The sequence below is a fragment of the Serratia symbiotica genome, assembly GCF_000821185.2.
GTDB lineage: Bacteria > Pseudomonadota > Gammaproteobacteria > Enterobacterales > Enterobacteriaceae > Serratia > Serratia symbiotica.
In genome coordinates, this window is sequence record NZ_CP050856.1 from 1 (window position 1) to 57,671 (window position 57,671).

At 53.0% G+C, this 57,671-nt stretch carries 37 protein-coding genes and 1 pseudogene (1 of these 38 running past the window's edge); 17 read left to right on the forward strand and 21 right to left on the reverse strand.

The genetic code is table 11. The features are described 5' to 3' along the window. The 4 genes from SYMBAF_RS16470 to SYMBAF_RS16485 form a co-directional block, all read right to left on the reverse strand. The gene (locus SYMBAF_RS16470) at positions 1–1,047 is read right to left on the reverse strand and encodes a hypothetical protein (RefSeq protein ID WP_052447760.1); all 1,047 of its coding nucleotides are present in this window, start codon (positions 1,045–1,047) and stop codon (positions 1–3) included. Between the two features lie 494 nt (positions 1,048–1,541). After that, on the reverse strand, positions 1,542–2,072 hold the full coding sequence (locus tag SYMBAF_RS16475) for a phospholipase D family nuclease (RefSeq protein ID WP_040265209.1): 531 nt from the start codon (positions 2,070–2,072) through the stop codon (positions 1,542–1,544). 344 nt (positions 2,073–2,416) lie between these two features. Beyond that, a complete protein-coding gene (gene traT / locus SYMBAF_RS16480) occupies positions 2,417–3,154 on the reverse strand; it encodes a conjugal transfer complement resistance protein TraT (protein ID WP_040265211.1) in 738 nt (245 codons plus the stop codon). Between the two features lie 158 nt (positions 3,155–3,312). Beyond that, a complete protein-coding gene (locus SYMBAF_RS16485) occupies positions 3,313–6,177 on the reverse strand; it encodes an AAA family ATPase (protein WP_052447761.1) in 2,865 nt (954 codons plus the stop codon). Positions 6,178–6,236: 59 nt separating this feature from the next. On the opposite strand from SYMBAF_RS16485, the gene SYMBAF_RS16490 reads away from it, so the two are divergent. After that, positions 6,237–7,405, forward strand: a protein-coding gene (locus tag SYMBAF_RS16490) for an IS3 family transposase (protein ID WP_152609001.1) whose coding sequence is annotated in 2 segments (ribosomal slippage) — positions 6,237–6,486 and positions 6,486–7,405 — 1,170 coding nt in all. Because the reading frame shifts where the segments join, the coding sequence is not laid out codon by codon here. Here the strand turns inward: SYMBAF_RS16490 and SYMBAF_RS16495 are convergent. From SYMBAF_RS16495 to SYMBAF_RS16520, 6 genes are all read right to left on the reverse strand, one after another. After that, positions 7,303–8,853 carry a VirB4 family type IV secretion/conjugal transfer ATPase gene (locus SYMBAF_RS16495; protein ID WP_082026936.1) on the reverse strand — a complete coding sequence of 517 codons (1,551 nt, stop codon included), beginning with the start codon at positions 8,851–8,853 and terminating at the stop codon, positions 7,303–7,305. The genes SYMBAF_RS16490 and SYMBAF_RS16495 overlap by 103 nt on opposite strands. After that, the gene (locus SYMBAF_RS16500) at positions 8,810–9,178 is read right to left on the reverse strand and encodes a VirB3 family type IV secretion system protein (protein WP_237162993.1); all 369 of its coding nucleotides are present in this window, start codon (positions 9,176–9,178) and stop codon (positions 8,810–8,812) included. Before SYMBAF_RS16500 ends, SYMBAF_RS16495 begins: the two co-directional genes overlap by 44 nt. Continuing rightward, positions 9,178–9,513, reverse strand: coding sequence for a hypothetical protein (locus tag SYMBAF_RS16505; RefSeq protein WP_052447762.1), 336 nt, complete (start codon positions 9,511–9,513; stop codon positions 9,178–9,180). The genes SYMBAF_RS16500 and SYMBAF_RS16505 overlap by 1 nt, the downstream gene beginning before the upstream one ends. Further along, positions 9,488–10,165: a lytic transglycosylase domain-containing protein gene (locus SYMBAF_RS16510; RefSeq protein WP_040265215.1), complete on the reverse strand. Its 678-nt coding sequence runs from the start codon at positions 10,163–10,165 to the stop codon at positions 9,488–9,490. The genes SYMBAF_RS16505 and SYMBAF_RS16510 overlap by 26 nt, the downstream gene beginning before the upstream one ends. A 4-nt stretch (positions 10,166–10,169) precedes the next feature. Further along, positions 10,170–10,598 (reverse strand): hypothetical protein, encoded by a 429-nt coding sequence (locus SYMBAF_RS16515; protein ID WP_185899938.1) that lies wholly within the window; start codon positions 10,596–10,598, stop codon positions 10,170–10,172. A 382-nt stretch (positions 10,599–10,980) separates the two neighbouring features. Beyond that, positions 10,981–11,535 carry a transcription termination/antitermination NusG family protein gene (locus SYMBAF_RS16520; protein WP_082026937.1) on the reverse strand — a complete coding sequence of 185 codons (555 nt, stop codon included), beginning with the start codon at positions 11,533–11,535 and terminating at the stop codon, positions 10,981–10,983. Between the two features lie 282 nt (positions 11,536–11,817). Here SYMBAF_RS16520 and SYMBAF_RS16525 point away from each other — a divergent pair, with 282 nt between their 5' ends. The 10 genes from SYMBAF_RS16525 to SYMBAF_RS16570 all read left to right on the forward strand — a co-directional run bounded on the left by SYMBAF_RS16525 (position 11,818) and on the right by SYMBAF_RS16570 (position 19,675). Further along, positions 11,818–12,360, forward strand: coding sequence for a helix-turn-helix domain-containing protein (locus SYMBAF_RS16525; protein WP_040265217.1), 543 nt, complete (start codon positions 11,818–11,820; stop codon positions 12,358–12,360). 421 nt (positions 12,361–12,781) lie between these two features. Continuing rightward, positions 12,782–13,558 carry a helix-turn-helix domain-containing protein gene (locus tag SYMBAF_RS16530; protein WP_185899939.1) on the forward strand — a complete coding sequence of 259 codons (777 nt, stop codon included), beginning with the start codon at positions 12,782–12,784 and terminating at the stop codon, positions 13,556–13,558. Between the two features lie 9 nt (positions 13,559–13,567). Further along, entirely contained in the window at positions 13,568–13,999 is a 432-nt protein-coding gene (locus SYMBAF_RS16535) for a GNAT family N-acetyltransferase (RefSeq protein ID WP_185899940.1), read from the forward strand. Positions 14,000–14,002: 3 nt separating this feature from the next. Continuing rightward, on the forward strand, positions 14,003–14,452 hold the full coding sequence (locus SYMBAF_RS16540; protein WP_185899941.1) for a putative pterin-binding protein: 450 nt from the start codon (positions 14,003–14,005) through the stop codon (positions 14,450–14,452). Then, entirely contained in the window at positions 14,452–15,738 is a 1,287-nt protein-coding gene (locus SYMBAF_RS16545; protein ID WP_040265189.1) for a sensor histidine kinase, read from the forward strand. Before SYMBAF_RS16540 ends, SYMBAF_RS16545 begins: the two co-directional genes overlap by 1 nt. A gap of 162 nt (positions 15,739–15,900) precedes the next feature. Further along, complete coding sequence (locus tag SYMBAF_RS16550; RefSeq protein WP_237162995.1) at positions 15,901–16,401, forward strand: PBECR2 nuclease fold domain-containing protein; 501 nt, start codon at positions 15,901–15,903, stop codon at positions 16,399–16,401. Between the two features lie 625 nt (positions 16,402–17,026). Continuing rightward, positions 17,027–17,716, forward strand: a complete 690-nt coding sequence (locus SYMBAF_RS16555) for a tyrosine-type recombinase/integrase (protein ID WP_052447758.1) — start codon at positions 17,027–17,029, stop codon at positions 17,714–17,716. Positions 17,717–17,907: 191 nt separating this feature from the next. Further along, a complete protein-coding gene (locus SYMBAF_RS16560; protein WP_040265185.1) occupies positions 17,908–18,570 on the forward strand; it encodes a ParA family protein in 663 nt (220 codons plus the stop codon). A gap of 27 nt (positions 18,571–18,597) precedes the next feature. Beyond that, positions 18,598–18,903 (forward strand): hypothetical protein, encoded by a 306-nt coding sequence (locus tag SYMBAF_RS16565; RefSeq protein ID WP_040265184.1) that lies wholly within the window; start codon positions 18,598–18,600, stop codon positions 18,901–18,903. 112 nt (positions 18,904–19,015) lie between these two features. Then, complete coding sequence (locus SYMBAF_RS16570; protein WP_040265183.1) at positions 19,016–19,675, forward strand: DUF4145 domain-containing protein; 660 nt, start codon at positions 19,016–19,018, stop codon at positions 19,673–19,675. A gap of 197 nt (positions 19,676–19,872) precedes the next feature. Here SYMBAF_RS16570 and SYMBAF_RS16575 read toward each other — a convergent pair whose 3' ends face one another. Next, positions 19,873–20,187 carry a CcdB family protein gene (locus SYMBAF_RS16575; protein WP_040265182.1) on the reverse strand — a complete coding sequence of 105 codons (315 nt, stop codon included), beginning with the start codon at positions 20,185–20,187 and terminating at the stop codon, positions 19,873–19,875. A 2-nt stretch (positions 20,188–20,189) separates the two neighbouring features. Then, positions 20,190–20,426, reverse strand: a complete 237-nt coding sequence (locus tag SYMBAF_RS16580) for a type II toxin-antitoxin system CcdA family antitoxin (RefSeq protein WP_040265181.1) — start codon at positions 20,424–20,426, stop codon at positions 20,190–20,192. A 446-nt stretch (positions 20,427–20,872) separates the two neighbouring features. Here SYMBAF_RS16580 and SYMBAF_RS16585 point away from each other — a divergent pair, with 446 nt between their 5' ends. After that, positions 20,873–21,082, forward strand: a complete 210-nt coding sequence (locus SYMBAF_RS16585) for a hypothetical protein (RefSeq protein WP_040265179.1) — start codon at positions 20,873–20,875, stop codon at positions 21,080–21,082. Between the two features lie 45 nt (positions 21,083–21,127). Here SYMBAF_RS16585 and SYMBAF_RS16590 read toward each other — a convergent pair. Beyond that, positions 21,128–21,316: pseudogene (locus SYMBAF_RS16590) on the reverse strand (hypothetical protein); the annotation flags it as partial. Positions 21,317–21,517: 201 nt separating this feature from the next. Then, positions 21,518–21,853 carry a hypothetical protein gene (locus SYMBAF_RS16595; RefSeq protein WP_152609113.1) on the reverse strand — a complete coding sequence of 112 codons (336 nt, stop codon included), beginning with the start codon at positions 21,851–21,853 and terminating at the stop codon, positions 21,518–21,520. 101 nt (positions 21,854–21,954) lie between these two features. Here SYMBAF_RS16595 and SYMBAF_RS16600 point away from each other — a divergent pair. Then, positions 21,955–23,123, forward strand: a protein-coding gene (locus tag SYMBAF_RS16600; protein ID WP_152609001.1) for an IS3 family transposase whose coding sequence is annotated in 2 segments (ribosomal slippage) — positions 21,955–22,204 and positions 22,204–23,123 — 1,170 coding nt in all. Because the reading frame shifts where the segments join, the coding sequence is not laid out codon by codon here. Between the two features lie 518 nt (positions 23,124–23,641). On the opposite strand, the gene SYMBAF_RS16605 is transcribed toward SYMBAF_RS16600, so the two are convergent. From SYMBAF_RS16605 to SYMBAF_RS16630, 6 genes are read right to left on the reverse strand one after another with little or no spacing between them, the layout of a single operon-like run. Then, entirely contained in the window at positions 23,642–25,153 is a 1,512-nt protein-coding gene (locus SYMBAF_RS16605; protein WP_052447755.1) for a DHA2 family efflux MFS transporter permease subunit, read from the reverse strand. Next, the gene (locus SYMBAF_RS16610) at positions 25,143–26,171 is read right to left on the reverse strand and encodes an HlyD family secretion protein (RefSeq protein ID WP_152609112.1); all 1,029 of its coding nucleotides are present in this window, start codon (positions 26,169–26,171) and stop codon (positions 25,143–25,145) included. The genes SYMBAF_RS16605 and SYMBAF_RS16610 overlap by 11 nt, the downstream gene beginning before the upstream one ends. Beyond that, positions 26,161–27,876 (reverse strand): ABC transporter ATP-binding protein, encoded by a 1,716-nt coding sequence (locus SYMBAF_RS16615; RefSeq protein WP_040265171.1) that lies wholly within the window; start codon positions 27,874–27,876, stop codon positions 26,161–26,163. The genes SYMBAF_RS16610 and SYMBAF_RS16615 overlap by 11 nt, the downstream gene beginning before the upstream one ends. Continuing rightward, a complete protein-coding gene (locus SYMBAF_RS16620) occupies positions 27,863–29,596 on the reverse strand; it encodes an ABC transporter ATP-binding protein (RefSeq protein WP_040265169.1) in 1,734 nt (577 codons plus the stop codon). Before SYMBAF_RS16620 ends, SYMBAF_RS16615 begins: the two co-directional genes overlap by 14 nt. Next, the gene (locus SYMBAF_RS16625) at positions 29,593–29,997 is read right to left on the reverse strand and encodes a hypothetical protein (protein ID WP_040265167.1); all 405 of its coding nucleotides are present in this window, start codon (positions 29,995–29,997) and stop codon (positions 29,593–29,595) included. Before SYMBAF_RS16625 ends, SYMBAF_RS16620 begins: the two co-directional genes overlap by 4 nt. Further along, positions 29,978–35,431: a non-ribosomal peptide synthetase gene (locus SYMBAF_RS16630; RefSeq protein ID WP_052447754.1), complete on the reverse strand. Its 5,454-nt coding sequence runs from the start codon at positions 35,429–35,431 to the stop codon at positions 29,978–29,980. The genes SYMBAF_RS16625 and SYMBAF_RS16630 overlap by 20 nt, the downstream gene beginning before the upstream one ends. A 298-nt stretch (positions 35,432–35,729) precedes the next feature. On the opposite strand from SYMBAF_RS16630, the gene SYMBAF_RS16635 reads away from it, so the two are divergent. From SYMBAF_RS16635 to SYMBAF_RS16650, 4 genes are read left to right on the forward strand one after another with little or no spacing between them, the layout of a single operon-like run. After that, a complete protein-coding gene (locus SYMBAF_RS16635; RefSeq protein ID WP_152609111.1) occupies positions 35,730–48,092 on the forward strand; it encodes a non-ribosomal peptide synthetase/type I polyketide synthase in 12,363 nt (4,120 codons plus the stop codon). A 54-nt stretch (positions 48,093–48,146) separates the two neighbouring features. Continuing rightward, positions 48,147–54,170: a beta-ketoacyl synthase N-terminal-like domain-containing protein gene (locus SYMBAF_RS16640; RefSeq protein ID WP_160289795.1), complete on the forward strand. Its 6,024-nt coding sequence runs from the start codon at positions 48,147–48,149 to the stop codon at positions 54,168–54,170. Further along, positions 54,167–55,288, forward strand: coding sequence for a Gfo/Idh/MocA family oxidoreductase (locus SYMBAF_RS16645; RefSeq protein ID WP_040265166.1), 1,122 nt, complete (start codon positions 54,167–54,169; stop codon positions 55,286–55,288). Before SYMBAF_RS16640 ends, SYMBAF_RS16645 begins: the two co-directional genes overlap by 4 nt. Next, positions 55,275–57,650: an alpha/beta fold hydrolase gene (locus SYMBAF_RS16650; protein ID WP_052447751.1), complete on the forward strand. Its 2,376-nt coding sequence runs from the start codon at positions 55,275–55,277 to the stop codon at positions 57,648–57,650. Before SYMBAF_RS16645 ends, SYMBAF_RS16650 begins: the two co-directional genes overlap by 14 nt. Here SYMBAF_RS16650 and SYMBAF_RS16655 read toward each other — a convergent pair. Next, positions 57,580–57,671, reverse strand: partial view of an AraC family transcriptional regulator gene (locus tag SYMBAF_RS16655; protein ID WP_040265165.1) — the end only. 787 nt of this gene lie beyond the right edge of the window; 92 of the gene's 879 nt are visible here — the last part of the coding sequence; the start codon falls outside the window, past its right edge — the gene reads right to left on this strand; its stop codon occupies positions 57,580–57,582. The two genes, SYMBAF_RS16650 and SYMBAF_RS16655, sit on opposite strands and share 71 nt — an antisense overlap.

Sequence of the window (57,671 nt, forward strand, 5' to 3'; positions counted from 1 at the left end):
TTACGGCAGGGGAACACCCGCACGCTCTAGCAGCAGTCGGTAATACTGTTCAGCATCCGTGGTTTGCAGGTGGGGGAATTCCGTTTTCAGGGCGCTTTCCATTTTCAGGCGCATCACCGGTGTACAGGCGTCACTGGCCGTCCAGCGCCACCAGGCTTGCTGGTAACGCGTGTCGCTGCTGCGACGGGACGCGCGGCGTTGTTCGTGACCGACCAGCGACGCGTCAATCTCTGCGATGATACGCTGCTTCTCGGCTCGCAGCTCCGGGCTGACCACCCAGCGTTTAATGCTCTTTAGCCGGTTTTTCAGCGAATGGTAGCGGTCAATATCAATCCCCAGGCGGGCCATCTTCAGTTGATGCCGTTCATATTTCTCCCGCAGGGATTCGGCGACGCCCGCCGCTATCGCCCACTGACGGTAGTTATGCAGCCACTGACGCACGCTCTCGACGGTCATCCCACGTGAGGTGAAAAAGCGTTCCGTCAGAAAAACCCGCATCGGCTTGTGCTGGCCAGAATCGCTGTCGCGGTCACGGTGAACCACCACGTAATCCAGTTGCTCAAGCACACGCAACGCATTGAGCAGCACGTCATACGCCTTGCGACCGTTGTCATACACATGCAGTACCCCCATGCGCCGCGCCATTTCTTCCACCGGCAGCATGACTTCGAACATATACTCGCTGTCCGGGCTGTAGTCACAGTTCGCCGCCAGCACCAGTGACAGGGCGCTGAGCGCCTCGCGACTCTCGGAGCGGGCGGTGATGCGCAGGGGTTTCGGTTGAAATGACCGGTCAAACATCCGCGAGTAGGGCGTATAGCCCTTTTGGCGCAGCGCTATCAGGTCAGTATTGCGCCGCCAGTCATGGTGACGAATGCAGGCCACGACTTTAGACGCCATGCCGCGCGGCGGTTTGCCGGTAAAGTGGGGTTGGTGGTTACGGTGTGTTTTGGTCTGACCTTTACGCTGGCGATTGGCCTCGCCACGCCGGGTCGGGCGATATGAAAACGGGGGGGGCGCCTGAAGCGCTACACTGTTGTCATTCACCCTGTCCCAATCTTATGGCGGACAGGGGTTGTCTTCTGATAGGCATGCGTTATAATCCTTCACAGGCCAGCAGCCTGCTAACGACCCCTCGATATCTGATTTCAGCCGCCAAGTTGATGACAGAATCGGGGGGTTTTTGCATTCGGCGACCGGTTAAACCAGGCCGCGTCACCCGGACGTTTAAGGATACGTCCCATCCATCAAATCTGTTCCGCTGTCCGGAAAACGGGGTCACACATCGGTATAAGGCCAGAATACAGCCACCACACACATGATCCCGTCCGGCTAGGCTGATATTGGTTAACAATATTACAGCGCGTGCCAGAAAGCATACCTGCTAAATCGCCCTTGATCCAGCCCGATCCCCTATTATGGTGAAAAATACAGCGCATACGGGGTGAAATTAACCAGGCAGGGTAGGGTGGGCAGCAGGGCAGGCAGACCGGGAGGTATCACCCGCAGGCGGGCGGGTAATACCCAGCGGAAGTCACAGACTAGTAGGAAGAAGTCCAGTCGGCTCCCTCATCCCAACGTGACTGCCAGTGCGCCAGATAGATTTGGGCCAGTGCCGGCACATCACGCACCACCAGGACGTTCTCGGAATTGGCGCGGGCACGCCGTGTAAAGTTAAAGGAGCCGACCTGCAGATTCTGGCCATCGGTGACAATCATCTTGTCATGCAGGAGGGGGTAACAGTCATGGGTTCGCAGCGGTATCCCGGCATTAACGACCCGGTTCATCGCCGCCAGGCTGGCTTTGCTGCGATTGCCCTTTTCGTCGACCCCCACCCTGACGTCCACGCCGCGCCGGCGGGCAGCCATCAGGGCGCGTACCACGTCTGGCGATGTAAAGCTGTAGCCCATCAGCCGAATGCTCGTCTGGGCCTCCGCCAGTAAATGGATAACCCGTTGCTGCGCGGCTCCCTCCGGTGAAAATCCGACATCAAAGGACGGCGTGGCCCAGGTTACGCCCGCAGGCAAGACCAGGGTCACCATCAACGCCCCGATAAATAGGTGTTCTCTCATCTCAACGCTCCTGAGAAATTTATGCGTCAAAGCGCGTATCAAAGGTAGGGATCAGTCTTGATGTACGTCATCACCAGACCAGACAGCCTCTTGATACGTTAGCCTTGAGCAAACACTCCAGCCGCCTGATACCTCTGCTGCATCCAGCCAGGATCAAACACAGTGTGCGGATAAAAAAAGTCAAAGAAAGAAGGGTGGCTTGACCAGGCTATTGATGTCCTGCGGTTCTTGGCCGGAACGTCAGGGGCGGGGAAAACTTGCTTTTCTCCGCCCCTGACGTTGACCAACTGAGCACAGCGAAGGCGGTAGCCTGCTCTTAACGCGGCGTTAGTACGTAAGGGTGATCACAAGATATTGGCGATCGACCTGGCCAGTTGATCTTCCAGTACTGGCTTGGCTTCCTCAAACTTGAGGTTGACCTTGTTGGCATTGGAAACCACGCGGGTTTGATATTTATGCTGATTACCCTGCTGAGTGCTGGTCTGTACCTTGGTACCAGAATTACCCTGGCGCAAGGCCGCCACGTTATCGGTTCGCACGGTGGCGGCAGTACGTTCTGCAATCTGGACATCAGTCACCATGCTGTAATTGATATCTTCAACAAGAGCATCAGCGGCCATTCCCGCCAAACCGGCAGCCAGGCCGAGTCCTAATGTGGCCCCGGCTGAATTTGAGTTGTAGGCAGTGATACCCGAACCCAATGCAGCCCCTGCGATGGCACCTTCATACCCCTTGCTTAAAAAACCCTGCGCCTCGCGCAGATCCATTTTATCCGCCTTGAGCACATTGGCCTGGATCCAGTAATACGCCGCGGCTGGGTTAGTAACAAGGGTGTAGCCCTTTCCACGCACGGCATCGGCGATCTTGGCTTGTAACTGGCTCATATCCTTGTCGGAAGTATTTTTGATTTGTAGATAAACGGTACGCTCGGTGGCAGGCTCAAGCCAGATGGTCTCGCTCATCTGCGTCTTGACCTCTAAGTTACGCTTCTTGATCGCAGTACTCATTGCGCTGCATCCGGTGAGTGTCAGCGCTGCGCTGACAAGTGAAACCATCACTATTTTTTTAGTATTACTGTTCATCAATCTTCCTCATTTACACTGAAAAGGTAAAAGCACCTGTTTTTTAATGAAATTAAGCACACCCCTTTTTATCAAAGGGGGTATAGACTCAAACGTACTCAAAGTAGGGATGTCAAAATGATAAGTATTGTTTATGTAAAAAGCGATAACTCAAGCTGTCAATCTTCAAATGACTTCCCTTTCACTATCATTCGCTCGGCTTGCTTCAAGCGAAGATCCTGCTCTGGGGTAGTTTCTGATTCAGGATCTTTCTCTTTCCCGTTATCCCCCAACGCCGCCGCAATATCGCGCCAGGTAAGCCTCTCTTCCTGATTACTGGCCCGCCATTCGGCCAGGGGTTCGTCATCCTTTTCATTGATGGCAGCGTTCACCTCCTCTGGACGGATATCTTGCTCACCTTTACCCGATTTCTCCTGCGCCTGGCGGGCAAGCCGTTCTGCTTTCTGCTCAACGTTTTCCTTCGGTTCTGGAATAAAGGGAATGGTGTCCTCCGGTTTCTCTGCCGCATTACTGGCAAGCTGCGCGATCACTTTCTCATCAATAACGTGATCAGCACCGATGATTCGACTCATATTGAGAGGCAAACCATCACCTTCTATCCTGACAATCACACCAATGTCGGGATTCTGTTGTGCGAGCTGCAATCCTTCCGGGAGACTGGCCGCAATGCGAACGTCACCGTTTCTGCTTTGCTGAATTCCGGCAAATCTCGCATCATTGCTGCCAATAACCCTAAAATCACCTGTCAACGTCACCCCGTTTCGCTCATCCGAATTTATGGTCATAATGACGACTCCAGCGCGGTTGCCGTTACTGTCCCACAACGCAAACGCCAGACCGGGTTCCGGATACCGCCTGGCACCTGGCACAAAGAAGCCTTGGGAGTCACCTTCCGCCAGCCCATAGTTCTTTAGCAGCGCCCGTCCTGCCGCAACCGCAGTAAGGGGCGAGGCCCAGGACAGAATGCCCTCTGCCGTTCTGCTCATCCGATCCTCGCCAGCCATCAGAAAATCGTGGGCTGTACGGTCGCCCTTGATTTTACTGATTTCACTTAGCCATCCGGCCCTGTCATCGGTATAGACCTGCACATGCTCTTTTGTGCGGGACAGCGTGACGTAACCACTTTCCTTTGTTGCCATCCGCTTTCGCGCTCCTGCCATCCCTTCAAGCGTGATGACAAACCGGGAGCTTGCCCCCTGCGCAGCGTGTGCTGTAACGGCATACCCCAGATCGGTGTGCATGTCTGCCGGATCTTTCAGATTGAGACGCCGTGTTAGCTGACCATCTTGGCTACGAAGAAGCATGCTTAGTTCGTCGATCTGCTCCACGTTCCAGGCGCTGTTACCGGTATAACCACGTTCAGCATCGGATCGCGTAAACCGCATCCGGTCGCCCTTGCTGACGCAGATAGCTTCAGGCATATAGATCTGCGCATCTTCGGTACTGTTCTCGAAAGGTGAAATGATTTTCTCACGCCCCTCGTGTCCGACAAGCGTAACCAGCCCGTTCTGCTGGTCAGTGCCTCCCACTGTCCAGTACTCACGGTTAATCAGCGCAATTCTCCCCGTCTGTTCGGCCCATCCCTTCAGGCTCCGTAGTTCATTGTGTCGGACACGAACCGGACGCAGGACTTTGACCAAATACTCACCTTCAGTTACCCCCATCCTGTGCAGTTTTTCATGTATCATGCCGTTTATGATTTGCCTGTCCGAATTCAGATGCGCCACTATCAGCGTATTTTCACGGGCTTCAGCGGTGCGACCGACGAAATCAGCCGCTATCGCTTCCGTCACGCTGACGGGTAATTTGGCTTCACATAGCGCCTGAGCCTGTTTGTCATCCGGATTTATCTGCTCAACGGAAGAAGCAGGCATAAACGCGCCGATGCCCCTCGGTACCACATCTGGTGAAACGTTTTCAGCTTTCTCCAGCGCGAGTGCATGCTGACCTTCAATCATGGCATAGACCACTTCCCGAAGTTCCGGCGTCTGCCGCACGATTTCTTTCATAACTGCCGTATCAATGGCACTGCGCTGCTGCATCAGCCGGAACGGTTGTCCCGGCTCGATGGCCCGCAACTGTGCATCATCACCGCTGGTAATAGCCCGACCGCTACCGCTGGCGATTGCCTGGTAAGCTTCACTCATCGCCCGGTTGCCAATCAGTGACGCCTCGTCAATCAGGAACAGCGTATTGCTGTAGTCCGGTTTCTCACCGCTCATCCGGGCCTGTCTGTCTTCCCAGATAAAGGACTCCAGCGTCTGCGCCCGGACACCCGTGCTTTTCATTTCCTCAACGGCCCGGTGAGTGGGCGCAAGACCCACCACCTCCGGTCGCTGACTCTCAGGCAACGTCTCCATTGCGGCCAGCATGGCTTTAAACTGTGTGGTTTTACCCACACCGGCATAACCCTGCACCGCCGTAAAGCGGTCGGTACTTTCCAGCACCATGCGCGTGGCAGCGCACTGCCCTGCCGTCAGCCCCATGAGGTGCATTTCAGGCACTGACGCCATCAGCGGCGCGACGTTGCCTTTACCTTCAGCGATATGACGCAGAATGGCCTTTTCCGTTTCAAAGGTGGATTTGGGCAGCATCAGCCCGGATCCCAGCCGGATAAGTTCACCGTCCTGTACCTGACGATTTATCTCGGACTGGACAGCCGGAATGCTTACCGCTGAATTAATACTGAGCGCAGCACTGAGCAGCTCTGGAGCCAGGAAGGCTGTTTTTTCATGCTGCACTTGACTCAGTGCCAGGTAAACAGCCTGCGCGGCCGGTGCACGCGGAAGTTCTCTGGCTACTTTAAGCGCGGCATCAACACCTTTTGCGCCGGTGGCCGCTTCCACCTGGGCGCTAATCACCTGAACTGCCGGGCTACGGGCCAGTTTTGCTTCTCCCAGGTCTGCGCCCATTGCGGTAAATATCCTTATGTCGCTGCCACTACGGGTCAGGGTATTGAACACATCATCGCGCATCTCACGTCCGCTCAGTGCGGCCAGTACCTTTCCTTTGTAGTGGCACACTGAATTTGGCCACCTGAACAGAGGTGATATGCTCACCTCAGGACATTACAGGTGCTTCAATGAAAAAAAGAAATTTCAGTGCAGAGTTCAAACGCGAATCCGCTCAACTGGTCGTTGACCAGAACTACACCGTGGCAGATGCAGCCAGTGCTATGGATGTCGGCCTTTCCACAATGACGCGATGGGTGAAGCAGTTGCGTGATGAGCGGCAGGGAAAAATACCTAAAGCCTCTCCCATTACTCCTGAACAAATTGAAATACGTGAGCTGAGGAAAAAAATACAACGTATTGAAATGGAAAACGAAATATTAAAAAAGGCTACCGCGCTCTTGATGTCAGACTCCCTGAACAGTTCTCGATAATCGGGAAACTCAGAGCGCATTATCCGGTGGTCACACTCTGCCACGTGTTCGGGGTTCATCGCAGCAGCTACAAATACTGGAAAAACCGTCCTGAAAAACCAGATGGCAGACGAGCTGTATTACGCAGCCAGGTACTGGAACTGCATAGCGTCAGCCATGGCTCTGCTGGCGCAAGGAGTATCGCAACTATGGCAACCATGAAGGGCTTCAGGATGGGACGATGGCTCGCCGGCAGGCTCATGAAAGAGCTGGGGCTGGTCAGTTGTCAACAGCCCACTCATCGGTATAAATGCGGTGGCCTTGAACACATCGCTATCCCGAATCACCTTGAGCGGCAGTTCGCAGTGACAGAGCCTAATCAGGTGTGGTGTGGCGATGTGACCTATATCTGGACAGGCAGGCGCTGGGCCTACCTCGCCGTTGTTCTCGACCTGTTCGCGAGAAAACCGGTGGGCTGGGCAATGTCGTTCTCACCGGACAGCAGGCTGACCATCAAAGCGCTGGAGATGGCGTGGGAGGCCCGGGGAAAACCAGCCGGAGTGATGTTCCACAGCGATCAGGGCAGCCATTACACAAGCAGACAGTTCCGGCAGTCACTGTGGAGGTATCGGATCAGACAGAGTATGAGTCGGCGTGGAAACTGCTGGGATAATAGCCCAATGGAGCGCTTCTTCAGGAGTCTGAAGAACGAATGGGTACCGGTGACGGGTTACATAAACTTCAGCGATGCAGCCCACGCAATAACGGACTATATCGTTGGGTATTACAGCGCGCTCAGGCCGCATGAATATAACGGTGGGTTACCACCAAACGAATCGGAAAACCGATACTGGAAAAACTCTAACGCGGTGGCCAGTTTTAGTTGACCACTACAAATAGTGAAGTAGTGCGTATTGATGGCCCTCAGCACATTTTCCAGCGAGTGATTGTAATCAAGGCAAAAAACCATCGGATCCCAGCGACTGAAGAACACCAGCTCCAATGCCTCAATCGTGGTTTTTCCCGCCCCGGTCATGGCCATGTTGGTCATGTGACCCGGTAACTTGTCCCCGGTACTGTTTACCCCTGGTGGGCTGTCATGGGCATTCAAGAAGAACAGCCCACCGTTCTCGGTCATCATCGGCATCAATGCTGAGCCATCGCCCGGTGGATTGCCCTGTGCCTTGCCGGTCGGCGTCGCGTGCAGAGAAAACCCACAGGCGAGGTTGGCGGTAGATTTCGGCATGGCGTAAATCACATCGGCATACCCTGGAAAGAGCATCAACCAGGAGGCATAATTGGAGCTGGTTGCCCGCACAAATCCCGTGTTCTTTGACAACATGAGTGCCTGCATTCTGGCACCGTGGTTAACCGCCTCTTCCGCCGTTTCACCAAAAACAATCAGGCTTGCGCAATACTCACCAAACACTTTCTTGCCCTGGGTGACTTCCTGCACGCTCTCCTTCAGCTCCTTAGTCTGGTCAGACTCGCCTTCCGTCGATGTGAGGTCAGACATCTGCGACCGCAGTCGGCGCTTGATGCGATTGCGATCTTCAAAGTGAAACGTCTGCACCAGGCAAAAATCGCATTGCTCTTCCAACACTTCGTCCCACATACCCGGTGAAGAGGGAGTCGGGTAGTCGCGCAAATCATAGGTAGAGGCAAAACGCGGTGGGCCTTTGTAGGGGCGGTTCTCCACATAATCGTAGGCACCGAATGACGTCTCACTCTCGATAATGGCCTCACCCAGACAGGTATCGGTGATCGGCACATCCTGCTCGACGCCATTGAGGATGGACGTATAGAACCGCCCGATCTGGCTGTACACTCTGCCCTCCCGCTCCTCCATTCCCATCACGGTTACGCCGAAATCACCCAGCGTTTCCCGGCAGATGGCCACCAATTCGCTCAGGCGTTTGATACCATCATCCAGATCGCGATACTTGAGCATGAGCGCCATCGCGTAGCCAACCTGGCGAAATGCGCCGTGACGAAACGGCTCGGTGTAGGTATCGGTCAACGCCTGGAGAACCGGTAGCGCCAACTGGTATTCCTGCTCAAGGTGTATCCGCTGCTTGAATGTGTAGGTCTGCACCTTCAGGTGGTTTCCTTCCTGCTTGCCGATGGCCTTGAAACAGCGATCCTGATGCAGGAACTCCTTGTTCAGGGTGCGCTGGTCGCGGGTATCGTGTGGTACCCCCTTGAAACGCAGAAGCGCCAGCAACTGAGAATCGCCCAGCGTACAGATTTCGGGATGAACGTGATAGCCGAGCCAGGGAAAGCGCAGGGGCTTATTCCCCGGCGATAATGCGTTTTTGAATGGAACGCCTTGCATTTTTGATTCTCCATACAGAATTACGGGGGGTCAGCAGCAGCAACCGGCCATATCGACGATCCAGCATTTTGCGTTGCCACCAGAACCAGCAGCGGCGAAATGCCTTGTCGTCTTTCTGGCAGATCAACCGTAGAACTATCAGGACAAGAATGAACGGTGTCGCAAACAGCAAACCTCCCCATCCCAGCATGTAGACGCCAACAAAGAGTGAAATAACCCCGCCCATCAACAGAAACAGTAAAGCGAAGACAGGTATGCCCGCCGTCATGGCGACACGGGCCATCCCATTGTGCGTATCAAACTTGAGGGTCTGGTCTTCTTCCATCAGCTGATTTTCCCTCCCCAAATCTGATAAGCCCAGGTCGCTGCGGCAATCGCTCCCCCCACAGTACCGATAACGGCAATCTGTTTGACGTAATCCATTGCCGTTGTCTCGGATGTGCCAGCCATGCGAGCGATGATCCAGCACATGCCAACGTAGACCAGCGAGCCAATGGCCATGACCCCGCCGATAATAATGAGCGCCGTCTGAAACTCGCGCGCGAAATTGACGATGGGGTCATACCAGGTGGCGGACGCATACAGCGGCAGGGTCATCACCAGCAGCGCGTAGAGCCGGGCAGGGGTTAGCGTGTTAAGCAGATTTTTGAACGTCGTCATGCGGATTTTCCTTTGTCTCAATCAGGTTTTCTTCGGGTTTTTCCGAACGTGGGTATTCACGCAGCACATCCCAGGATTCAAAGACTGGCGATGATGGGGGTGGGGTCACTGGCACAGCCCCCCGGCCCTGTCTGTCTTCCCTGGTACTCGGCACGCGATAGCCGTTATCTGGTGGTGAATACCCAATGCGTTGTACATAGCTGGTCTGTCGGAATGCTTTTTCCGGTCTCAGACCGGTATTGAAATTTCCGCTGTAATAGCAACTCAGCGCCCTTTTCAGGGAGCCACCTCGCTGGTAACAGTCGGTGATGATTTTTTCGAAAATGGAGAGGTTGGTGCAGGGTGAAAACAGGTTTTCAGCGGTTACCTTGAATCGGGAAAAGTTGGCACTGGTGATTTGCATCAGTCCGACTGAATACCGCCGCTTTCTGGCTTCTATCAGTCTGACAATATTTACTGCGTCTGACCTGTTAGTGGGTAGATAGGAAATGACACTGTTAACACCGGGTCTGCGTTCTGCCCTGGGTATGATTTCAGCAATGGCGAGGGGGTTAAATCCTGATTCTGCTCTTGCTACATCAAGTGCCGTATCCGGGTGAACGGTAGCAGCGCATTGCATTGCCACCGCAAGGAATGCAGTGGTTGAAAGCACGGCGCTACCTCACGTTTGAATGTTTAAGCTCCTCTATCAAGGTCTTTTTAGCGACTTCATCAAATTTATCAATTAAATATTGAGTAAATTGAGAAGTACTTACCGTATGTCCTGAATGGAAACTCACCTCAACAGAACACCGGCGCAGCCTTTGACACCGCTCCGCGCCCAGATAAAGCACTTTGCTAGGACGTGACTGTTTAATTGGGGAAATATTTGGCATTGGTTCTCCTTTTGTTACGGTTTTTTGGATCGGGCTAAATTTTTTTTCATAATCCTCACGCTCGCGCTGATACAGCGCCAGGAATGCCTTGGCGATAAAATCAGCACGTTCAAGCGTGTTGTCTTCGTCGTATACATTCATCGCGATGATCTGGCTAAGCGTTTCCGCTGCAACCACTTGCACGCCTTCTGGGAGATCACTTAATTTCATGGCTACCTCGGATTAAATCAAACGGGTTTTGGTGGTATTGTGAGCAGGCGTTGCCCCTGGTGTTGGCTGTATCTCATATCCAGCCCACCACACCCCAAAAACATCTTGGAAATGGTTCGCCACGTTGTCGGTGGCTTCTGTAGAGTGAAAGAGCGTTTAAAACAGAGCAGACTCATTAATCTGCTTTGGTTTAGAGCCTGGTTTACTTCTCCACCTCAGGCGGCAGTGTTACGTCGTTTTGTGCTTACTGATGCGTTAACCGGGCGCAAACCGGAACTTAGTGATGCCCTATGCCACCTCTCCCTCACTGCGTCGCCATGGGAACCCGACCTGTATCGCCGTCGTCGCGTGTCCTGAAATCAATCAGGACAACGGAGGAAATCTAAAGTCGCGAAAGTGGATATTGGATATCCAACAGCCGACTTTGGCGGCCAGGGATAGCACTATAGATACGTGTTTTCCCCTGCTTTAATTCAACCTGCGCTGAATCAGATTCAAGCAGGCGGATCAACTCCACGTTTCTTGCGGTTGAATTCTGTATCTCGTAGATAGTGCTGATTTGGGTAATTAATTCACTGGAAATGTTGGCGCATTCAACTGCTGAATCTTGATGGTCGAGTCGCATCAAGCGGGCGCACTTAAACCCCTCGATAACACTGGGAGCGACGACGCAGGGCATCCCCCCAAAACGAATAAAGCTGTGAGCGCCAGGAATATCAGTGATCGTCGTTGTGTGGACAATTTCGGGGTCAAAATGGACAAACAGATATCCGGGGAACAACGGTTTTTCCACGATCCGCTTTGAATTTCGATCGCGGCGCGCACAAATGCGCGTCTCAAGAGGAAAATAGCAGGGAATGCCAAAACTTGAGATCCGCATAACTACCCTCTCGAACTTCTGCGTCTGACAGTACAATAGATACCAATTTTTCATCATTGCCTACCTTAGGGTAAAGCCCGCCCTATATCGCGCCCAATGGTGGATATAATAAAAATCAAAACCTTACAAAAGTATCACTATGCAAATGCACAGTATTTTTTATCTAGCAACCAACTTTACTTACTCAAAGTGTATTGCAATAAATTAGATACATCAAATAAATTTTATACTAAAAACATGAATTATATTTTTTATAATATTTATATTTACAACTCAATTGCTTACATCAGGATAACCGTTCAATCTATCCAACTACCTTTAAGCTAATGGTTAAGTGATATGCTAAATAAACTAGGCGAACGACTTGCAAAAGTTCTCGATAATCTAGGAATAAACCAGGCAGAAGCGGCACAAAAAACTGGCGTTTCTAAAGCCACTATTAGTCATATAATCCGTAATAATGTACCCACCTACAAAAATTCGAGTGCGTTGGCTATTGGACTGGGTATAAATCACGATTGGTTGGTTTTTGGTCAAGGAGGTATTCTTAACCCAAAAACTATCTATGTCCCGGTTTTGTTGGAATATTTCCGGCTGCGATTATTCCATTCTGAATTGTTCCTAGAAGATAAGACTCGATATCTTGTGACCGAAAGAATGTATGGAGATGGGCTATTCGCCACAGTATTAAGTGATAAGGTCTTACTATGTTCAAGAACTCCTGAAAGCTACTTACCTACTGAGCGACCACTTGGATTTTTGTTATGGACTGAGCGGCGAAAAACCATCATACATGACCCAGAACAAGTTCAGGGTAAACGGGTATTTCTGATCCATGAAACTAGGCAATATGATGAATGGAAAGACTTTTTCGTAGATTAAACTTGAAATCTGCATAACCATCCTCTCAAACCTATGTGCCTACGGTGCAACAGTTATCATGTCTTTGTTGCCTACCTTAGGGTAAAACCCGCCCTATATCGCGCCCAATGGGGGATATTCTCTAAATCAACAGATAGCGCATTGCATCATCCCTTGATAAGTAAAAATTCATATGTTTAACAATGCGCAACATACGGAACGTTTATAGATTCTAGACCAACATGAATACTTTTCGAGTAGTTTTTGAGTTTTTTTTGATATTTTTTATGAAAACCTTTTGATTACCTTTGGTTTGCGATTTAATATCAATACCTTACTGATAAAAACCTCCTGACTTTGCACGGAATAGTGTATCCTTTAATCATATGCCTCAAACTTAGGCTCGTTTAATGTTCAAAATGAACTCCATAAGATACTCAGGATGCTAAAATTGAATAAAAAGCACACAGAAATGATCCGGGAGCTTCTTCAGAAAAAAGGTATTGATAGAAGAAAACACGCATCTACTATGGCCGAAATTCTTGGCATAAAATACCAGAGCGCCAAGCAAAAACTAGACGAGAAAAGAGGCATTACATTCGCAGAAATGAAGAAAATTTATAGTTACTTCAACATGTCATTTGATAATATAAAGAGTCATAATGGCCTTTTCATCATGAATGATATGCATGTTAGATGTAATGTTGAAGTTGAACCTTGTGCAGTTGAATTCATCCTGCCAAATAATAACTATGCAATCAAAAAAGATAATCTCTATGTAGTTGATCAAAGAAACAATGAAAGTAATGAAAATAAATATAAGGTCAAGAAGATAGATTTCCTGCCTGCCCCTAAATTAGCCATCCTGGATAACGATAGTGAAATACTTGAATTGTTGTATGATTTATCAAATCGTTTAGGTATCGATGCGCATACCTTCGCAGCCAAGGATAAGTTATTAAATTCATTAAAGGAAAACAACGCTTATGACTGTTATATAATTGACTGGCTTCTTGACTATAATCAAACATCTGAAAGTATAATTAAAGAAATACGAGAATCCAATAATAACATACCTGTAATATTACTGACAGGACAATTAAACCAAAGAGAGCATGAAGTAGGAGATGCAATAATAAAATATGGTGTAGAACTTATAGAAAAACCGACAAGAACTTATATCATTTCTTCAATACTGATATCGAATTTATTTTACTGAGAAGATAAAATGAAAATTACATACTTAAGACTTGAACCTCATCATCTCAAAGATCTCTACGAGATTAGATTTTCGGTAACAGAAAACCTTCTGCATGCACACCAAATAAAATACCTACAAAGAAAACAGGCAGTTGAAGACATTAGACAAGGAGGTGGATGGATCTGTAAGTCAGGAAATGAATATCTAGGATACGGATTCGGGATTTTTGCTCCTGAACCATTAATTGGGGGATTGTTTGTTAAGCCCGAATTTCAAAGGAATGGTATAGGTAGAAATTTGATCGAAAAAATTACCAATTGGTTTGCTGAAAAAGATATACACTCTATAATGCTGACCACAGATAAAGGTTCTAATGCAGAATTTTTTTATAAAAAAAATGGATGGTATGCTGATGGCATGGATGAATATGGACAACTTATTATGCGCCGCGAGGTATAAGAAATGTATTACAAAGCACTTTTTTTTCTTTTTGTTTTACTATCAGCTTCAACACATGCTGAATCACTTACACTAAACACTAACAATAAAAATATATCCATTAGTACTGAAACGCTTAGAAAACTACCTATACATAAAATCAGAACCGCCACTAACTACACATCTACAGCAATATTCTCAGGCGTAAGATTTAGCGACTTATTTAAGTTGTACGACATTAAGGGAAATAAAATAAGGATTTATGCACTCGATGATTATAGCTATAGCATAGCTATAGATGAACTTTACAAGTACAATGCCATCTTGGCATACCTAAAGAATGGAGAGAAAATCAAAACCTCAGAACTCGGCCCATTCGTCTCTATTTTTCCTCGCGATGACCATCCAGAACTTAAGAAATTTGATGTTGATGCAAAAACAGTTTGGCAAATAAGTAGAATTGAGGTTAAATAATGAGAAGAGTAATTTCTGTCGCATGTATTATCATCATGGCTTTCATGATAGTAATTACATTAACAGTAATAAAATTCAACAACATCAAAGAACAGTACCAAAACCTTGATCCTAATCTAGATAATTATTCAATTGCAGAGATTATTTTTCTTTCTTTTGAAAGACTAAAAATTTCAATATTAGACCTAAGTGATGGCAGCAATATTTTATCAAAAAAATCAATATTTGATTCAAAGATAGAAATTCTCAATAATAACTCATTGAATACTAAATCCTTTTTTAAGGATGAGGATTTTTATACTTCAATAAATAAATTAATTAAACAAAGCGCTGAGCTTGATAAAATATTAAACTCCAAGGGAAGCATAGATGAAAAAAGGCAATCGGCCTTGATGTATATGGATACCATGCGGCCAACTCTTTTGGATTTACAGGAGAGCATTTACAGAATACAAATTAATAACTTTAGTCAGATAAAAGAAATAATTTCTGACAACTCATTAGATGCGGAAATATCATCATTACTTGCTATTTTTCTAACATGCACCTTATTTATCCTTCTATGGCGACACAGTGCCCGATTAAAGAAAACGCTAAAAAACAAAAATATATTTATTTCATCCATATACCACGAACTAGCATCTTCTATTCAAAAGATACAATTTGCTACTGATGTAATTAACGACGAAGCAAATAAAAAAGATATCCAAAAGTATTTAGACATAATAAACTTTCACGCAAATAAGATTACTTCTCAGACACTTGATGTTTTAGAATATTCTAAAATAGAAATGGGAAATTCTTTCATTCAAACCGAGCCTTTCGTTCTAAACCAAATAACAACTGACGCCATCCATTCTTTTGTAAAGAGAAATGATAACTCGTTAAAGGTACGTATCTCTCCAAAAAATGCACTCATCCGTACAGATAAGAAAAAAGTACAATCTATCATCAATAATTTGTTGGATAACTCAAATAAAAACAGTCAAAACGACATAATACACCTTCACCTGAGGATATTCAGTGGTTATTTGTATATAAAAGTTAAAGATTTTGGTAATGGATTCGACATAAATAAGATTGGTAAATTTATCCAGCCATTTAATCAAGGAGCAGAAAGAGATACAAAACAAGGACTAGGTCTTGGTCTCACAATAATTAAGAGTCATATCGATTTGCTAAAAGGGTCATTCAAAGCTCGTTCTACTATTGGGGAAGGAACAATTTTTTTCGTAAAGATACCTGTACAAATTGTGCATAGTAAAGAAGATAACCAACCGGTCTAGCAGAACAAGACTAGCAAGACACAACGCGGCGAGTATGCCTTGCTGAAGAGGCGGGATTTCACGGATGTTGACGTTGGTACGGTTAAACCGGGTAGGTGCTTTTCGGGAAACGGATGCAGATATGATAAAATTTGCCACTAAAGCAGCTGCAAGGATAAAAAAATGGTGGCAAAAGCCATACAGGGGTTAGTTCCTTTTAAAGAACTAGGGCTTCCTGACCTGAGAACTTTAGAAAGCGAGTTTCGCCGCGAAAGCATTCCTGAAATTGAACAGGCAAATAGCTTAGAAGGCGCTATCGTCTTGCTTGAAACATATATGGGATTTTTCGAGAGCGATATGTTACTTGTGCCTAAAAGCAGCCCTATCGGAACGATTAACATAATGCGAAGCAGTCTCGCACACATCGTTGAAAAGCGACTTGATGCCCGTGAGCGCTACATTCTTCTTGCTCTTGATACGCTTGAACACCCATATGAAGTATGGGAATCCATGTATGACGACGGTATGGTGCGATACCTGTTTATCGGAGCCTACAGCCAAAAACGTCAAATGCTTGTAGTGGTTGCTCCGTGGGAAGGGAAAGTGCTCTGGAATTTTATGCACACTGACGCGAAAAGCCTCAATAAACATCGCCAGGGTACTTTGCTTTATAAAAGGCATTAAAAAAGCCGCCATTTTTCAATGGCGGCCTGTGGGATCTAGGCCTGTTTATTTTACACCTTCAGACGGGAGGTGTGAGGTCTCACCCTGGCACAGAATTCAGGGATTCTATGGGGTCCTTCCACCAACTGTTGCACCCTGATGCAGTTGGCTTCTCGCTCGCTAACAATAGTATTGTATTATGACGTTTCCGTCAACCATCCCTGCTAATCCTGCATAACGGCCCTTCATCCCTGCTCACGATTATCGGGCATTCGGTAAAACCCGCAGTTTACCTAACCGCCCCCCTGCCCCGTCACTTATCCCCCGTTTCTGTGGATAACGCTATATGTTGTATCGGTCGCAGCTGATGGACATACTATATGTTGTGTTGGGTGGGGCATTCCATGGGCCGGTGGCTTTCCCCTGCCCCGGCTCGGTATTCGGTTTTACTTCCATAAAGTATGTATTAACCGATATGATAATCGCCTCCAGCGCGATTATTCCACAAGCCTCCCGCAGCCCGGACGTTTACAATCAACGGTAATACGTCACCCCGGTTAATTGCGGAGAGTAAGCATTGAGCGCCACCTTAACTACGTTCCCGCAGATCTCGCGTAGCGCCACCGCCATTCCGGCCACGCCCTATATCGATTTTGAAACCGCCCTGGCGGTACGTCGCCTAGCGGCAGTGCGCGACGACCTGCCCCGCTATCTGCTGGCCCCGGAGATCGCCGTGTTGCTGGCCGGGTGTAATGATTTACGCAAGCGGATGCTGTTTGAGTTTTTATGGAACACCGGTGCACGGATAAATGAAGCGCTGGCCGTGACCCCGGCCGATATCGAACTTGACGGGGTGCGCCCGCTGGTGACGTTGACCACGCTCAAGCAACAGCGCCTGACCAAGGCCGGACGGCCACCGAAAGGTCACCGCCGTACCTTGCCCCTGCTTGATGCTGATTTTGTGCGTCGGCTGCGTGATCACCTGCACACCTTTACCCGCTACCGGACAAAGCCGGTTTGGGCCATCACCGATGACACCGCTCGCAACTGGCTGCGCGACACGGTGACGGCCTGCATCACTCAGGGGATACGGTTTTCCATCGACCCGATCTCGCCGCACACGCTCCGGCATAGCTACGCTATGCACCTGCTGTACTGTGGCGCGGCTCCGCTGACGCTCCAGGACTACCTAGGCCACAAGGATTTTAAATCGACGCAGGTCTACGCGCGTATCCGGGCACTGGAAGTGGGGATCGGCAACGGCTACCAGGTACGTTTTGGTATGCACCCGGATGAAGCGGCCGCCCTGTTGCGCCGAGCCGGGCAAATCATTTAAATAGTGCATAACATTACACACTATTTACCCACCACCATTGTAAATGTATAACGTTATACACTATACTCATATCTGTCTGGCCGCTTAGCGGAATATTTAGCCATACAGGCAAGCATAAAGGGTCGCGAGCACTGTTAATTTTGGCTCTGCCGCATAATAGTGTGTAACGTTATACAATGTTTGGGGGCAATATGATTGTGCTAATTGGCAGCCATAAAGGGGGCGTGGGGAAGTCTACGGTGCTAATAAACCTGATGATGTGCCTCAAACTCAAGACCGGCAAGCATATCGCCGTGATGGAGTGCGACGAGCAACGCAGCGTGAAAATGTGGCTCGATGAGCGCAGCGAGCGAGGAATAACCCCAGACGTGGACTATTTTGAGTGCTACACCAACATCCCCGACACGGTTCGCCGCCTGGCATCCAAGTACGATCTACTGCTGCTGGATGCCCCAGGCAGCAAGTCGCCGGAGTTTCGGAAATGCCTGGCGGTGGCGGACAAGTTTATCTCGCTGGTTGATCCGACCGCGCAAATCGAAATCAATACGCTGGGCGAGTTGGTTGTAGACGTTCGCCAGGCACAGGCGGCCATCAATCCGAGCCTGGAAGCGTTGATCGTGATGAACCGCTGTCCGACCCATCCGGGCGATCAGGATGCGAGTACGTTCCGCAAGATGATGAACGACGATCCGGACTGGTTGCCGGTTGCCCGCCAACGGCTGTTCAGTCGCACGGCTTACAAACGCGCCTACAATGACGGTGTATCTGTGCATGAATACAGCGACAAGAGCGGCAACAAGGCCCGTGCAGAAATTGAACTGCTGGCTACAGAATTGAATTTATACAGTGTATAACATTACACACTGTATTGAGGTGATGCGATGAAACTGAAAAAAAGTGCCGGACTGACCACGGTCACGGAAGACAAAACGCTGAAAACCTTTGTGATGGAGGCGAGCAGGCGGCCCGTTTCCGGTTCGCAGATCACTCGCGTGAATTTTTCATTGACCGAAAACGACATCGACCACTTTGATCGCTTGACACTGGAGAGCGGCGCTAGCCGGGTTGCGGTGCTGCGGGCCAGCCTTGATGCCCTGAGCCGCCTGGATGAAGATATGCGGGGGACGCTGATCCGCCAGGCGGAGATCGCCAGTCCAAAAACCGGCAAGCCACCGATAAGACGTTGACTGATGTATAACGTTATACACTATATTGAACCCCGTCAGTAGCTTCGTTGACGGAATTTTCTGGGTTTTCGGCGTAGAACCCCAATAACTTAAAATCTCATGGGAATTATCAATGATGAATAAAATAAATAAACGGTTTGAAGAATTACTGAATCAGGCTAAAGAAATAAAAGATAGTGAGTATGAAACTTATATTGAAGGTACAGGCCCTTATAAACATGTCGATTCTGAAAAATTATTAAACTGGTTAACAAAAACTGAAAACTTAATTGTAAATATCTGTGGTGAAAACTCTATCTATTACTCGAGATTCATTGAGAATAAAAACGCCAAGGCACATGAAACAAACCTTATTTTATTCAATAGGATAAATGCGATTTTTTCTGCGTTAAAAGATGATTACGAAGATGGTTATATGACATCATACAAATCATTAATACAAGCAGAAGTGTTCGATAATGAGCTTGAACAGGCCAAAGAACTGCTAAACTCGGGATATATTTTGGCAGCAGCAGTAATAGCTGGAACAGTTTTGGAAACTAGTTTAAGAGAGCTTTGCGATAGAGAATCACTTGCGCATGGAAAATTAGATAAAATGAATGTGGATTTAGCTAAAGCAGGAACGTACAATACTATTCAGCAGAAAAAAATAACAGCAATAGCAGGTATAAGGAACAGCGCCGCTCATGGTAAAACCGATGACTTCAATAAAAACGAGGTTTCTACGATGATTAACGATATTGAATATTTCTTAATTCAATATTTGAAATAGTTTTTGTTGGCATAATAGCGTTATACTAAAGAGGCTCTATGATTGATATTTTCGCAGCGGCCTTTTCAACATAGGGGCCTGCCCGGGTAACCGGCAGGTCTACTCAACTCAGACCCCTTAAACATAACGGCATATCACATTTGGCGAACGAAATTTTGGGACTGACCGAAACAAAAAGCCAGCCCCTGAGGGTGGGATTAAATACCGTCGAGAAGAAAATCAATTGCGGCTTTAATCTGGATACGATGAAGGGAAGCATCGCAGAACACCTCCCCCAGAGAACGGACTGGAATACTTGCCATCTCATGCGTCATAACTGCATATTCTTTATCGTCGGTCAGTCTGACAAGCGGAACCAGCCGTTCGGGACGTGTATTGCCTGGGTACTTTTCAACAGGCAGCAAAGGGATCACAATCCTGCGGTTCAACTGGTCGATAATATCGCTGGTTACATCAAGCAGCAGGGGATAGATGGCGCTTTTCCCGGTATTACTGTATACAGTAAACTGCATTCTTAAAATGTCCTGTACTCATCGCTGAAACAACCGTGTTCATCGTGAAAGCGGTTAAGAGCTTCCAGCGCTTCGCTGTTTTCCTCCTGCCATTTTTTCGCTTCGTACTGACGAAGTTCAGCATCAAGGGCTGTGATCAGGGTAGCACTGAGATTAATTCCAGCCTCACGCGCACGGCTGAGTAAGGTTCGTTCTACGGTCATGGTAACGCTTTGCGTTGCTCGTTGTGTTGTTGCCATAAATACCTCGCGTTAAATGTCGTCTAATAAACACGGCTTATCAGACGTAATATAACACTAAAAATGCAATGTAGCGGAAAAATCTGGGGTTCCGGCGTAGGTGTGCCACGAATGCACCCTGTGGCAAATAAGGTGTCAGTTTGGATATCGGATATTTTTGTACGTTAAGCACAAAATTTTGGCGGGTTACCGCTTAGAGACAACATTTTTGGAGATAATTGGTTCTGGACTCGTCATTTTCGAGGGTTCTTCCACTGGACCCCGACAAGCTTGTTTTAGCGGAGAAGTCGTCAAGGGTGAACTGCACTCGCTACGCTCGCCGCAGTTTTGCCTGAAGCGTACCGCAGGAGCAACGCGACGAGGAACGAACAGGCAAAACTAGGAAGCGGAATGTAGATGATGTAAAATTGATCTGCTTACACTCAGTTTTAAAAAAAGGAGATTAGATGGCTCACAACAAAACTATGATTAGTGAATTTCAGTTTGATACTCAAGATGAGATCAACCAATTCATGGACAGCATGTTCAGCAACCAAAAAAACATCACTGAAAACGAAGTTTTATATCGAGCAGATACCTATAAATTTGCCACCGCTGAGGTGAAAAAAATGTTCATAGAAAGCGGTATTGCAAGGATTCAAGGGCAGGGAAAGTAATAAGATACAGAATGGGGGCTTGACCCCCCCGTCACACAAGGTTTTTTATTGAAAATAGTTATCTTGTGAGATAACTATCAGGATGAGCATTTTCAGGATCAGATCCAGTTTTACCCATGTCAGCGGATGTCGGCCTCCCTTGCGGTTGAACCATCTGTAGATTATCCGCCTGCTCTGGTGAATAAACTGTCCTACGCGCCGCTGATTATCAGAGATACCGTGATAATTTATCCAAACTGACCCCTACAGTAACAAAGCCACCCAAATCCTCTCCTGTCTCAAGGTCAACTTGCGTAACTCTTCGCATGGTGCTGGGTTATCCAGCTAAATGGAAAACCCGATCAATGTTCGATTCACGCTGAATATGTGTGGGGACACGGGTCTGTCGGGAGCCGGTCTACTCAACTCAGACCCCTAATTGTCGCCTAATACCCCTTACTCAGAATCATCTTTGATCCTAATGGTCGCTCCCTTTTCGAGGAGTCTTTCAGTGTCTTTTGCGTTGTGTCCGCTTATATCGATCTTATTGCCATTTTTTAGCGTCATAACAAAACGCTTATTACTGTTCCTTTTGATGTAAGCAACAAGGACATATGCGAAGGGAGATAAGTATTTGATTAGGTCTATGTAGGCGTGCATCTCACCTGAATCAAAGGCTAGCCCATCTCTGGCAGGTATCTCATATTCGACTCCAGCATCGAATAGCGCCCGCGTTAACTCTCGAACCTCAATAGGCACAAGTAGCGTTATATCGTCACTTCTGATCATCATTCCTTACCGAAAGGTCAATGTTTAAGTAATGTAGTGGCACACTGAATTTGGCCACCTGAACAGAGGTGATATGCTCACCTCAGGACATTACAGGTGCTTCAATGAAAAAAAGAAATTTCAGTGCAGAGTTCAAACGCGAATCCGCTCAACTGGTCGTTGACCAGAACTACACCGTGGCAGATGCAGCCAGTGCTATGGATGTCGGCCTTTCCACAATGACGCGATGGGTGAAGCAGTTGCGTGATGAGCGGCAGGGAAAAATACCTAAAGCCTCTCCCATTACTCCTGAACAAATTGAAATACGTGAGCTGAGGAAAAAAATACAACGTATTGAAATGGAAAACGAAATATTAAAAAAGGCTACCGCGCTCTTGATGTCAGACTCCCTGAACAGTTCTCGATAATCGGGAAACTCAGAGCGCATTATCCAGTGGTCACACTCTGCCACGTGTTCGGGGTTCATCGCAGCAGCTACAAATACTGGAAAAACCGTCCTGAAAAACCAGATGGCAGACGAGCTGTATTACGCAGCCAGGTACTGGAACTGCATAGCGTCAGCCATGGCTCTGCTGGCGCAAGGAGTATCGCAACTATGGCAACCATGAAGGGCTTCAGGATGGGACGATGGCTCGCCGGCAGGCTCATGAAAGAGCTGGGGCTGGTCAGTTGTCAACAGCCCACTCATCGGTATAAATGCGGTGGCCTTGAACACATCGCTATCCCGAATCACCTTGAGCGGCAGTTCGCAGTGACAGAGCCTAATCAGGTGTGGTGTGGCGATGTGACCTATATCTGGACAGGCAGGCGCTGGGCCTACCTCGCCGTTGTTCTCGACCTGTTCGCGAGAAAACCGGTGGGCTGGGCAATGTCGTTCTCACCGGACAGCAGGCTGACCATCAAAGCGCTGGAGATGGCGTGGGAGGCCCGGGGAAAACCAGCCGGAGTGATGTTCCACAGCGATCAGGGCAGCCATTACACAAGCAGACAGTTCCGGCAGTCACTGTGGAGGTATCGGATCAGACAGAGTATGAGTCGGCGTGGAAACTGCTGGGATAATAGCCCAATGGAGCGCTTCTTCAGGAGTCTGAAGAACGAATGGGTACCGGTGACGGGTTACATAAACTTCAGCGATGCAGCCCACGCAATAACGGACTATATCGTTGGGTATTACAGCGCGCTCAGGCCGCATGAATATAACGGTGGGTTACCACCAAACGAATCGGAAAACCGATACTGGAAAAACTCTAACGCGGTGGCCAGTTTTAGTTGACCACTACAAAATGGGTCGCCCGCAAATATAAGCGGGTCCACGGTAGTCTGGCTCAGGCATATGAATGGTTAAGACGGATACAGCGCGCCAGGCCCGGTCTGTTTGCACACTGGGAAATTTGTACGCGGCGTGAGTGGTCAACGACAAGAGCCGGATGACGGGAGACTGTCACGTCCGGTTCCGTGGGAGCGCAGGGGGGAAGTTCCCTTGCGCGACCCGATAACCCCATTCAGGCTGCCGATGACCTGAGCCGTGCGGAAAAAAACGGTCGACTTGTCGGTTTTGAATACACGTTATAAGCCTGAACCTTTATAAGGTACCCACTGAACCGAGTCAGAGTTAAAAGACCACAAGTCGCATTTTTCTACTGTTTGTGGTGGGTCAATTTTTCGGTCACCGTTAATCGCTATTTTTTAAATTTATCCTTTAATTAAATGAGTTAAAGGATAAATAATGAATATGTTAAATAATCGATTTGCTCTACTGATTCCTCTTCCGACGTCTGCCTGCATTTTTGGTTATAATTTGACAGCAGTTGCACTGACCTTTCTAAACATCAGCGGTAACCAGCAGGCCATCAATGCAATTATTCCCAGCAACCAGTAGATATCTAAATAGGCAATAAAGCTGGCCTGTCGCCAGGCTTCTTCAGCTAAGGAGGAAATCGAAAGCCCTTGATGCTGCGAGGCTGATTCATTCAGACGTTCATAATGCACATGGCTTCTCTGATGGAGGGCATTCGCCACCCACGCGATACCTATACTGCCACCCAGATTTCGTAATAAAGTCGACATTGCCGAAGCTTCGCTGCTTTTATTTGGCGGCAATCCCACATAAGACAGCGTAGCGACTGGGATCATAATCAGTGGAATTCCTATCATTTGCAGCACTCGCGCCCAAACCAGCGTGGAAAAGTCGACCTGTAAGGTTAAGGTGGAGAAGTGCCACAAAGCCAGGCCGCTGAGAATCAAGCCCATGACGACCAGTAAGTGTAGGTGTGTTGTTTTACTGGCAATCGCACCTGTTAACATCATCGATAAAAGGATAAAGAGCCCGCCGGCACCCAGTGTCAGACCAGATGTCCATGCATCGTAGTTCATTAACTCCTGTGTCATCTGTGGCAGGAGTTGTGTGGTGCTAATCACCAGCAATCCAATCAGAAACATCAATATTGCTCCGAGTGAAAAATTGCGATGACGAAACAGTTTTACATCAAGAATTGGTGCCGGGTGAAACCATTCCCATAATGGCAAAAATGTCAGTAAAATCATTGCAATGAGGGCGCTACCGACAATGAATGGTGAGGAAAAACCGTCATAGCGTTCGAAACGATCCAGGCAAAGCTGTAGGGCAGAAAAACCGACAATAACCAGAACTAAACCAAGCCAGTCAAGCTGCATGCCACGTTCACGGCGTGCCCGCTGTTCCTGGCGCCACAAGGGCGGATCATCAATAAAGCGCATTGAAAGATAGAGCGAAATTAAGCCAATCGGAATGTTGGCCAGGAAAACCCAATGCCAGCTCAGCGCATCGGTGATCACACCACCCACCAATGGCCCAATCGCCGGTGCGAACAGAATAGTGACACCGTACAGTGCGAACGCCTTAGGGCGCGCTTTTTCATTAAACGAGTCCACTAACATCGACTGTTCAATTGGAGCCAGCCCACCCCCGCCAATGCCTTGCAGCACGCGCGCCAGTAGCAACCACTCCAGCGATGGCGCAACGCTACACATCAACGAAGCGAAGGTAAAGATCGCCACACTGCCCATGTAGTAGCGTTTACGGCCAAAAAAGTTCGCCAGCCAGCCACTCATCGGCAGGATTAAGGCGTTGGCGACCAGATAGCTGGTAATGACCCATAAACCTTCCTGATAACTCACCCCCAAACTGGCCGAGATATGCCATAACGAAACACTGGCCACAGTCGTGTCCAGCACCTCCATGAAGGTGGCAATAGAGGCGATACAGGCAACTAACCAGGGATTATGTTTGCCTGCGGCTGAGCGCGGTAAGGATTCAGCGGACATCAACTTCAGGCATCACTGACATTCCGGGTGAGAGTGGAGAATCGGCATCCAGCGGAGGATCAAAGACTATTTTCACCGGGATGCGCTGAACCACTTTGACATAGTTACCCGTCGCATTTTCTGCAGGGAGCAGATTAAACACTGAACCGGTTGCACGCTGCATGCTGTCGATACGCGCGCTGAGGGGGTTATCGGGAAAGGCATCAATATCGACTGTGACCTTTTGTCCGGGGCGCATATGTCGCAGCTGAATCTCTTTAAAATTGGCGGTGACCCATCGTTCAGTGGAAACCAGACGCATCAACGTACTCCCCGCAGCGATGTAATCCCCCACTTCCGCATCACGTCGGGTTACATAGCCATCAAAAGGTGCATACAGGCGCGTGTAGCTAAGCTGCAGTTTCGCCTGCTCAATAGCGGTTTCATCCTGCTGAAGCGTAGCCTGCGCCCCTGCTAATGAAGCCTGAGATTTGAGCAGTTCTGCGCGGCTGTAATCCACGTTTTTTTGCGCCGCTAGCAGCGAGGCGGCACTGACTTTCTCACTGGCTGCTTTGCTATCAAGATCGCTGGCTGTCACCGCTTGGCCTGAGTTGCGATAACGCTGATGTTCTTTGCGATCGCGTAACAGGTTGGCCTCAGCTAACTGTACATTAGCCAGATTTTGCTCAAGCGTTGCTTGACCCGCGCTGACACTCGCTTTGGCCTGAGCCAGGCTTGCCTCGTCGACCTGACGTGTCGCAAAGGCTTTTTGCAGCGCGATCTGTTCATCACGGCTGTCTAACACCAGCAAAACATCCCCTCGTTTTACCCGCTGATTATCCTGAACGGGAATCGACAGCACCCGACCGGCAAGTTGGGGAGAGACTTGCGCAATGTGACCATCAATAAAAGCATCATCGGTCCGTTCTACACCACGCCAGTCGAACCACCACCAGGCCAAGAGCACGACCAAACCCAGCATTAATATAAGGAAATAGATCGAAAATACCCGCTTACGTAATGGACCTTCACTGTTCAAGCGCTCCTCCCGCCTGCCACAGCTGCTGATAAAGACCGTTGACCTTAAGCAACTGCTGATGCGTTCCGCGCTGCACAATCTCGCCTTTATCCAGCACCAGAATTTGATCGGCAAACTCAATGGTGCGGAGTCGATGCGCCACCATCAAAACCGTCTTGTTTTGTGCAAGTCGAGTCAAAGCCTGCTGAATTTGTGCCTGTGAAAGCGGATCTAGCAAAGCGGTGGCTTCATCCAGCACAATAATCGGCGGGTCTTTCAACATCATGCGAGCGATCGAAAGACGCTGGCGCTCTCCACCAGATAAACGCTGCGCGCTTTCACCTAATGATGTGGCGTAGCCCTCGGGTAATCGTGCGATAAAATCGTCGCAGTAGGCTGCCTGGCACGCGGCAATCACCTCTTCATCGCTGGCATGGGGGCGTCCAATACGAACATTATCCATCACACTGCCATCAAACAGTTGGACGTCCTGGAATACATAGCCAATTCGGCTAAAGATCTGATCGCTCCCTAACTGAGATAGCGCAACACCGCCTAAATAAATTTCTCCGTTCTGAGGCGACCAGAACCCTCCCAACAAATGCAGTATCGTACTCTTGCCGCTGCCAGAAGGACCCACAATGGCGGTGACGCTGCCTTCTGCCACGTTGAAACTGGTCCCTTTCAGCACAGCATCCGCTTCGTAGCTAAAAGAGACGTGGTCAAAGGCGATAGGGGTAGCTTCACCCAGTTCAGCGATACCTTGTTCCGGCATGGTGGGTTGATGTAGCAAATCGTTGATACGTGCAGCTGATTGCTGCATCACCCGCAGCAGTGTGAAATAAGCGGCTGCCTCCAGCAGGGGATCGATAACTTTGTAAGCAACCAGCACGAACAACAGCCAGGTAGTGAAACTCAGTGTGTCAGCCGTAAAGAGCCAGCCCGCTGTGATGAACAGCGCCAGCAAACCGCATTCCGTGAGAAAGCGGAAAACTTGTACCCCGCCCCCACCCCAAGCTTCAATTCCCATACTGGCGCGGCGGATGGCATCAAACTGCTCATCAAGTTGCTCTAGCTTGCCCTGATAGCGATTAAACAGCCGTAGCGTACGAATACCGCTGATAAATTCAATCAACATCGCCGAAACCGTCACCATGCGGGTGCCTTGCTGCTGCGTGCCCCTTAGCAGAAGGCGACTCATTCCCCACAGGGCCAGTACGCCAAGTGGCAATGTCGCAACCAATGCCAGAGTCAGAGGCACGTTGATAAAAGCGAGAGCGATCAAGAACAGCAGCGCGGTACACAGGGAGATGACGACTTCGGGTAACAGGTGTGAAAAAATTTCTTCCACACGCCGCATGGCATCGGTCAGTAAGGCACTGGTCGTTCCCAACCGATGCTGACGAAAATAGCCGAGCGGCAGATGACGAAGTCGGCTTGCACTCTCTTGCCGTAACCCCATCATCAATTGATAGCTGCCCAAAAAGCAGCGGAGTTGGCCCTGCCAGGAGAAAAACAGCTGTCCCGCAAGGCAACTCACCAAACTCAAGCCGAGTAGCCACCAAAATTGCGAGTCAGCGTGCTGTTGGACACGGTTAATCGCCCACCAGGCGATAAAAAAGGGCAAAACCATGAACAGTTGGGCAATTAGTCGACAGAGCATGCCACTCACCAGCCTCAGTCGACCCGATGAAGGCTGTGCCAACATATGATTAAACAATGACATCGCTCTCTCCTTCAGCGCGAATATGCCATTTGGCCAGCGCAAACTGCTGTTCCCAAAGTGACCGGTATGTGCTGTTCTGTTTCAGCAACATCTGATGTGTACCCTGCGCAACCAATTCGCCGTGCTCCATGACCAGTAACTGATCAGCCTGCTGCACGGCATACAGGCGATGGGCGATGCTTAACACGCTCATGGTGGGTCGTTCGCTGCGCAGGTCTCGGTAGAAGGCGGCTTCCGTCAGTGCGTCAGCAAAAGCGGTGGCCTCATCCAGGATGAGTATTGCGGTATTTGCCAGCAGTGCGCGGGCGATGGCGATGCGCTGTTGTTCGCCACCGGAGAGGGTTACACCACGCTCCCCTACCGGTGTTTGCAGTTGTTGCGGCAACAGGGCCACCCAACGTTCGGCCTGCGCCAGCCGCAATGCCTGCCACAATTGCGACTCACTGGCCTGAGGGTTGCCGATGCGCAGGTTATCTGCCAGCGTACCTTTAAATAAGAACACTTCTTGCGTCACTACGGCGATCATGCTGGCGCGTTGCGCATCGCTGAAACGGGACAGATCTTGCCCGCCAAGCGTTATCAATCCGGATGAAGGGGCATGCAATCCCGCCAGCAAACTGGCGAGCGTCGATTTGCCAGAGCCTGATGTACCGACCATGGCATAGAACTGCCCAGCAGGCAGTTGCAGACGAATACCTTGTAGCACTGGCGTATTTTTGTAGCTGAATGAAACGGCATCGGCCTGCAAATCGTATTGGGTGGGCATGGCCACGAGCGTCTGTGGTGGCTTCTCGGCAAGCAGTGGCGCAATCCGGGCAACGCCGGCAAATATCTCGCGCAGCAATGTGCCTAAAAAGGTGATGCGCAGCAAGGGCTTGAGCAGCCCACTGCCCAACATTAATGTCAGCACTAATTGCGTGACGCTGAGCGAACCCTGTGCCACACGCCATAATCCGAACGGCAATAAGATGAATAGATTCGCGTTGAGTAATACGACAAATACCGACCAGGCAGGCACTGCCCGGCGGGTAAAGGATTCAACCAGTTGGTGATAGCGGTGCATACGTTGGTCAAGCAGACGAAAAGCCGTTACTGACTGTTGAAAAGCTTTCATGACAGGGATGCCGCGGACATACTCGACCATCGCGCTATCCAGCTCCGTAGAAGCCTGATGATAGGCCTCTGTGCGCGCTTGCATACCGCGCGAAAAGAGTTTCTGTGCGATGATCGCCAGTGGTACGGTTGCCAGCGCCGCCAGTGCCATACCCCAGTCGATCCAGAAGAGAAACAACGCGGCAGCCAGCGGGCTAATCAGCGCTGCCACCATATCGACGCTGTGGTGGGCGATAAACTGCTCCAGCCTTTCAACGTCATTCATGATGATATTGCGCACGCTGGCGTTGCTTCTGCCCGCTAATGCTGCGAGCGGGAGACGAGTGAGCGCCGTGGCTAACTTTAGTCGGGTGCGATAGAGCACATCAAATGCCGCCAGATGGCTAAAATAGCCTGCTAACGTCAGCAACAGATATTTTCCCAGCAGCGCGGCCAATAACACCAGCGCCAGCCGCAACAAATCGGTGTTGGGCTCGCTAGCCCGCCACAACAGGTAGTAAGGCACTAACTCCATCAGCACCGCAACAGCAACAATGCAATAGGCCCGCCAGAGCCGCTGCCGGGCATCAGATAACAACGCCCGCAACGTGGCGAATGGTGAGGTCATGGCTGCGCTGCTCCTAGCCAATGCTGCGCCTGTTGACGGGCTTCGAGTTCAGTAGCCACGACTCGGTAAGGATAGGGAATGGTGCTGGCGGTCAGGTAACGCAGCGCTTTACGCCACATGGAGCGCCGTTTTCCCTCATCCGGCTCAACGCGCACTGCCCCACGGCAGTAACGTTGTTGCTGGTCGCGAGTGCGTTTGCCCCACGCCTTATATTCACGGAAAAAGTACGCCGAATCGGTAGGTAATTCCACCCCGCTGAAGATCAGTACGAACGGTTGCCGCTGATCGAGAACGGCCTGCAACGCCTGAATGTGAATGGATGTCTCCTCGGCGCTAACACGCTCTGGCATAACATAATGCACCAGCGGCCACTGGCTGGTATCAATTGCGGGTTGGTTCACGGTCGGTATCCTTATCGGATGAAACAGGGAAAAGTTCTTGTAGCAGGTCGCTGCACTCAGGTCGGTGCAACAGCGTCCAGTGTGTGGCATCAGCGATGCGCTCAATCACCAGGCCTTGTGGAAACTGGACGTCAAGCCAGTTGAAATTATCGCCCCACTCCGCTGGGCGTTCAGCGGCAGCAATAACTCGTACATTGAGATCATCAATGATTCGCTGAGGTGCGGTGCACATCGCCTGTACGTTGGCTTGAACGACGGCGATACGGCGTAACAGAGCGTCGTCATCGCCTTGAAGCTCGGCAGGCAGAACACTGCGCCATGCATGCAATCTTTGCGGCTTATCTAGATTGTCAAAATGAGGGATGTTCTGTTGTTGTCGCGGTGTGGCCAAGGATTGCCACAGCCCATATTCACTGGCTGCGAAGCAGGACATGGCTTGCGGTGGCAGGGGGTCGATCAGTGTCAGAGAGGCAATTAACTCACCTGCCTGCTGCAACTGCCACGCCATTTCGATCACTACTGCGGTTCCCATCGACCAACCAGCCAAATGCCAGGGTGCCTTTATCCCGTTAACTCGCAAGGCCTGGAGTGCGCGATCCGCTTGTGCATGGATATCGTTAAGCGGTAACTCTTGTGACAGTAATCCCTGTGCCTGCACACCGATACACTGCACGTTTGGGAGACGAGCAGCGGTTCGTCCCCAGGCGTTGCTGTCACCATCACTGGCATGCAAGCAAATTAACTTCTCGGTTCCACCGCTGTTGAGCATCACTAAAGGATGGTGCAGTGATTGCAGGCAGAGGGCATCCAGTGCCTGCGCCATGTCGCTCAACTTGCTGTGAGAGAAAATCAGACCAATCGGGACTTTGAACCCGAATTGGCGACTCAAACTCGACGTCAGTTGAGTCGCGAGCAAACTATCTCCGCCACTGCGGAAGAAATCGTGGTTAGCACCCAGTTCGTCGATACCCAGCAAGGTCTGCCAGTGTTGAGCTAGCGTATTTTCAGCGGACGTTAGTGGGCGCTCGGCAAGGTACGCTTCAGATGCCACCTTGGGTGCAGGCCGTGGCAATGCGTCCAGGTCGCGTTTACCGTTAACACTGAGTGGAATGCGGGGTACAAATATCAACTGCTCTGGCAACATATAGTGCGGCAGCCGCTCGCGAAGTGCGCTGTGTAAACGCGCCGTGTCCGTCGCCATTTCAGGGCGCTGCACGATAAATACCTGTTGACCCGCAAACGCCAGCGGCATGTCTGGTTGCGGCCATTCCCCCACAGTCAGGAACCCATTGCGTCGAAACGCCTGCTGCCAGCTTTCGCGTGAAAGCAGTGGTGATGTTTGCTGGCTATGATCCTCTGCGGCTTGTTCGAGCACCGCCGCAGCCGTTACCCATTGCAACGCCTTATCTTGCGTGGCTTCCAGGACGATCAGTGCACCACCCGGTTTTAGCAACCGCCAGATATCACTTAACGTGGTGTCCAGATGATGGGCGTTGTGCAACACATTCGCCGCCAGTACCGCATCGAACTGCGCAGGCTCCCAGTTTTGTAACGCGAGCGGTTGGTTAATGTCATACCGTCCGGTTCGCAAAGAGGAATAGGGCGCGAAGCGCTCCTCGGCGTAACGAGAGAACCATGGGCTGACATCGGTATGATAGTACTCTCCTGCACCCGCGCGATGAAAAGCCGGTAGGGTACTGGCGGTCAGGCCACCAATCCCGGCACCTATCTCCAATACCTGAGGTTTTTCGGCAGCCTCTACCACCTTCAACAGCAGCCCTGCAGCTATCTGACCAAGGTAATCCGCCAGCTTATTACGTTGGTAGAGCGCCTCAGAAACCGCGCTCTCACCATCAGGAAACAGCAAGCTGTTCGCCAGGCGCGGTTCGTGCATGACTTCGATCATGGTGTGTTGGCTGGTAAACAACCAATCGAGGAAGGTTTTCCCCTGGGCGTGCCAGTCGAGGCAGCGACTCAAACGGATTTTTCCATCATCAATGCGTTGCTCAATCGCCGCTAAAGCAGGTGCGTAATCTGTGGCAAACCAACGCTGACCGCGTAGCTCGGTCATCCCCTCTTCTTCCAGTATGCGGTGCCATCGTTCCAGCAAGCGGCCAAAGCAAGCTGCAATCCCCGCCTGCTGGCGTGCTTCCTCCAGTCGCCAGCCTGCCGGTGAAACAAAGGCTATTTCATGCAGCAGTTGCCAGATCATCAGCGGTGCCAGTGATTCACTTTCTGCCTGAAAAGCCGCAAGCGAGGCGATATCGGTGGCTGAAGGCAGTAACTGTGCGGCTTGTTCGCCAGCCTGCTGCCAACCGAATGTCTGGACGTTATTTATCTCCGGGTGGGGCACCACCCAAGCGAGTAACTGGTTTGCACCAGAATCTCGCGTCACGATATCCACGGCTGCACTGCTGACGGCCAGTTGAGCCAGCAGCGTCTGTTCAATCTCGCTCAGCTCAATGCGGTAACCGTTCAGCTTAACTTGCCGGTCACGTCGACCGAGAAACGTTATGCAGCCTTGAGAATCGTAACGGGCTAAATCGCCAGTACGATACAGCCGCTGTTGATGTACTGCTGACCAAAAAAAGGCACTGTCGGTGCGAGCAGCATCGCGCCAGTAGCCCTGTGCCAGACCTGCACCCGCAATGCAAAGTTCTCCTGCAACGCCGGCTGGACGGTCGCGACCTTGTGCATCAAGAACAAAGTAGCGTTGATTAGTCAGTGGATAGCCATAGGGCACTGCGGGGCAGCACGGATCACATTGGCTGGCATCAAAGATATTCGACCAGATAGCCGCCTCCGTTGCGCCACCCAAAGCAAGAATTTGTGCATGCGGCGCCACGGCTGGAATACGCTCAGCCAACTCACGTTTGAACCAGTCGCCAGAGAGCAAAATCGTTCGTAAGTGAGGCAGTGTCTCTGCTGCAACCTGCTCCAGCAACATTGCCATGAGTGCCGGCACTGAGTTCCATACGGTGACCTGATGCGCTTTCAGCTGCGTAAGCCAGGCGCTGGCGTCGCGCAGCGAGGTTGGATCGGGTAGTACCAGCGTGGCTCCGGCGCCCAATGTGGCAAACAGATCGAATATTGCCAGATCGAAGCTCAATGCAGACAATCCAAACACCCGATCTTTCGGGTTGAGTGCCAGGCGTTGGCTAAGGTCCGTTAAGGTGTTAGCAGTAGCCCGATGCTGCATCGCCACCCCTTTTGGCGTCCCTGTTGATCCGGATGTGTAGATGATATAGGCCAGTTGTTCCAGCTCAGGGATGTGTGGTGCAGTTAGAGCAGCAGGCAAATCAGACAAGGTTAAAATGGGCACTTCGCTTGTCAGCAAAGGATCATCACTCGTCAGGATAACGGCCCGTGCCTCAGCATTTTTTATCACCTCCTGCAGTCGGACGCGTGGCCAGTCGATAGCGGCTGGCACCAGAATTGCGCCCGCCGCCATGACGCCCATCGCAGCAATAATTTGTTCGCGGCTTTTCGGCAGTGAAACTACCACAGGTCGATTGCGTACGCCGTATGCGCCCAGTGCGGCAGCCATCTGAAGCGCCTGCTGCGCCAGTTCCCCATAGCTGAGGTTGCCGTTTGAGGTGATGACAGCAATGGCATCGGGCTGTCGCTGCGCCTGCTTGAAGAAGCCCATATGCAACGGTTCAAGCTGAAGCGCCCGTTCGGTATTATTCACTTGTTGGCGCATTGCGGTTTGGGGAGGTGTCAGCAGAGTGGTGATGGGTTGTTGCCAGTTCTCCGCATAGCAGAGCGCATCCAGGCATTGGCCATATGTTTCAAACATCTCATCAATCATGCCCGCCGGGAACAGGTTATCAATCACAATCCAGTTATATTCCAGCGTGCCTTTTCGCACCATGACCTGATGGTCAAGCCACACCTGCGGCGTTGCCGTATAGAGCCATTCCGGCTCGCCGAGTAGGTCGGCGCCCTCCACCAGGCGATCAAGATCCATGCCCAGTAAACTGGTAAACACCACCGGCATCTGTGCGGTTTCACTCAGATTGTCGCGTTTAGCCTTTTCGCGCAGCAGATCGATCCCGCCAAAACTGCTGTGTGCCAAACGTTCGCGCAACGATTGCTGGATGAGATGTGCACGTTCGGCAAGTGACATCGGCTGGTGACAATCCATACTCAGTAGCAGCACGGCGGTAAAGTCACCCACCATTTCGGCCACATCGGGATGCCATGGATGACGATTAAAATGAGTGAGATTAAGCGTGAATCGCCCGGATTCTGCCCAGCCGGTAAGCACTTCACTGAATACCGCCAGCAGCATGGCAGAAGGTGTGACGCCTGCCTGGGAGGCATGGTGCTTGAGCTGTTGCCATTGCGGAGCGCTGACACGGCGTTGCAGGCGGCGGAATACTGGCTGCTCCAGCTGGTCAGGCTGGCAGGCGAGCGGCAAATTGGGCGCGGCCGGGATTTCATCGAGCCGAGTCAGCCACCAATCACGATCGTCTCGCCAGCGTCGCGAACCTTTATCACGCGCCTCTGCCCGTTGATAGTCGCGAAAAGTCCAGCTCAAGCTGGCCAACAGGCGATCTGGCTGATGGTAATTGCGCTCCAGTTCTGCCAGCACAATATGAAAACTTTGCACGTCAAAGGTAAGCAAATCGAGATCGAGATGGACACAAGTTTCACTGTCACTCAGGCGGGTGGCCTGTAAATCAAACAGTGGCCAATGGCTGGCGTCCAGCACCTGCGCGCTAAGTGCCTCGCGCTTTAGCAGCAATTTCTCCTGCTGTCTCTCGGGCGAATCGCCACGCCAGTCGCTCTCTGCGATATGATACCAAGGCACCTGCGGCAGGATATATTGCAAACCGTCATCATTGACGCAGGCGCGCATCATTGCGTGACGTTTTATGACGTTGTTCCATGCGTGTTCGAAGCGAGTCAGGTCAAACTCGTGCAGTCGCCACTCAAAGCAAACGTGACAACTCACGCCGCCAAGGGCCAGCGTATGAGTACGACCGAGCCAGTATGCGTGTTGAATATCAGTGAGCGGGAACGGTTCGTTGTCGCGCACGTTGTTCCAGCACAGCCAGCTGTCCCCATTGTCATACAGCAGCCAGCCGCCGGGTTTCAGTACTTCGCACCATAATGCGGGATCGCTAGCGGAATTGGGCAAGATAATCCAGTCATAACCCGGCTGGCTGATTCGCTGACGTGACAACGCGTTGCGAATATCAACCTGCTGACAATCCGCCTGCGGTTCATGTTTGCGTAAGGCGATTTGTTCCAGACGAGAGCTCACCGCTCGGGTGTAGAGCGTGGCCCGCCGTTGCAGATGTTCCCTGATTTTGCAGGACGCTGGCAGGGTGCTGCTGTGCAGCAATAGCACGTTGCATTCACCCTGTTCTTGCTGACTATCGATCAGCGCCAGTACCTGCTCATTCGCAACTCTTTCCCCATTCATAACGGCTCCCGCCATAAAAACGGATGTGAATTAACCGTTCACATCGCAAGGTTTTGATTAGGTTTATTTATGCAAATTTCAAATTTAATTACTCATACTGTTGCAAATGATAATCATTATATTTACGGTCGCAACTGAAATTACGGTCGCAACTGAAAATTTGACTATAAATCACCATAATCCTTACTGTTATTGGGCTTTGCGGTCCATTTTAAAATCCATGCTATTTCAGGGTTGATTTGTTTGCTGGTGCGACGTGAGCGTGATTATTAACAATCAATTAACGTTTGAGGTTAAAATGGCTGAGCAACGCCAGATAAGCTATGGTTGGACCACGCTGACGGCAGCGATCGATCAGCATGCGCAGCAGACGCCGGACAGTCCTGCACTGCGTTTCCTTTCTCTCGATGGTCAGATGCAGACGCTGACTTTTTCCGAGGTAGCGGCCCAGGCGCAGGCGCTGGCCGCCAGATTGCAACAGCAGGCGCAAGCTGGCTCGATGGCTCTTATCCTCCATCCTTCCGGGCTTGATTACGTGGTCTCGCTACTGGCCTGCTTTTATGCAGGGATCGTGGCCGTACCCGTCAACCTATCCGGCGCTGCCCGCGTTAAACGTGTGTTGGGCAAGCTGGAGGCGATTGCAAAAGATTGCCAGCCCCAACTCATCCTCACGGGTCGTGAGATTGCCAGAGATTCGGCCGAGTCTTTAAGGGCGTTTGCTGACCAGTTTCAGTTGCGCTGTTTGTTAACCGACGAGGCCGTTCCCAGCGAACAGGTGAACTTTGTACCGCCCATCCTCGACGGCAATACATTGGCTTTTTTGCAATACACCTCCGGCTCGACCGGGGAACCCAAAGGCGTTATCAATCGCCACAGCAACCTGCTCGCCAATCTGGATTTTCTGACCTGCCTGACTCTGCCGGATGAAGACTGTGTGGTGGCAAGTTGGTTACCTCTTTATCACGACATGGGCCTGATTATGGGCATCCTGTCCCCACTGGTGTATGGCAACACCGCACTCTATTTACCGCCTGTGACCTTCGTGCAGGATCCGTTGCGTTGGCTGGAATTGGCCAGCGAATATCGCGCGACTGTATTACCTTGCCCTAATTTTGCGTTACAGCGCTGCCTTGATGCCGCTGAACGCGAACCAGAGCGTCTGACACAACTTGATCTCAGTGCGGTGAAGAGCCTGGTGCCTTCCGCTGAGCCGGTCTCAGCACAGCAAATGATGAATTTCTGGTGGTGCTTTGCCCGCTGCGGCCTGCGGCTGTCAGCTATGAAACCGTCCTATGGCCTGGCTGAGGCCACACTGATTGCTGCAGGAAACCGTGCGCCTGAACCCGTATTCCTGGATGTGGATCGTGATGCGTTGCTGAATAATGAGGTGCTGATATCCAGCGCTCCAGCGCCGACTACCCGCCGCTATGTGGGTTGCGGTAATGATTTCGGAGAGGGGCAACTGCGCATTGTTAATCCTGACGAAGCGCGCTTTTGCCGCCCCGATGAAGTGGGGGAAATTTGGCTGAGCGGTGCAGCAATAGCGCATGGCTACTGGCAACGAGAAGCGGAGACGCAACATACTTTTCATGCCACCGTGGCGGGTGATGAACATCACTGGCTGCGAACCGGCGACTTGGGTTTTGTACATCAGGAACAGTTGTTTATTACCGGAAGGCTAAAAGATCTGATCATCATTCGCGGTGAATGCCATTACCCGAACGATTTGGAAACGACGGCGGTAGGGGCCCATCCGCTGGCCCTGAGTGATGGCGCGGCGGCATTTGCTGTTCCCGCCGCCGAAAACGAAGATGAACAACTGGTGATCGTGCTGGAGTGCCAGCGTGCGAAGCAGGAAGAACTGTTGCAATGTGTAGAACGGGTTCGTCAGCGCATTGCGGAGGAGCACCAACTCAACGCTTGGCAAATTATTCCTGTCCGTAAAGGCACGTTGTTGCGCACAACCAGTGGCAAGGTACGACGCAATGCGTTGCGCGAGGCGTGGCAGCAGGATCAACTGCATCGCCTGCTCGCAGAAACATCTGACATCCATCCTTCTACCGCCAGCCACCAAAGTGGAATTGCGCGCTGGTTGGCACAGCAGGTGGCGGAGATCCTCGGCAACGTCGCCGCACGACATATTGATCCGCAGCGTTCATTGTTCAGCTATGGCCTGGATTCTCTGGGGGCCACCACCCTGATAGCACGCATCCGCCAGCACTATGACGTCACTTTGCAGGAGAGCGATCTTTACGACTCACCTGGCACGGCGGCACTGGCATCGAGGATCGACGGAACGCTGTCACCTGAGGCAGAAACGGTAGCCGCGTCAGAGAAAAAAGCGGCAGATGAACCTGTAGCCATCATCGGTATGGCGTTTCGTTTGCCCGGTTCCGAAGGTGAAGAAGCACAGGATGATGACACCTTCTGGCAGTTGTTGTCGCAAGGCGCTTCGGCCATCCGCCCCATGCCTATTGAACGTTTTCGCCGCAGTGAAAACATTCCCGGCTTTGGTGCTTACCTGAATAATCCCGCTGATTTTGATGCCAGCTTCTTCGGTTTATCGCCGCGCGAAGCGATCAATACCGATCCACAGCAACGCATGCTGCTGGAGGTAAGCTGGCATGCGCTGGAAGACGCGGGCTTGCGTCCTTCCGCCTTGCGCGGCGCGGATGTCGGCGTTTATGTCGGCATCGGTACGGGTGACTATTCGCATATACCGTTTATCACCGGTGAGAAGAGCCACCTTGATGCCTATTACGGCACCGGCAACTCCTTCGCCGCCGCCTGTGGTCGTCTCTCCTACTTTTACGGATGGGAAGGCCCTTCAGTGGCGGTCGATACGGCCTGTTCCTCTTCTCACAGTGCGTTGCACATGGCCTGTCAGGCGATACGACTGGGCGAGTGCGACATGGCGATGGCGGCCGGGGTTAAATTACAACTGCTGCCTGAAGTGGATGAGGTGCTGCACAAAGCAGGGATGCTGGCAGCAGACGGCCACTGCAAAACCTTCGATGCGGCAGCCGATGGCTATGTCCGTGGCGAGGGCTGTGTCGCATTCCTACTAAAACCGCTGTCACAGGCGTTGGCCGATGGCGATGAAATCCGTGCGGTGATCCGAGGAAGTCTGGTGCGACAGGATGGTGCCAGCAGCAGTCTCTCTGCCCCTAATGGTGAAGCGCAACGCCGTCTCCTGCAGCGGGTGTTAGCGCGCGCCAATCTTTCCCCTGATGACATCGACTATCTGGAGCTGCACGGTACCGGTACGCGCTTAGGCGATCCTATTGAGTATCAGTCTGTGGCAGCTGTGTTCGCTGGACGCCAGGCCCGTGATCCGCTCTGGCTGGGCTCGGTGAAAACTAATATCGGACATCTTGAAGCAGCTGCGGGTGCGTCGGGACTGGTTAAAACCATTCTGGCACTGGAAAAAGCCACCATACCGCCCCACGCGGGACTCAATCAGCTTAATCCGCTAATTGATCTCACCAGCATTCCGGCCGCGATCCCCAGCAAAAACCAGCCGTGGCCGCAACGTGCCGCCCCAAGACGCGCGGGAGTAACTTCTTACGGTTTCGCGGGTACGCTCTCTCATGTGATTCTTGAGCAGGCACCGTCCTTCTCACGTCCTGAACCCATGGCTGACTCACAGCCGCAACTCTGCGTGTTCTCTGCCCGCTCTACCGAGGCGCTGGAACAGATGCGCCAACAGTGGATAGAACAATGTAACGATGATCTGCCGCTGAATGCCGTTGCCGCCAGCCTCGCGCGTCAGCGTGATCACCACCCTCTGCGTCTGGCCGTGGTGGCGAGCAATGCTGCTGAGTTTTGTGAGCGGTTAACGCAAGCACAGGCCAGTGAAGTGGTGGTACAGGCACCTCGCATCGGCTTTATGTTTACCGGTCAGGGGGCCCAATATGCGGGGATGTCTCGTGAGCTGTATGCGCTTGAACCGGCGTTTCGTCAGTCGCTGGATGAGGCCGACCACGTGTTACAGCCCTGGCTTGGGGCATCGCTGATTGCCCGTCTGCACGATGAGACATGGGACGAGATCAATCAAACAGAGTGGACCCAGCCCGCCCTATTCGCTGTGGGCTATGCGCTGGCCAGGCTGTGGCAAAGCTATGGTGTGCAACCGACAGTATTGGCAGGTCACTCGATTGGCGAATTTGCGGCGATGGTTATCGCGGGTGGTTGGACACTGGCGCATGCCGCGCGTTTGATTGTGACGCGTGCGCGTTTGATGCAGGCCCTTCCTGCAGGAGGAGGCATGCTGGCCGTGCGACTCAGTGCGGCGGAATGCGGAGCTAGGCTGGCAACGAGCGATGGCATTCGTCTCTCGATTGCCGCGTTAAATGGCACCGAAGATACGGTGCTGGCCGGCGATATACGGCTGTTGGACACCCTGCGCCAACAGTTTGAGGCGGAAGACATTAGCGCCAGGCCCTTACAGGTATCACATGCCTTCCACTCCCCCTTACTGGAACCGATGCTGGATGAGTGGCGACAGGCGTGCGAAGCGGTAACCTGTGACCTGCCAACGCTGCCCTTTATTTCGACGCTCACTGGCGAAACGCTGACCGTGCCCGCTGATGCGGATTACTGGTGCCGCCATGCGCGACAGCCCGTACAGTTCTGGCCCGCATTACAGCAAATGGCAGAGCAATGTGATGTGCTGTTGGAGATAGGCCCGCACAGTATTCTTACGGCGTTGGCACAGCGTCATTTACTGCAACATCCTGCATCCCATCCGGTGAACGTGGTGGGCAGCCAGCGACGCGGTGGAGGTGAGATTGCCACACTGCGTGAGGCGATGCAGGTGCTCTATCTTCAAGGTGTGGACTTCAATTGGGATGAACCACAAGCGTCAGCCTTTTCCGCGCCTCCACTCTCATCACGTCAATTGCCGCGCTATCCGTTCCATCGACAGACGTGGTGGCTGGAATACGACAGTGATGCGCCGCGTGAACCGTTACCGTTGCAACCGCAGCCATCGCACAGCCGCGCAGAACCAGTACCGCTCTACACCCAGCAGTGGGAAACGCTGGAGATTTCCGAAAACCCCGGCAAGAGCGCGCGTTATCGATTGTTTGGTGAAGAACCGTTGGCCCCCTCACTGTTGGCGGCCTTTGCCGAACAAGGATTAACGGCAGCGTGGTGCCATAACGGTGAAGCGTTGTTGAACAACTGGCACCAGGATGATGTCGCCGTTTACCTGCCTGGCAGCGATGCATGGCCGCTGATCGCCACACTCAAACAGATGCAGCATCACAACATCGCTCTGCGTATTCTGGTGCTAAGTGAAGAAGCGCAGGCAACCGGCAATGAAGGTTGCGATCCTGACCAGGCCGCAGTCTGGGGCGCGGCGCGCGCGCTGGCGATTGAGTATCCTGCCTGCAAATGGCTGCTGCTGGATGTTTCAGGACTGACCACGGCGGCAGTGCGCGTTGCTGCACTGCATCGCGCGGCTGCCCGCTTTGGGCTTGATGATGCATTAATGCTGCGCGACAACCAGTGGCTGCGCCCTTGCCTGACGCCAGTATCTGATGAGCAGCTTGAGGCTTCCCAACTCTTCAATGTCTCAGCGGATGAAACCGTTTTGGTGGTGGGCGCATGGGGTGCGTTGGGCCGTTACATCAGTGAATGGCTGGTGGATAACGGTGCGCGCCATCTTGTGCTCTCCGGGCGTAAGCCGCCGGGAACACACTGGCAGCCGTGGTTAAACTGGCTGCGAGGGCGCGGTGTGGAATTGTTCTGCACGGAGGCAGATATCAGCCATTCACAGCAGGTTGATGCGCTGTTTCAACGGATCGATGCGCTTGAACGTCCCTTGGCGGGGGTATTCCACTGTGCGGGCGTTGGTCGCTTTAATCCACTTGAGGAGATCACTGAAGAGGATTATCACGCCGTCACATCGGCAAAAATGAAAGGAACGGCCCTGCTGGATCGTGCAACGCGCCACCGCGCACACCGTTGGTTCGTTTGCTTTACCTCGATTGCCGGTGTGTGGGGCAGCCGTTTGCAGATCCACTACGGAGCAGCTAACGCATGGCAGGATGCCCTGATGCGTCAGCGTCGACATCTTGGCTTACCCGGCATGAGTGTGTCATGGGGGCCGTGGAGTGGAGGCGCTGGCATGTCGGAAGTGGATACCTCGCTGCTTAATTATCTGCGTATCGCAGGCATTTATCGCCAGTCGCCAGCGCGGTATCTGGCTACGCTGGATCGCTTATTTGCCGCCGGGGATCGCGCCAGTGCGCATGCCGCCGTTTGGCTGGCTGCGGAAGTTGACTGGGGTAAATTCGTGCCGATGTTTAGTCTTTACCATCCCACGCACTTATTCCGCCGCTGTCTTGAGCAACAATCGCAGGCGCTGCCTGCTGTTGAAGCGCCAGACCTGAGCGAACTGACTCAACTGCCAGCAGAAGCCCAGCAGCAACTGATCGAGCAGTTTGTACGCAATGAACTGGGGCGCACATTGCGCATGTCACCGCAGGCGATTGAACCGGATGCTGAGTTACTGGCTCTGGGCATGGACTCGATTCTGGTGATGGACTTTGCACGCAGCTGTCAGAGTCAGCTAGGTATTCGCTGTGAGTTAAGAGCCCTGTTTGAGCACAGCACGCCGGCGCGGCTGGTGCACTATCTGAAGGCTCAACTGCCTTATGTCGCAGCAGTTCGCGACAACGAACTGCATGAGGTTGCTCTGCAACACGACGCAATCGGGCGCTATCAACCTTTCCCGTTAACGGAGCTGCAATATGCCTACTGGATTGGTCGTCAGGATCACTACGCGCTGGGTGGTGTGGCCTGTCATGCCTACCTCGAGGCCGATGCGGCCGTACCGCTTGATGTCACGCTACTGGAGCACTGCTGGAATCAGCTGATTGAACGCCATGACGCGCTGCGATTAGTGATCGAAGAGAGTGGACAACAGCGTGTGCTGCGTGACGTTACACCTTACCGCATTCCGATCGCGGATCTGCGTCACTGTTCTAAACAAGATGCTGAGCAGCAGAGTTTGTTGTGCCGAAGCACACTCTCACATCAAGTGCTGCCATGCGACCGGTGGCCTATGTTTGATTTGCGCGTCGCGCTGCTGCCAGAAGGCGGTAGTCGCCTCTTCATCAGTATCGATATGTTGATCAATGACGCCACCAGTAGCCAGATTTTGTGGGAAGAGTTGGTTGCGCTCTATAGCGCAAACGGAGACATCAAAGAGGCCGGACTTGCGCCATTCACGCTGACCTTCCGCGATTACGTACTGGCGCGTCAAGACCGTCAGGGCGCGCGACTTAACCAATGGCAAGAAGATCGCGAATACTGGTTGGCGCGATTACCCACCCTGCCCGCAGCACCACAGCTGCCGCTCAACAATGAACGTCTGATGCAGACGCATCCGCACTTTACGCGTCGTCAACAAACGTTGTCAGCCAATAAATGGCAAATGTTGCGTGAGCGTGCCTCACAACAGGGGATTACGCCCGCTTCACTGCTGATCGCCGCCTTCTCGCAGGTGTTGGCAGCCTGGAGCAGCGAGCCGGCGTTCTGCCTGAATCTCACTATCTTTGATCGTTTAGGCAGTCACGAAGATGTACAACGCATGGTGGGTGATTTCACCGCTGTAACACTGTTAGCACTGGATAATGACCCGCAGCTCTGCTTTGCAGAACAGGCACAGCAGGTGAACGGTGCCGTACTGGAGAGTTTGCAACATCGTCAGTTCAGCGCAGTGGATGTGCTGCGTGAATGGAACCGGGGTCGTGAACAGCAGGCATTGGTGAGCATGCCGGTGGTGTTTACCAGCCAACTTGGCGTCAGCGATCCCACGAAAGGCGCGGCGCAAAGTCCGCTGGGTGACATCCGCTACGGGCTCAGTCAGACACCGCAGGTGTGGCTCGATCATCAGGCCAGTGAGATGGACGGCGCGCTGGTCTATAACTGGGATATGGTCGATGATCTGTTCCTGCCAGGCGTGGCCGAAGCGATGTTCAGCGCCTATGCGCAGTTACTGGAGCAGCTGGCGGATGCTTCTTTCGACTGGCAGAAAAGGTTGCCTGCGTTGCTGCCCCCTGCCCAAAAAGAGAAGCGTTTGCAGGTCAACGCCACCCACCAACCCCTCAGTGAGATGACCCTCGATGGCCTGTTCTGGCGTCAGGTCGAACGCTGCCCTCAAGCGCCTGCGCTGGTGAGTGCGGAAGGGCGTTGGTGCTATCAAGATTTAGCGAGATGGAGCCTGGGTATCGTATGGCAGTTGCAGGACTTGGGGGTAGTGCGTGGCGAGCGTGTGGCGGTGGTGATGCACAAAGGTGCATCTCAGATTGCCGCATGTCTGGCGATTCAGACTCTGGGGGCCGCCTGGGTACCGCTTGCGGATGATATCCCTGGCAAGCGTCTCGACACTATTTTGCAAGGCAGTGCGATTCGTTTGCTGCTGGTGCAGCCTGAAAATCTTGCCCGTTTTAGCGAGTACGGCACCTGTGTCGTGGTCGATGCAACTGACCCTGTCGAGAGCGATAAGGCTGTGCCTCGCGTTCATCAGCCCGATGACGCTGCCTACGTGATTTACACCTCCGGTTCAACCGGCACCCCCAAAGGGGTACTGATTCATCACCGTGGCGCGGTTAACACGGTGCTTGACGTCAACCGCCGCTTTGGTGTGAACGAACAGGATCGCGTATTGAGTCTCTCTTCACTGTGGTTCGATTTAGCGGTGTATGACCTGTACGGCACCTTCGCCGCAGGAGGCACCTTAGTGTTGCCGGAAGCTGAAGCGACACGTGACCCGACGCGCTGGCTGCAATGGTTGGAACAGGAGCAGGTGAGCGTTTGGAATTCAGTGCCCGCCCTGCTCGACCTCTTGCTCAGTGAGGCGGCCCATCATGCGCAACCCCTGACTTCACTGCGCAAGGTTTACCTCAGTGGAGACTGGATCCCGTTGAGTCTGCCTGAGCGTTTGCAGCTGGCGGCGCCGCAAGCGCGATTGGTCGCGATGGGGGGAGCCACGGAAGCATCGATTTGGTCCAACTGGTTTAATGTTGAACACATTGAGAGCGACTGGAGCGCTATTCCTTATGGCTATCCGCTGACTAACCAGGCGTATCACGTATTGGACGGATCGCTGCGTGACAGACCAGACTACGTCACCGGGGACCTTTACATATCGGGTGCTGGCGTTGCAGTCGGTTATGAAAATGACGCGCAGCGCACCGCAGAGAGCTTTATCGAGCATAACAGTCAGCGTCTGTACCGTACTGGCGATCTGGCGCGTTACTGGTCTGATGGCACGCTAGAGTTTTTAGGTCGTCGAGATTTTCAGGTGAAAATTGCAGGCAACCGCATCGAATTGGGTGAGATAGAGGCAGTGCTACGGCAACATCCCGCGGTGAAAGAGGCGGTGGTTGATACCTTGGGTGAAGCGCGCGGCGAGAAAAGGTTAGCGGCCTGGTTGGTACAGCATAAGCACACCCAGCATGCGCATCAGGTGCTTGAGGCGAACATCAGTCACGAGGACTGGCGTGCACAATTGGATGCTGCACGTTCACCGCTGAGTGATGCGACTTCAATGGCCTCATTAACGCGCTTCTGGTCATTCATCGACCAACTCGGGCTAAGAGCCATGGCCGATGTTTTGGCATTATCAGGGGCGGCACCGCTGGCCACCAGCGCAGAATTTAGCCAACTGGTGGCACGTTGGCAAACCCTGTTGCACGAGGCTCCGCCAGACTGGGCGCTATTGAGGGAACAGGCTGCTTCGCTCGGCTTACCCGAGGAATCACTGGCACGCTTACAGCAGGGCGCAGCCGACCGTTTACAGGTGTTGCGTGGTGAAAAGAGTGCGCTGGAGTTGTTCTATAGCAATGACGATCGACTGTCACCCGAGCAGCTGACCCAGGCACATCCGCTGAACACATCGCTTATCTCCTCACTGGCACAAGCGATCCAGGCTTTCACTCATCGCACCGGCCGTACGCCTCGCATTCTTGAGTTGGGTGGGCGCAGCGGCGTGGCCAGTCAGACCTTGTTGCGAGCACTGAACGGCAGCGCGGTGGAGTATCACTTTACCGATGCTTCACCGTTACTGGTACAGCAGGCAGAACGTCGCCTGCATGCTGAGGAGGCTCAGCGCTTACATTTCACTACGCTGGATATCGACAAACACGCGCTCAGCGATATGCCTCGTTTCGATATGGTGATTGCGTTTAATGCCCTACATCGGAGCGCCAATCTGCCGCAGCTGATGACGCGCCTGCAAAATCTACTGCTGCCGGGCGGTAGCTTGTGGGCTGCGGAAATGACGCGTAACAGCCCATTCCAGCTCGCCACCGTTGCGTTGTTAGAAGGTGGATACAGCCACTTTGAAGACCTGCGAGCTGCAGAATCACTGCCTTTACTTAGCGCCAGGCAGTGGCAAGCACTCTGCCTGGCGCAGGGCTTTGCCGCCAGCCACACGTTAAGCAGCAGCGAAGACAGCGGCTTCCATCTGGTTGTGGCACAGATGCCAGAAACGCTGTGGCAATTTACTCCTGCCTCGCTGGTTGAGGTGATACGGCAACAACTTCCGGGCTATATGGTCCCGCAGCAGTTCTTCTGCCTGGATGCGCTTCCGCTCTCTCCGACGGGCAAAGTGGCCCGCGCTGCACTGCCGCGTCCGCAATCCCAGCGCCCTGCTCTCACAACAGAACGTACCGACTGGCAAGGAGAAACCGCGCAGTTAGCGGAAATCTGGAGTGAACTGCTGGGCGGCATCTGGCCTGCCGCTGACAGTCACTTCTTTGAAGCCGGCGGCGACAGTTTGATGGCGGTACGCCTGGTAGAGAAGGTGCGTCACCGCTTGCAACGTCAGGTGGCGCTGCGCGATCTCTTTACCGCAGCACGTTTCGCAGAGTTTTCAGCTGTGGTTAGTGCGGCGCAGCAAGGAGAAGAGCGTCCTCTTACACTGACCGCGGATCCCGCACAGCGCGAACAACCTTTCCCACTCACTGATGTGCAGCAGGCTTACTGGATTGGTCGTCAAAGCGGACTGCCATTAAGTGGAGTTGCAACGCATCTCTATGTGGAAATTGAGGTCGAAAACATTGCACCTGCAGCACTGGAGAACGCCTGGAAACGGCTGATTCAGCGCCATGAGATGTTGCGGGCAGTGATTGACGATCAAGGATATCAACGCATTCTGTCGCAGGTGCCGGACTATCCGTTAGCGTGCGTTGATTTGTCTCAGGCATCGGACGCAGCGCGCAGCGCGTGGGAAAGCGAGGTTCGCGAGACGCTGGGACATGAGGTGCACGATACCACGCAATGGCCGTTGTTTACGCTACGTGCTGCGCAGTGGGATCAGCAGTGCCTGCGCCTGTGCATCAGCCTCGATAACCTGATTTGTGATGGCCGTTCGATGGTGATGCTGTTGTCCGAATGGGCATTGCTGGCTCGAGCACCAGACCAGCCGTTACCCGTGCTGGACCTCAGCTTCCGCGACTATGTCTTGGCGCAACCGCAGTGGCAGTCGCATCCCGCCTGGCAACGCGCGCTGGACTATTGGCTATCACGGCTGGATAGCTTGCCGCCAGCGCCACAGCTGCCGGTTGATGATGCCGAACTCAAGAGTGTGCAACCGCACTTCACTCGCTATCAGGCTCAACTCGAACCGGATGACTGGCAACAGCTGCGCCAGCATGCTGCGCGATCGGGTATTACACCCAACGCGCTGTTGCTCACGGTGTGGGGTTATGTGTTGGCTAACTGGAGTCGTGAGCGGCATTTCACGCTCAATTTGACTCTGTTCCAGCGCCCCGATGTTCATCCGCAAATGAGCGCGCTGGTGGGGGATTTCACTTCGCTCAGCTTACTGCGTTGTGATTTCCGTACGCCCACCGCGTTTATCCAACAGGCGCAGGCATTACAACAGCAGCTTGGCGACGATCTCAGCCACAGTGAGGTTTCAGCGGTGCGGGTGCTACGTGAAGCGGCGCGGCGTTTTGGTCGGGTTGATGCCATGTCGATGCCGGTGGTATTCACCAGCGGGTTGGGAGTGGATAACCGTGGCAGCGATGCCAGCGTGGCAGCCGACTGGCTGGGGGAGTTTGGTTGGAGCGTTAGCCAAACGCCACAAGTGTGGATTGACCACCAGGTGGTCGAACGCCACGGTGCCTTGGTCTTCAGTTGGGACTGTGTCGATGCACTGTTCCCGGCAGGATTGATGCGGGAGTTGTTTGGTCACTATCAGCAATTACTTGAACGTTTGGCGCACGATGAAAACGCCTGGCAGCAGGATATAGCCCTCTGGCTGCCAGCTTATGTCCAGCACGCTGATGCACCGAAAGCCTGGTCGCTGCCTGCACAGGCAATCGCCACGCCTACGGCCGATGAGACCTTAACGCAGCAAATCTGTGATTTGCTGATGCAGATCAGCGGTGAAAGTCACATCGATCCAACGCGCAACTTCTTCGAAGCAGGTGCAACTTCGCTGCACTTGATCCGACTCCGCCAGCAACTGCAGCAGCGTTTAAAAATCGATTTCCCGTTGGTCACGCTGTTCGATGCAGCAACACCGCGCGCATTGGCGGCCCGCTTAATGCCGGGGACCGCCTCGGTGCCACATGAAATCAATTCCGGCGAGTCACGCCTGCTGGCACGCCAGCGTCGTCGTCACCAGCGCCAACGTTAATGTTTCAGGCACGCCATGACTGGCGTGCCTGCCCAACCAGGATAAAAGATGAACATGATGACTGATTCCTTAGCAGAACATTATGGCGATACGTCTCCCATCGCCATCATTGGCGCGGGCTGCCGTTTCCCGCAGGCTAACTCGCTGTTTGAGTTCTGGCGGCGCATCGCCGATGGTGAAGAGTTGATCTCACGCTTTGATGCAGACGCACTGACCGCCGCTGGGGTCGATCCCGCATTGTTGCAACGACCGGACTATGTCCCTGCCGCTTCCATTATTGAAGACGCTGAGCGATTTGAGTGGCAGTTCTTTGGTTATTCGCGTCAGGAAGCCGAGAGCATCGATCCTCAGCAGCGACTGTTTTTGATGTGCGCCTGGGAAGCGCTGGAAATGGCGGGTTATCAACCGGGGGCACTTCAGGATCGCGTAGGCGTCATCGGCAGTTGTCGCATGAGCACATGGCAAACCGCTGACCCTGCCGACGCGCAGAATATCGTCAACCCTGCCACCTTCCAGAAGCTTATGGGCAACGATAAAGATTATCTGGCGACGCGCGTTGCTTACAAACTCGGTCTGCGAGGCCCGGCCTATACGGTACAAACAGCTTGCTCAAGCTCGTTGATTGCCACGCATCTGGCATGCGAAGCCATTGCCAGCGGTGAGGCCGATATGATGCTGGCAGGCGGTGCCAGCCTGAGCTTCCCGCAGCAGGCGGGTTACTTCCACCGCGAAGGGATGATCTTCTCGCGTGACGGACATTGCCGCCCATTCTCAGCGGAAGCTGACGGTACGTTGGTGGCTAATGGTGCCGGTGTCGTGCTGCTGAAGCGCCTCGATCGCGCGGTGCAGGATGGCGATGCGATTTTGGCGGTTATCCGCAGTACTGCAAGCAATAACGACGGCTGCGATAAAGCGGGTTTCACCGCCCCATCGCTGGCCGGACAACGAGAAGTGATTCAGGATGCGCTGGCGATGGCGGGCATCAGCGCAGATACCATCGGTTTGGTGGAGGCACACGGCACGGCCACGCCCTTAGGCGACCCGCTGGAGATTGCCGCGTTGACCGAAGCATGGGCGCCCGCGTCCCCTGCTACCGGCCAGGCCGCGATTGGCTCATTGAAGAGTAATCTCGGCCACCTGGATACCGCCGCTGGCGTGGGCAGTTTAATCAAGGCGAGCCTGGCATTGTGGCAGCAGCAAATCCCGCCGACGTTGCATTTCAGCTCACCCAATCCGGCGATTGATTTCAGCCGTACGCCGTTCCGCGTGCCCACCCACATTGAACCCTGGCCGCTGCCCCAAAATGGCTGGCATCGTGCAGCCGTAAGCGCTTTTGGTATTGGTGGCAGCAATGCCCATGCCATTTTGGAGGCCGCCCCCGCCCGCAGGGCAACGGCAACGCACGCCGAGGTCTATCCCCTGTTGCTTTCAGCGCGCACGCCTGCCGCATTGCGTGCATTGGCTCAGCAGCATGCTGCGCGTCTTAGCGATCGTGAACCCGGTTTCTGCACCCACGACTATGCAGCCACAGGGCTTTATCACCGCACGCTTTTCTCATGTCGCGTGCTGCTGCTGGCGAGCGATGCCGATGGTTGGTTAGCACAGTTGCTGGATCTGCTGGAGGAGACTGAAGACGCACCCCTGAACAAAGTATGGGTGGCGGATGCGCTGACGCTTTCTGATGATCAATATCAGCAGTGGGAACAACAGCTGATGACAGATTCTCCTGACTGGCAGTCGTTGTTTACGCGTGCAGAACGCCGCGCGCTATTGCCCGTCGCCCCGTTTGAAGGGGAAGTTTGCGATCCCCGTCGCCCTGGAATACAGGATGAAGCCTCGCGATGGGGCAGCTTAACAGCGGTGGGACATCGCAGTGCCGACACGCTGGGCGCGCAGTTGGATCTGAGCGTACTGGATGAGGAAACCCGCTGTATCAATGCCCTGCATTGTCATTACGTTAGTGCGCTATTTGAGCCACTTCCGCTGGAACAGTCGCTGGGTGATTGCACCGAGATCATAGCGCGGCTGCACATTCCGGCACGCTACACCGATCTGATGCAGCGCATGCTGTGCGATCTTACAGCGGCAGGCGTCATCAACCTCACCGTTGATGGCTATGCGCTTCGCCATCGCCCAGAAGTTGATGCTGAAAACTGGCTGATGCGCATGCGTGAGGTGGGTTATCACCATCTCGCAGCGTTGATTGCACGCACTGGGCCTGAGCTTGGCAGGATGTTACGCGGGGACGTCGATCCGGTTAGCGTCGTCTTTCCCGCTGCTGCCACCGATGATGTGGAGCATATGTATCAAGAACAGCCATGGTCACGCTATTTCAACAGTCTGGCGGCAGCGACACTGCAAAACTTTGCGGAAAACAGCGCCGTGCCAATCAGTGTGCTGGAGATTGGTGGAGGCACGGGCGGAACGACGCGGGATCTACTTGAGGCGTTGCCCACTGGCCGCTGCAAGCGCTACACCTTCACCGACGTTGGCACGCTGTTCTTACAAAAGGCGCAGGTTAAGTTCAGTGATTATGACTTCATGGAGTATCAGCCTTTTGACATGGAGCTTTCACCCGAAAGCCAGGGGCTCAGTCTTGGCCGTTATGATCTGATCGTGGCGGCCAATGTGCTGCATAACAGCGCCGATTTGCGCCAGTTGTTTCGCCGGCTCGCGCCGCTATTGAAGCCTGAAGGCATTTTCATGCTGCGTGAAATCACGGCGCCGAAAAAGCTGTTTGATTTCGTGTTTGGTGCATTGGTGCCGCCTATTGCCGACACGGCGCAGCGTCACGGTGAGCTGTTCGCGTCAGCAGAAGACTGGCAGGCAGCCCTAAACGAGGCTGGATTCACCCGCTTTGATGCCTTCCCGGGGCGTGACACACCGGCATTTGCGCTCGGTGAACAGATTCTTATGGCGCAACGTGCCCCTGAAGCCTCGTCTCTCCACGTTGACTCCACTGCCACACTCTCTTTAACCATTGAGCTGGCAGAGGGAGCGGAGTGGCAGGCTACCCATCTGTTACAAGCGGTGCAGCAGGCATTGCCTCGGCAATCGGGCCAGCAGCTCTGTGTCGGAGAGTGGTTATGCAATCCCGTGGGAGCCCCTTCACCGCTGACGCTGAGTGTGGTGCAACAGGGTGAACACCTCCACGTCCAGGCGGAAGGCATACCGTTGATGCAAGCGCGCTGGCGCCGCACGCGAACTCAGGCACCTGACTGCCTTGCCTTCCATAACCTGCTGCCACGCCCATGGCAACCGCAGGGTGGGCTGTGGCGCTGGCAATGGCAAACCGCAGTGTTAAGCGCACCGGCTGAAGGCCTACCTGAAACACTGAGCGTGCCGGATGAACCCGGTGCGCAGGACGGCTTTTATCAAACATTGCGCCATTGGCTGAAAGCGGCGACAGAAGAGAGTGTGCTGATTTTGGTGGCAGAACGGCTATTCGATGAGACCCATCAACACGCAGCCGACTGGCTGCCGGGTTTCCTTGCCGTGGCACGCCATGAATATCCACACTGTCGTCTCACGCTGGTTGAGGGGAATGCCACGCAGGCAGCTAAAGACGCGGCCTGTTTCGCAACGATGCCTGATCCGGTCTTACGCTGGCATGAGAATCGCTGGCAAAGCCAAAAATTGGTTAGCGTACCCTACGAACCCCTGTCACATCATGTCGTACAGGATACGCAGCTGTTTATTGGACTGACACCTACCGGGCTGGCGGTTGCCAGTCAACAGGTGGCAAACGGAGCGAAAAAGCTGCTTTTCCTGGTGCGTCGCGATCCACGTCCAGCGGAAGTGGCGCTGATGGCACACTGGCGAGCGTGTGGTGTTGAGGTGATCGTGGATACTGATGGTGATGTTGCTGATGGCGGGGCCTTTGATGCCGCGCTCCAGCGCATGGCACAGCACGGCCCCATAGATACGCTCTGGCATTTAGTCGGCAGCATAGACGACCGCCCTATCAGTGAACTGGACTGGTCTGCTTTGCAGTCGGTGTACCATCTGCGTGTCTCCACCGCACGGCGCCTGGCTGCGCATCAGGCCTTGCTCTCACCTGCCTGCACCGTTTATTTCTCTTCTGCTGCCAGCGTGATGGGTCCACGCGGCCAGGCCGCGCACGCCAGTGCTTGCTGGGCGCTGGAACAGTTGGCCAGCAAGCGTTGTGTCGCGGGTTATGACACCCTCGCCGTCGCTTGGGGGTTGTGGCAGGTCACTGAGTCGCTTTCACCTCAGCAACATGCTGCATTGGCACAGCGCGGCATGTTACCGCTGGCGACCGACGTAGCGATGAATCTGCTTGAGCAAGCTCGGGTCGCGCCTTGGCCAGCCGTGGCGGCGATGCAAGTGGATTGCGAGCGTTTGCAGCAATCGGGCATCAGTGCAGCCGATCGCGTGCAGTTTGCCGCACTGCTGTCTGATACTGACGCCACCCAACCTTCCGAGGCACCCACAACCACAGCTGACGATCTTGATTGTTATCTGCGTGGCGTGCTGGCTAAACAACTCAACTGTGCCGCCGATACCATTCACGACCACAGCAATCTGGTACAGCTTGGTCTCGATTCACTGCTGTTCCTTGATCTCAACGAAACCTTGGGCAGCGATCTCGGGATCAAACTCAACGCGGAAAGCGTACTGAAAGCGGGCACCGTGCTGGAGCTGAAACAGGCTATTCAGGCGGCAACAGTACCCGCCAAAGAAGATCAAAGCCTGCTGCGTCAGCGTCTGCAACAACTGGAGCGGCATCAGCCAGGTTGGCTTGATGCACGCGGCGACGTCATGCCACAGCCTGAAGGCACCGTGGCGTTAACACCCTTGCAGCGCGTGCGCTGGCAGCATTTTTCCACTCAGCCACAAATCCTCTATGTTGAGTACGACAAACCGGCAACCTTTCCACTGGAGGCCTTTATCGCGGGCTGGCAGCAATTAATCACGCGTCATTCGTGGCTACGCTGCTGTATCAATGCAAACGGTGAAATTGTTACCTCTGATGCCACGCAAACCCTTGATGTGTGTCGTCATGACTGGCGACATGAGACTGAGCAGGCATTGCACATCAAGTTGCAGGAGATGCGAGTGACAATGTCACGTGAGAAAATTGATCTTAGCCAGCCTCAACCACTGCAACTCGCCATTGTTCAAAGTGAAGCAGGCTATCGCATCGCGATTGCCATCAGCACCTTATTGATCGATATCGAGAGCTTCCGCGTACTGCTGCGTGAGCTGTATCAGTTCATCATTCATCCCGCGCAGCGCCAACCCGCGTTGGCGTTTACACCGCACAGCTATCAGCGGACGGTGCTGGCGCTGGCAGATACAACAGCTACGCCGTTGGCGATGACTCCCCCTTCATTGCCCTGGAAAAAAGGAGAGGCATCGGCTGCATTCGACATCTGGCGCGATGCTTTACCTGCTCAGCAGTGGTTAGCACTTAAGCAACAAGGTGACAATTTTGGCGTATCAGGCAGCGATATACTGCTGGCGGCTTGGGCCCTGACGCTGCGTGACTGGTTGCAACAACCCACTTTGCAATTACGTATGAATTACACCGACCGTCTGCCTTTGCATCCGCACAGTTCACAACTGGTGACGGATGCCAGTACCTTACTGCCGGTGACACTGACGCTGGTAGACCGCAGCAGCTTCCTGCAGCTGGCGGAAAGCGTCGGGCAACAGCGTCTGGAACACTTGCAACAGACTCTGCCGGGCAGTGAGTCAGAAGTGGTTTATCTGACCCAGTTACCGGTTGCTTTTACCAGCCTGCTCGGTGTTCGGCACGCCTATTCAATACCTGAAGTTTCAGACCCACTGCTCGGTATGCCTGATTATGAGTATGCGACTCAGGCCTGTACTCCGCTGCATTTACAGGCGCTGGAAGAAGAGAGTGCGCTGCTGTTCAACATCGATCAACAAATCGGTTGGTTACCGGACGCACTGGGCGAAATTGCGATGCTGACGTTACGCCAGTTGCTGGAGACGCTGGCATCGGGTGAAGATGCCTGGCATGCGCCACTGGATCAGCTGTTGCCGCCGGATAGCGATATCCTGACGCTGGTGCAGCAGGAGGTGCTATGAGTCTGAGACCTTCAGCAGTATTGTGTGGCACGCGCTTTGGCGAGCACTATCTGGCTGCGTTGGTTCACCCCGACTCCCCGCTGCGCCTGGCGGGGATTCTGGCGCGTGGCAGTGAGCGCTCTTGCTTGCTGGCAGAGAAATTCGGTGTGCCGCTGTGGCGCAGCATTGCAGAGATTGATACCTCGGTCACGGTTGGCTGCGTTGCCGTGCGGAGCCGTATGGTGGGTGGTGACGGCAGTGCGTTGGCGGAAGCGCTGTTGCGGCGTGGTTTGTGTATATTACAAGAACATCCGCTGCATCCCGGTGAGGCAGCAAGACTGCAAACGCTGGCGACACAACAGGGCGTGCGTTACCACATTAATAGTTTCTATCCGCAGCTGCCCGCGGCGCGACGCTTTATCAACTACGTACGTGCATGGCGCCAGCAGCAGACGTTGCAAATTATCGAAATCACCACCAGTTTGCAGCTGCTTTATTCGGCGCTGGATATTGTCGGCCATGCGCTGGGTACGCTGCAGGCTGGTAGCTTTGTGGCATCTCCCGCGCCTGGGCACCACGGCTGGCCAATGCGTCAGCTACAAGGCGTGATTGCGGGTATTCCCGTGTTGATTAACCTGCAGACTACCCTCGATCCGCGCGATCCTGATCATCACAGCCTGGTGATGCATCGCATCTCATGTGGCAACACCTCCGGCAACGTGTGCCTGACAGGCAGCTTCGGACCTGTGGTGTGGACGCATGCTATTTACGCACCGAATTATCATCAGGATGATGCGCAATCCTCTTGGCTGCTGTCTCCAGAGGTGCATCAGCAACGCCACTACAACCAACAGCCAGGTGCCCTGCTATTGGGATCGCCTCGTGGGCAAAGCCTCAATGAGCTGGTCGTGGATGCATTTCCTCGAGGCCTGCACTGCGCCTTTGCCGAGCTGCTCGATACTGAATCCCCCATCTGGCAGCAACCTCAGTGGTGGCGCGATCACGGTGCCTTATGGCTCGACATCATGCGTCAGATTGGTGAGCCAGTGACACAACACTTCACCGCGCCAGAGCGACCCGCACCCGATCCGGTGGTGTGGGCTGCTGAACTGAAGGAGGACGATCATGACAGCGTCTGATGATATTTACCGCGAACTGGGCACATTGCTGGAGCAGGCAGGTATTGCAGAACACGCGCTGTTTCTTAACTGGGGTTATCAGGAGCCAGGCACCCTCCCGTTAACGCCTGGTGAAAGTCAACGCCAACTGGTCCTGCAACTGGTGGGCGATACGCCCGTCAATGGACGTCAGGTGCTTGACGTGGGTTGTGGACGAGGCGGTGCGGCGGCCCTGATGCTGGAGTGCTTTAAACCCACAAGCGTGACCGGCATTGATCTCAGCTCTGGCAATATCGCATTTTGCCGTCAACGCTATCGCCATCCACGCCTGCGTTTTCGCGTAGCGGATGCCTGTTTACTTCCGCAGGCTGATGCCAGTGTTGATCTGCTACTGAATATCGAATCGTCTGGCGCTTATCAGCAACTCTCCGACTTCTGGCGAGAAGTCTGGCGCGTATTGAAACCGGGCGGCGACTTTCTCTATGCCGACCTGTTCACGGCTGAGAGTCTGAACGATGTGTTTACTGCGTTAACGTCACTGGGTTTTGAGATCACCTTGCAGCGATCCATTCGTCGTGAAGTGCTGGCAGCACGTCGTCAGAATGGTGACCGGTTAGTCCAGCGTTTACTGGATTCTCAGAGCAAAGGTTTGAGCGAGAAAACGCTGCGCGACTATTTTGCTCTGCCGGGTTCAGCGGTATTTGATGCGATGGAGAGTGGCCGGATTGAGTATTATTACGTGCGGCTGCATAAACCGCACGATGCCAAATCCGTTGGCCACTTACCGGCATCGCTTGAGACACGCTTGCATCAGCGTGTCGAACGACTCGCTGCTGCTGTTAAAGGCGAGGATAAGGTCTCAGGAACCGGTTATTTCCCACTGCAGACTCCCGATAGGGGCGCGGCGCTTAATCTGTTTGCGCTGCCGTATGCAGGCGGGGGGGCATCGATATACCGCGAGTGGGGACGTGATGCGCACTGGCCTGCTGACTGGCATTTCTGCGCTCTGCAATTGCCGGGACGCGAAAACCGCATTGATGAATCGGGCTGTCCGCATATGTCGGATCTGGTGGCGGCTTTAGCTGAACAGATTGCGCCCTTTGCCCATCTTCCGTGGGCGCTGGTGGGATGCAGTTTGGGATGTAAGATTGCCTATGAACTGGCGCATTGGTTTGCAGCACGTCATCAACCTCCACGGCTGCTGTTTCTGATGGCCTGTCCTGCGCCGCATATACCGATTACCCATCGATTGTCAGCACTGGATGACGCCCAATTCGCGAAGGAAGTTGAGCGTTTGGGTGGCACACCGGAAGCGGTGATGCGCGATCCAGAGATGATGCGCACCGTCGGTAAAGCCCTGCGTGCAGATTGTGCGCTGGCGGAGAATTATGTGGCGCCCCAACGGTTACCCCTGTCAATTCCGGCGCTGCTGGTGCAAGCCGAGGATGACGCCCTCGTCAGCACAGAGCAAATCGCCGCCTGGCAGCAGCACTTTGACGCTCCGGTGAGCGTGAAGACCCTGCGCGGCGGCCACTTTTTCCTGAGGCAGCATCGTGTATCGCTTGAGCAACGACTGGTGGCTGCGCTTATTCCCGCACTGAATCCGCCGAAGGTGAAAACGTGGTTTCCTTTTGGTGCCCCCACCAAAGCGGGGTCGGTGATCTGTTTGCACCACGCGGGTGGCAGTGCAGCAAGCTGGCGTGAATGGCTGCACCCTGCACGACAAGCCGGGCTGGAATTTTGTCCCGTTGAGTTGCCGGGACACGGCAGTCGCTATGCTGAGGATTGCATCAATGAACTAGAGGATCTGCTTGATCAGCTTGCCATTCTGATCTCGCAGGCTCCCCATCCGGTCACATTAATGGGACATAGCCTCGGCGCATTAATTGCGTTCACGCTGGCACAACGTTTGCCGGCTGAGTGGATAAACGGTGTCATTGTTTCAGCGCGTCGTCCACCGCAGCATGCTACACCTGCGCCGTGGCGTCATGAGATGTCAGATGATGCGCTGATTACCGAACTGAACTCGTTGGGCGGCACGCCCGACAGTGTGATGGCGCAACCGGAACTGCTAAAGTTGTTTGTACCCATCCTGCGCGCTGATTTCAGGCTGACCGAGCGCTATTTGCTTGATGACTATGCGCATCAGCGGCAATTACCTTTGATGATTTTGGGCGGAGCACAGGATCGAGAAGTCCCGGCCAGTGAGTTAGCCGCCTGGCGCAAATGGGGAAATAGGCATAGTGAGTATCATATGATGGAAGGCGATCATTTTTTCCTTCACCAACATCAAGCTTCCATTCTGCCACTCCTCACACGCTGGCTTGCTGGCGGCGATAGCGACCGGGCGAAAGCCCATGCTGACGCTGAAAGAATCGACTGAGATGACTGGCATGTGAGAAAC

Bases quoted from the DNA above. Each gene is read 5' to 3' on its own strand.
- SYMBAF_RS16565 (WP_040265184.1), top strand. From the start codon at position 18,598: ATGAAACTGAAAAAAAGTGCCGGACTGACCACGGTCACGGAAGACAAA.
- SYMBAF_RS16535 (WP_185899940.1), top strand. From the start codon at position 13,568: ATGAAAATTACATACTTAAGACTTGAACCTCATCATCTCAAAGATCTC.
- SYMBAF_RS16650 (WP_052447751.1), top strand. From the start codon at position 55,275: ATGACAGCGTCTGATGATATTTACCGCGAACTGGGCACATTGCTGGAG.
- SYMBAF_RS16575 (WP_040265182.1), bottom strand. From the start codon at position 20,187: ATGCAGTTTACTGTATACAGTAATACCGGGAAAAGCGCCATCTATCCC.
- SYMBAF_RS16640 (WP_160289795.1), top strand. From the start codon at position 48,147: ATGATGACTGATTCCTTAGCAGAACATTATGGCGATACGTCTCCCATC.
- SYMBAF_RS16515 (WP_185899938.1), bottom strand. From the start codon at position 10,598: ATGAAATTAAGTGATCTCCCAGAAGGCGTGCAAGTGGTTGCAGCGGAA.
- SYMBAF_RS16500 (WP_237162993.1), bottom strand. From the start codon at position 9,178: ATGGAAGAAGACCAGACCCTCAAGTTTGATACGCACAATGGGATGGCC.
- SYMBAF_RS16475 (WP_040265209.1), bottom strand. From the start codon at position 2,072: ATGAGAGAACACCTATTTATCGGGGCGTTGATGGTGACCCTGGTCTTG.
- SYMBAF_RS16505 (WP_052447762.1), bottom strand. From the start codon at position 9,513: ATGACGACGTTCAAAAATCTGCTTAACACGCTAACCCCTGCCCGGCTC.
- SYMBAF_RS16550 (WP_237162995.1), top strand. From the start codon at position 15,901: ATGGTGGCAAAAGCCATACAGGGGTTAGTTCCTTTTAAAGAACTAGGG.
- SYMBAF_RS16645 (WP_040265166.1), top strand. From the start codon at position 54,167: ATGAGTCTGAGACCTTCAGCAGTATTGTGTGGCACGCGCTTTGGCGAG.
- SYMBAF_RS16495 (WP_082026936.1), bottom strand. From the start codon at position 8,853: ATGCAAGGCGTTCCATTCAAAAACGCATTATCGCCGGGGAATAAGCCC.
- SYMBAF_RS16545 (WP_040265189.1), top strand. From the start codon at position 14,452: ATGAGAAGAGTAATTTCTGTCGCATGTATTATCATCATGGCTTTCATG.
- SYMBAF_RS16580 (WP_040265181.1), bottom strand. From the start codon at position 20,426: ATGGCAACAACACAACGAGCAACGCAAAGCGTTACCATGACCGTAGAA.
- SYMBAF_RS16585 (WP_040265179.1), top strand. From the start codon at position 20,873: ATGGCTCACAACAAAACTATGATTAGTGAATTTCAGTTTGATACTCAA.
- traT (WP_040265211.1), bottom strand. From the start codon at position 3,154: ATGAACAGTAATACTAAAAAAATAGTGATGGTTTCACTTGTCAGCGCA.
- SYMBAF_RS16560 (WP_040265185.1), top strand. From the start codon at position 17,908: ATGATTGTGCTAATTGGCAGCCATAAAGGGGGCGTGGGGAAGTCTACG.
- SYMBAF_RS16630 (WP_052447754.1), bottom strand. From the start codon at position 35,431: ATGAATGGGGAAAGAGTTGCGAATGAGCAGGTACTGGCGCTGATCGAT.
- SYMBAF_RS16615 (WP_040265171.1), bottom strand. From the start codon at position 27,876: ATGTCATTGTTTAATCATATGTTGGCACAGCCTTCATCGGGTCGACTG.
- SYMBAF_RS16525 (WP_040265217.1), top strand. From the start codon at position 11,818: ATGCTAAATAAACTAGGCGAACGACTTGCAAAAGTTCTCGATAATCTA.
- SYMBAF_RS16570 (WP_040265183.1), top strand. From the start codon at position 19,016: ATGATGAATAAAATAAATAAACGGTTTGAAGAATTACTGAATCAGGCT.
- SYMBAF_RS16635 (WP_152609111.1), top strand. From the start codon at position 35,730: ATGGCTGAGCAACGCCAGATAAGCTATGGTTGGACCACGCTGACGGCA.
- SYMBAF_RS16595 (WP_152609113.1), bottom strand. From the start codon at position 21,853: ATGATGATCAGAAGTGACGATATAACGCTACTTGTGCCTATTGAGGTT.
- SYMBAF_RS16605 (WP_052447755.1), bottom strand. From the start codon at position 25,153: ATGTCCGCTGAATCCTTACCGCGCTCAGCCGCAGGCAAACATAATCCC.
- SYMBAF_RS16520 (WP_082026937.1), bottom strand. From the start codon at position 11,535: ATGATGAAAAATTGGTATCTATTGTACTGTCAGACGCAGAAGTTCGAG.
- SYMBAF_RS16620 (WP_040265169.1), bottom strand. From the start codon at position 29,596: ATGACCTCACCATTCGCCACGTTGCGGGCGTTGTTATCTGATGCCCGG.
- SYMBAF_RS16530 (WP_185899939.1), top strand. From the start codon at position 12,782: ATGCTAAAATTGAATAAAAAGCACACAGAAATGATCCGGGAGCTTCTT.
- SYMBAF_RS16540 (WP_185899941.1), top strand. From the start codon at position 14,003: ATGTATTACAAAGCACTTTTTTTTCTTTTTGTTTTACTATCAGCTTCA.